Origin of the sequence: Microbulbifer okhotskensis, assembly GCF_023895975.1 — a bacterium.
Lineage (GTDB): Bacteria > Pseudomonadota > Gammaproteobacteria > Pseudomonadales > Cellvibrionaceae > Microbulbifer > Microbulbifer okhotskensis.
Genome location: NZ_JALBWM010000023.1, coordinates 1 through 50404 on the forward strand (window position 1 = coordinate 1; position 50404 = coordinate 50404).

Below are 50404 nucleotides of genomic sequence, written 5' to 3' on the forward strand. Positions count from 1 at the left end.
GTATCCGGCCTTGGTTCCTACCTATTTCGCCCCCTAAAACTGTCCGAAGTATTGACTTATAATCCAGTTTATTTGTACGGAACTCTATCAATATGTACTCGAAACAACTCAACCTGGCAGTATGGGTCTCACTAACCCCTGCTGCGTTGGTGTCTGCCCAGGAAGTAACTCAAACGGTAGAAGAGGTTGAAGTTATTGGCAGGGCTCAACAGTTTTATCTGGACCCTTATACACAAATTGGGACTAAAACAGATACAGACCTATTGAACATTGCAATGTCCGCCCAAGTACTAAGTGAGCAGCTTATTGAAGACCAGGCTGCCCGAGATATCACCGACTTGTATCGCTCCATCGCGGGAGTTAGTGAATTCAGCTATTCCGGAGTCACATTTCGAGGATTCAGAGACAATAAAAATGTATTTTACGATGGGGTCCGGGGTGATCCCTATTCGGGATTCAGTGTCCCTCAAGTATCAAATGTAGCGCGCATCGAGGTACTGAAAGGGCCATCCGCAGCCCTCTATGGCGGTGGTGAGCCCGGAGGGATGATTAACTTCACCTCCAAAAAACCAACCTTCCACCAGAACCGTGAATTAACAGTCACCTCAGGAAGCGAATCGCTAAAAGGAGCCTCTATCGAACTGGCAGGCAGTGTAACCGGAAATACCGCCTATCGTTTAGGTGGCTTTTATGAATCTCAAGATAGTTTTCGCAATAATGCAGACAGCGAGAACACCAAACTTGCCGGCGGGCTACTGTTTAACCTCTCTGCAGACACTCAACTGACAACCACTTTTGAACACATAGAGCAAAATCTAGGCGGCAACCGCTTACGCGGTGTGCCCGTTGATGATGATGGGAGATTCCTGGTGGCTCCCTCCTACAATGCAAACGAAAAGTCTGATTATCAAGACCTAAAAGCCTTAGTTCTACTGACCAAAGTGAAACACAAGCTCACCGAAAGCCTGAACCTTAATGCAACAGTGCGTTATATGGAAAACGAAAGGGAGCAGGCTTATCACGAGCCACGCGGTTGGGTGGACATAAATGAAGATGGTACGGCCAATGCGGAAGATGAAACTATCCGGCGTGAATATCGCGATCAGTACCGAGCAAATGAAGAGCTGAGTCTTACTCTGGATTTTGTGTATGATATAGAAATTTCAGACATGAATCATCAGATTTTATTTGGAGGTGATTATCACGATGTCGATACCAAATATGACTATTGGCGTGCCCGCCACGAAGCAGACGGTGTTGCCAACCTCAATATCTACGAACACAACTACGGCATAACCGATCCGTCAACTTACAACCTTACCGATATGAATAAGGATGGTACGGCCAGCACCCGAATCAGCGCCTATGTTCAGGACACTGTGGCATTGAATAATCAGTGGTTCTGGATGCTAGGAGCACGCATTGATCAGTTTAATGAAACTGAAAAAGGAAGCGGCAATAGCTACATAGATGACGATGCAAGCTATCGTACAGGTATCACTTATAAGCCCGTAGAGACCCTATCCTTCTATGTAAACTACTCCCAGAGCTTTAACCCGGTGAGCGCAGACGACTTTGAGGACGGCGCCGAGGAGCTTGAGCCTAGTACTGGTAGTCAAGTGGAAATTGGCGTAAAGAAGAAATGGCTGGATGGACGTATCCTTACCACCCTAGGCTTCTATCAGATAGAAAAAACAAATATGGCCCAAAATAACCCCGACTATATTAGTGCCGAAGAGACTCCGAATGAAGCAGAGATTATCAACCTCGGGCTGGTTCAAAGTGAGGGAAGTGAGCTTACTTTAGTCGGTGACATAACTGAGAAACTCAGCATAACAGCCAACTATGCCTTCAATGATACGTATATATCTGAAGGTGGTTCACGCAATGTGTCAGACTCAAGTAAGTTCGTAAATGCACCAAAACACCAGGCTGGCTTATGGGCCCGCTACGACCTCAGTATATGGGACTCGGCATTTTCCGTAGGTGCTGACTATGTTAGTGATCAAATTAGCTTCGATGATCAAAAAGTAAAAGCCTACACTGTATTCGATGTCAGCTGGACAACTCGCTGGGATGATATTCAGCTAAGTATCAATGTAAACAACCTTTTGAATAAGACGTATGCAGTGAGTGGTTTTAATGAGCGGCATGGACATTTTCCGGGCCAACCACGAGAGTTGATCGCCCAGCTTGCCTATAACTTCTAACATCCTAGCAACTTATCGTCAGCGGATTTCCACTGACGATATGTAGTGGTCTAATACTTCCGAACATTTCGCTAAGATGGTAAAACTACCAAGTTTCCTCACCAAGGAATGCCCACCCATGGCTTGAATACCAATAAGAAACCATGTCTCAGCCCCAGCACCGGGAGTGAAAGGCAATCGAGCAAAGATAGCTTCCACGTCCAAAATCTCCCCCGTGAAGAGATCTACTTGCATATTGAAAATAAGCAAAAAGTAGCAATGGGAGACGCCGAGGGCTGAAGCTCCAAAAAAAGACGCCCACCCGGACTCTATAGAGGTTATACCATGTTAGACTGCAAGATATATCAATCTTCGACTATCGCGATAGCGCCCAAAACACCTGCGTTAAAACCAGAGCGAGATGAATGTTTGGATGTCAGGCGCTTTACCTGTAAGTGACCTCAGGAATAATGTCTTTATGACAGCCCCCGCCATGAGGGGACCGTCACTAAGTTATTATAAACTTACCGGGATTCCGACTGTTGCTGCTGAACTCGAGTAACATAGTCTTGGTATGCAGGAATCGAAATCGCAGCCAAGATTCCAATAACAGGTATTATTGCAAAGAAGAGTATAAGTACTAAAACTAACGCCGAAGCTCCATTTTTGTTTCCATGCTTGTTTAACCACTTTTCGTCGGATGTAAATAAGAACACAATTCCTTCGATAAAAGCGATTATTCCTGGAATTCCTGTCCAGAAAAATAGAAGGTAGAACAACCCCCACCATTGTCCAAGATAGAATCTATGAATACCAAAAGCCCCTAAGAATATAGCCAACAATCCGGCAGCCACTTTTCCCTTGCCACCTATCTGCTGAGCAGCACCGCAACTTGGGCAAGAAGATACCGCTCTTGAAATCTGGGAACCGCAATCTCTACAAAACACCAGATTTCGTTCAAGCTCAGATGAAGGCTGCTCATAGATATTTCCGCCCAAAGTAATACTCCTTAAACTACTTTTAAAAATATAACAGTTAATTCAAATGCAGCATCTATATATCACGCTTCTCTATAATTCTAAAGCTCGCCGACCCGATCACCTCCGCACACTCACCTATTTCGTCTCCAGAAATCAATTCCCAAGCCTCTCCCCCACAGAATGACCACCCACATCTTGATTATCAGTAGGAAACAACTAAATTGAGCCTCCTTGAAGTGAATGGCAACAAAGTAAAGATAGGCATCCACGCCCCAAAATCCCCCCGTCCATCGCGGAGAGACCTATGTGCCCATTGAAAGAGAACGAAAAGTATGTAATGGAAAGCGCTGAGAAGAGATTCCTCAAAGAAGGACACCCAACGTTAGCCTGAGCCTCTATCTAGGCTAACTCGTATCAGACGGTGATGTATGACCCTATGTAGTGGTTTAACACTTCCAGACACATCGCTAAGAAGGTAAAACTACCAAACGAGGTGGAGTATGACAACAAAAGGTACGCGGCGCCATTTTGAGCTGAAATTCAAAAAAAACTCTATTGCCCTAGCCTCCAAGCAGGGTACCCGATTTCTAAGGCCGCAGAAACTGTGGGAACCACTACCAGCAACCTGGAACGATTTCCCAACCTCTGGAAGTATTACGCTCGCCTTTTCTTCCTCAATGACTAACGTTATCGCGTACCACCACACACCACCAGTAAACAGTACTTCCCAGACTCTCCCTTCACGGAAGACACACCCATGGTTTGGTTCAGTAGGAAATAAGCATGTTGATTTCAAAGCGTCGTACTGCCGAAAACTCAAGGATTGATGCAAATGCCTCAGTTATCGTGCTGACGGTTAAAGGGCCCAAGTAAAGGTAGGCATAAAAGCCCCCAAATCCTTGTCGGCTCACCGTGAAGAAGTTTATGTACACACCCAAAAGGAACAGGAAGTAGGCGATGGGGATCGCTAAAAATCTGGTCGCGGCTATAACCATCACCTTGGATGGCTTGAGCCCCAGCCATATAAGTTGTTAGGGAAATTTTCTCTCGGTATCGCAGTTTATACAGTGATATACCGTGACTACCATAGTGTAATTTACATCGATAAAGAGTCAGCTCTGAATTGACTGGATACTGCAATCATTATCCGTTGACAGCAGATACTCAATTCATCCAGGCGTCATAAGTCGAGATAAAGCAGATCTCACTATAGTTTCTACGCCTTTACTCTAGAATTTCTTGCAGAAATAGATTTCTCTGCTAATTACATATCTCACCCTTGCCCAAAGCACAGGGCAAAGCTGTTGTAGTCCTTTTCATTCGGTCTTTAGAAGTGGCCGGCATCTCAAAAAAAATCCGATACTCAATTTGGAGAAATTAAATGCAGAAGCCTCATATGTGGCTTGGTTGCGCTCTTGCCACAATTCTTATTAATTTTTCGGCTATCTCTCAGACAACCCTTGCGGGAGATAGAGACATCCGACTTACCAACCCGGATACACTAGAATCAATGGGTTTTGAAAGGGACGAGGATAACGTATACATTGCAGAAGGAGTGTATCTAGAGAAACCTCTTGATTCATCCTTTTATCCATCTGGCGGTCCTGATGCTCAAGAAGGACTGTTCCCATCAGGGAGTACAGACTACTCGCCAATTACACCAAAGGCATTTATTGGTCGGCAGGATACTACTGGGTCTCAGTGGTTATATTCTTCAGGAAATGGCATTGAGCTCAGCCGTCTAGGCACTGAGTTATTTGCCGATGCTCAGTTTTTGGATCTGCCCAATGGTGGCACTTTGGAATTTTTCAGATGGTGGTGGTCCGATAATGACCCGAATTCAGCAATGGCAACTTTTCTTTTTGAGGTTTGCCAACCTGCCTTCGCACCCGGCGCCATAACATTCACACTTGTCACTAATAGCACGAGCACTGATGCGGCTAATGGATCAGCGGCGGTTAACATTCCAAGCCGCCCCATTGATACGCAAAGTTGTTACTACCTCGCTCGAGTACGGTTTGATGCAGCAACCACTCTTTTGAGACTGCAGAAAGTTCGACTCCAGTTTATTCACCCTTAAGGTTATGGCCTCTTTCCTGGGGGTTATGCTTCTGATTATTGGCCTACTCACCGAGTAGAATAAACAGGTAATCGTGTTGTGCGGGGGCAAGGCAGTTACTGTGAGTTGAGCGCCAATCGAATCAAGAGAACCGCCCTCTGTGGCGGTTTTTTAGCGGCCCCAACTCCCCAGACAAACAGTGGTGACAGCAGTCGCCCCCTCATTCATACCGGTGGCCCACTTTCTCGTTAGGGCAAAAACCGAATTCAACTAGTCATGCAGTCACAAATGCTGTCTTGTTCGCACTGATCAGCCATGTGACATTGATTCCGCCTTGGTGGCTGGTGCAGTTGAATACTGAAAAAATCTGATGACGTCGCTGGTGCTGCTGCTTTTGGCACCGATCGAAACCGGCTACGGTGCCTGATTACACAAAAAGGTGTCAATGGTAATGTTTAACCGAATGATCAATCTGTTCCTGGTGTTGACCGAGCAGTAAACAGCTGTATGACAGCATCACTCAATTGGGCTGCATAAAGATCAAGCAACTTACCCCCGAATACATCCCACTTGAAATTTTCGACCTTTCAGCTTTTCGTTTTTGAACTTGTCAGGGCTGCGCTGGTACATTTCGCTTAATCGCAACATAAGCAGTTAGATCCAGGACGTTGATATTACATCGCCCAGATGGGCCTTCTGCTGCTTGCCTCCATCACTCTGCAGGGTGACCATCAGCGCCTGAAACGGAAGCTCACTTAAAATATTGGCCGGTGGCGGTCTGTCCAGATGGGACAGTGGATTATGTATCAGATTCATACGCAGGATTTTGTGGCCTTCCTTCTCGGCAAAAAAGGCATAAGCGCTACCATGCTCACCGGCACGGCCGGTCCGTCCGATACGCTCTGCTGAACCAGCTTATCTTCCACCGTAGGTAGCTCCAGAGGGCGCTGCTTGCCGTTGTCTTTTGGTATCAATACTCGTTTGATCGCCTAGATCCGGTAATGCTTACCACGCAACCGCGGATACAAACGATGGATATTATGCAGCAGGCTCTGCCGGTAATCCTCGGTAGTGACTCCGTCGATACCGGGGTGAGCCTGCCTATTGAGTTGACCCCAGCTTTAATACAGCAGATCAAAATCCAGCAATCTATATAAATTCTGAAATCTGTGTCTGGGGTGGCTCTGTGCTTTAAATGAGATGGCGTGCAATGCGGTTGCTTTGCCTGGACTTCGATGGCGTTACACATCTCGCCAATCGGAATTTACTTTATTATCGGAGCGATACCAGCACTTCAGGATTATGGGAATCCCTATGGCCTACAGAACTCTCTGTGTACGCTTCACATAGTTTGCTCGCAGAGAAAAACGATTTTTTCTGCTCCGCCCTACGCGCAACACTCGATACGGGTGGCTGGTTAGGCCCTACCCAATAGGGTCTTTCATCCCGCAAGAAGCACCAAGCTTAGTTTGACGCACTAACGCCTAAATAACAGGCAAAAAGTAGTTGGCTAAAATAAGCGACGAAAGAGTAAAAGCCACTATTTTTTGTCCTTGTTGATTTTCTTGTTAGGCTGATTTAGGCAGTTGATAAATATCTCTTGATAAACCATCTGGAAATGCTTTTCTATCTACTTTCTTACCACCCAGCTTTTCTACCAAAGAGCGTGCAGCAATATTGTCGTCATTCATATAAGTTTCAACAGAATTCCATTTAAACTTATTGTAAGCATGAAATATAGCGGCCTTTGACGCTTCAGTAGCCACACCTTTTCCACGACCTTCTGGCATAACCCACCAAGTAAGCTCTTTTGGCCAATCTTTACCTTTCCAAAATCCGCAAGTCCCAATAAGACTATTGTCAGATTTTTTCTGTATCACCCAAACGCCATACCCTAATAGATGCCACGAACCAATATCTGCTTTTAATCTTGCCCAAACCTGTTCAATACCTATAGGTCCTCCATACATTTCCGACGCATTAGCATTGGTATAAAATGCTTTATAGAGTTCATAACAATCAATACTTGGTGGTATTAATCTGAGTTTCAGAGTATCAAGGGTGGGTATCATATTGTTTCAACCTAACATTTGCAGAATGGTCATCATGCCCACTATCCCCGAATAGTACATCAATTGTAATCCTCTGTATTTACTCATTTTTTAGGAACCCTCCCCTTTTCTGTCAAAATAACAGTCACGATGACCAGAATTCCAGCTCGATCCTGGTCACTGGCTGTATACCTACATAGATTTGGGTGTGCGAATAGATGGCACCCCTTTACCCTCTTGCCAAACCGTCTCTCGCTTTATAGATAGATTTCAGATTTTTATGCGACCGATATGTTTGGCTTACAAAACGAAGCAAACCTATTGCTACTGGGTTAAGTGCTTCATTCGTTTTCATCGGATGCCCCATACGGAGGAATTGGGAAAAGCCGGCTAATTCTCCTGACGGTGGAACAACCGGTATCTATCAATACACAAAAAACGGTTTTGAATACAGTGTTTTTTGTATAAACAGTTTATGGGTATAGATTTTGGTGAACGAAAATTTGATAACAGCCATCCTCTACAGCGGCTACTGGTTGTTTTATTTATGAAGAAGCTACGGATATTTTGCGCGGCTTGACGGGTATGCAAAACTAGCCGCATCACTGATGTATTGGACCGGTAGCGGAATTATGGTGGTATTGCGGCTTTGAATTAAGGATGTCGATTTTACTGAGCAGTCCCTACTCATTCGGGAATCGAAGGGAGATAAGTAAAGAAGAACTTTAGTCCCCAAGTCTCTTATCGAGCCCTTGAGGCTCAAATTTGTTATACGCTCTTGCTCCACCAAGAAGATCTGGGCTCGGCACTCATTCTTGGTGTGTAGTGCCACTACAGGAGTCACTCAATATCAATATTACGTTTCGGAGTAGTTGGCACAGGAAAAATTGCTGACTTTACCCCCGAGCTATCAAGTAGGTCGACAGTGCCTCATTGCCAGTAGGCGCTATTCGCGAGCCAAGGAGTTCGCCCGTGAGCATAAAATTCCCAATACCGACCAGGACTGGAATGCACTGGTAGAGACGCGGGATTCAGATGCCATTTATGTGGCGACATACACTGCCGGCCGTGAGGATATCTGCCTCCTGACCAATTTCGGTGCCGAGATTGAAAGATCCCAATCGATCGAGCGGACACAAAAAACCAAAAGGTTGATCGACCAGTAATGTCGAGCAGCCGGAGTATTGGTCTAAACGAACTGGCCGTAGACTTCCAGCACTTCCTTAATGCTTCAGGTATGCAGGATAACGTGCCGACTCCCATGGTGATGGCGATGCTCCCAAAGATAGATCCCCTGCCAGGTACCCAGCATCAGGCGCCCCTTTTGTACCGGGATGGACAAACTGGTCGCAGTGAGGCTGCACTTGATATGGGCCGGCATATCATCCGGACCCTCCAGGGTGTGGGTATATAGCGGGTCATTTTCTGGCACCAAGCGATTGAGCCAGTTCTCCAGGTCGTGGCGGGCACTGGGGTCGGCATTCTCCTGAATCAGCAGGCTTGCGGAGGTGTGCTGTATGAATAGTGTACACAACCCCTCATCGATAGCCAGCTCACTGACCCAGTCAACTACACTGCCGGTAAACTCATGAAGCCCCTGTCCATGAACCGGTATTTTTATCTCACCTATTGCCATACGGTTTCCTATATAATTCGCGCCCGCTTTTTGTACTGACACCGCATTGTAATATGGCACTGTACCGCGTTAATACTGACGACTACCCTCAGCAGCTTCAAAACAAGGCCGAGCGCCTGCGAGAGGCTTACAGCAAGTTCACTGACCTGGAACCGGAACTCTTTCCCTCCCCTCCCATCCACTACCGATTGCGCGCCGAGTTCAAGGTGTGGCACGAGGGAGGTGTGGCCAATTACGCCATGTATCGTCAAGGGGAGCATAAAAAGCCCTTTATTATCGACGAATTTACTGTCGGTTCAGAGCTGATGAACCAGCTGATGCCAAAAGTCCTGGCTGCGGTCAATAATAGCGAACTTCTACGCAAGCGCCTGTTCTCCGCCGAGTTTCTCACCACCCTCAGTGGTGATGCCCTGATTACGCTGATCTACCACAAGAAGCTGGATGAAAGCTGGGAGCAGGAAGCCAAGACCCTGCAAGAACAGCTGGGCTTTCCCATTCTGGGCCGCTCGCGCAAGCAAAAGGTGGTGTTAGAGCGGGACTTCGTCAATGAAAAACTGGATATCGACGGGAAAACCTACCAGTACAAACAGGTAGAGGGCAGCTTTACCCAGCCCAACGGCGAAATCTGCCGTTCCATGATTCAGTGGGCCAGAAGTGCCTGTGGCGATGGCGATGGCGATGGCGATGGCGATGGCGACCTATTGGAACTCTACTGCGGCAACGGCAACCTCACTATTCCTCTCAGTGAAAAATTCCGCAAAGTCCTGGCCACTGAAATATCCAAGGTGTCGGTCAATTCCGCCCAGGAGAATATCGCCAACAACCAGATAACCAATCTGGATGTTGTGCGCCTATCCAGTGAAGAGTTTACCCAGGCTATCGATAAGGTTCGTCCATTCCGCCGGCTCGCGGATATCGACTTAGATAGTTACAATTTCTCCACGGTCTTAGTCGATCCACCTCGCGCGGGCCTGGATGAAGATACCTGTGCAATGGTCGCCCGCTTTCCAAGGATTCTTTATATCTCCTGCAATCCGGAAACCCAATTGGAAAACTTGGAGTCCCTGACTAAAACCCATCGCATTGAGCGCTTCGCGCTCTTCGATCAGTTCCCTTATACAGAGCACACTGAAACAGGTTTATTGTTGGTGAAGAAGTAATAATTTCAAATATTGCCCTACCCCACCTCCGGTGTCCCGATGATTCGGAACGCCGGATGCCTCTCAATTGACTAGCCACCGCTAAGCAAATCTGCCATCCAATTTTAAGCTGACAGTACTTTAAAAACTTTTCCCCTTTCCTTAAGGGCTCCTGGCAGAAAAAGCAACAACCCTCTCCCAAGGTTATAGGAATGGCAAAATCTTTGCGGTAGATCATGGGCATTTTAAGCTCACGGCTAAGCGCTTTTACTAAGCTTGCAGTAATACTGCTTATCTGGAAAAACTCGGACAAGATCTTGATTGTTCGACAGGGTCTGAGCAGCAAACTCCAAACTTCTCCACTTCTCCACTTCTCCACTTCTCCACTTCTAAATTTTTATGCCTCAAGGACTGAAGTTACTTGCTTATTTTCTTCTGTAAGCAACAGTAAAGCAGCGCTGGGAATAATCTTTCCAGCCCGTATGAAAATTTATTTTTGTGCTTAAATCACTATAAATAGTCACCTCAGCATAAGCGCTGCTGAACTGATATGGGACTCTGGAAAAATCTCCACTTTTTCAGTGGCCTCAAGACCAAGCCCCTGAATTACCTGGCTTAACTTACAATCTTTGACTGTAATCCATGAAAGCGAAAACCCCATATCTCGCTCCCCTATAACAACTAACGAATAAATCAATGGGCAGGAACCAATATGCTCCCCCCTTACCCCAACATTTTCAACTTTATCGATATTTTTGTATACCCCATCTTCTGCTATCATCGCGCCCGCAAAACCTAAGGGGTGGCCTTGCCTGAGATGTCCGGGGATCTGATTGGTCTGTCGTGACAAACCCTTGAACCTGATCCGGTTAATACCGGCGTAGGAATAGGTAGACACGCCAAAACCTCCCCCACGTCGCACTCCGGGTCTCTTTCACTGCCGTTATTCGAGAGAGAACCATGAAAAAACAGTTTCCCACCCACCCTATTGCCTGGTCTGTCAGCCTTGCCAGCAGCCTGTTCGCCGGTATCGCCGCTGCCAATACCGCTGAGGCAGGGCTCGAACAGGTGATGGTTACGGCGCAGTTACGGGAAACCAACCTTATGGACCTCCCCTCCAGCGTGACTGTGCTGGGTGAAAGCGCTATCAACGCGCGTGGGGCGGCCAATCTGGATCAGATGTTGAACATGGCGCCCAATGTGAATTTTTCCTCCGGCGCCTCCAGGGGAAAATTTGTACAGATTCGCGGCATCGGTGAGCGCAGCCAGTTTATCGATCCAGTAAACCCCTCAGTTGGCCTGATCATCGACGGTATCGACTTCACTGGCCTGGGGCTCGCAGCCAGTACCCTGGATATCGATCAAGTGGAAATCCTGCGGGGCCCGCAAGGCACTGTGTACGGTGCTAATGCCCTGGCCGGCCTGATCAACATGACCAGTGCAGCACCCACCAGTGAGTCGACCACCAAGGTGTCCGCCGAGCTGAGCGAGTACAATGGGCAGAGTCTGTCCGCCGCTACCAGTGGTTCTTTGAGCGATGCTCTTGGCTATCGACTGGCTGCCAGCAAGCGCAAGTCTGACGGCTACACAGAAAATGGGTATCTCGACCGCGATGACACCAACAATATTGATGAGTCTGTGCTGCGCGGTAAGCTGGCTTATACCCCCAGCGACAATTTAAAACTGGGTGTTACCCTCTTCTATATCGACGTTGATAATGGCTACGATACTTTCTCTCTTTACAACACCCGCGAAACCCAATCTGACCAGCCCGGTTGGGATCGCCAGGAGACCCTCGCCGGCGCGTTGACTGCTCAGTGGTCTGGAAACGAATACGTCACCCTTGAAGGCACCCTCAGTCTCGCCGATTCAGATACTGAATATGGCTACGATGAGGATTGGAGCTATGTTGGCTTTCATCCTTGGGAATACAGTTCCACTGATAATTACCAGCGCGAAAAAGACAATATCAGTATTGACCTGCGCGCACTCTCTACCGAAGAGTCCAAGTTATTCTGGGATCGCAGCCACTGGGTTGTTGGGCTCTATGGCCGCACAGAGCGCGAAAACTTGAATCGCAACCAGAGCTTCAACAGCGACTTTGATACTGAAAACGCTGCCATCTACGGCCAGCTCTCAACGGAAATCACTTCAACAATCCACTTGGTCACCGGCCTGAGACTGGAAAGACGCAACGCCGATTACTCTGATTCCTACAGCATTGAAGCAGATAATGGAGAAAATCTGTGGGGTGGCAATATCTCCCTGCAATACCATTACACCGACAATACCCTGCTCTACGCTACGGTTTCCCGGGGCTACAAAGCCGGCGGTGTAAACGGCAGAATCATCTCAGAATCAACAAGCAACACTGAGATCAACAGTGACATGTTCGAGTTCGATACCGAACAACTGCTCAACTATGAATTAGGTATTAAAGGCAGCTGGCTGGATAATCGCCTGCAAGCCCAGGTTGCCGCTTTCTACCAAGACCGAGATGACGTTCAGGCCAAGGTTTCTATTTTTGACTCTGACGAAAAATCATTTAGTGACTACCTTGCCAATGCTGCTGGCGGAAATACACTGGGTCTCGAAGTAGAATTGAACTACCAAGCTACCGATACCCTACGCTTTTTCGCCTCAGCCGGCTGGCTGAATGCCGAATTCGAAGGCTACGAGAGCAGCTCCCATGTCGATGCCCGCGATGACAGCGCCAAGGTCCGTTTGGCCGCTGTCGATCTGGATGGCCGCGATATCGCTCATGCCCCCAACTACCAGCTCTTTACCGGTACAGAAATCGATCTGCTTCCAAACCTGATCTTGCGATTGGAGCTTGAGGGTAAAGACGAGTTCTACTTCTCAAACAGCCACGACGAAAAATCCACAGCTTACGAGCTGGTTAATGCTCGCCTGACCTACCAGGGGAATAACTGGGATGTTTCCCTGTGGGGAAGAAACCTGACTGACGAAGATTACTATGTGCGTGGGTTCTACTTCAGCAACCAGGGTGGCAATAACCCGGCCAATGGCTACGCACCCGAGCCCTACTATCAGTATGGTGAACCCCGAATTGCCGGGGTAACGGGCACTTACATCTTCTAATTAATCACTCAGTGATTTTGGGGCAGCGCTTCGCTGCCCCAGAACTCTTTATCAAGAGGGAAATTATGCAGCTCTCTGTCGAAATCAGTATGTATCCGTTAAAGGACGAGTACATCCCGGCTATTCAAGCGTTTATCGCACAGTTAAACAGCCACCCAGAACTCAAGGTAATCACCAATACAATGAGTACTCAGGTGTTTGGCGATTACGATCTGCTGATGGATGTGCTCAAGTTGGAAATGCGCAAATCCTACGAACAGTTTGGCCGCGCCATTTTTGTATGCAAGTTTATTGACGGCGACCTGGCCCCGGGAGAAGCGCATGCTTGACCAGGATATCAGCACCGCAATCAGCGCTTCGATTGCGGCCATGTCCCTCTGGGAAGTAGCTGCAGTAATACTGGCTCTGGCCTATTTGCTTCTGGCCATGAGGGAGAAAATCAGCTGCTGGTATGCCGCCTTTGCCAGTACGGCGATCTATCTGTTTTTGTTCTGGGATGTCAGCCTGTTAATGGAATCGGCGCTGCAGGTCTTTTATCTGCTGATGGCTGTTTATGGTTGGTGGCAATGGCGCAAACACCGCAACCTGCAAAACGATTTGAAAATCCACTGCTGGACTGCGAAAACCCACGGGATAGTGATTAGCGTTACCCTGATACTGACTTTGGTAATTGGCTACCTACTGGACCACAACACCAGTGCCGCCCTGCCCTACCTGGATTCATTCACCACACTGGGAGCGATAGTCACTACCTATATGGTCACTCGGAAGGTGTTGGAAAACTGGATTTATTGGATCATCGTTGACGGCGCTTCGATTTATCTCTACCTGGATAGAGAGCTTTACCTGACTGCCGTGCTGTTTATGCTGTACGTAGTTCTGGTCATTATCGGCTTTTTCCAATGGTTGGCTATTTACCGAAAAGAAGCGCAGGAGCAACTGCAACCCACTACAGCCTCGCCTCAAACAACAGCAACGGCTTAGCGCACCTATGAGCCAGGGACTGAGTCACGTCATTCCAGATGATTGGCACCACTGGAGCAAGGCCCGCCCCACTGTGCTCCAGGCACTGGCCGGGGGCCTAACCAATCGCGCCTTTCTGATTGAGTCTGCCCATCAGCCCATGGTATTGCGGATAAATTCCAGCATCAGCAACCAGCTCAACCTCGATCGGGCCGCCGAGCGGCAGGCCCTACAGGCAGCGACCACTTCCTGCAGCTGTGCGCCGTTAATCTACTGCGACCCAGCCCACCACTATCTGGTCACCCGCTTTATCCAGGGAACCCCCTGGGACAAAAACGTCGCGCAAAGCTTGGAAACCGTTGCCGATTTGTTATACCGAATACACAACTCCCCAGCGATTGAGGCTCCACTGGATATCGTCGGAAAAATTGCCAGCTACAGGAAGTTTATCGACAAGCGCGCAGGCTTTTACTCTCTACTCGATGAGCTGCAAGAAAGATTACTCCCAGTAATTGACACCGCCTATCAATTGGGTGACGGCGACTATTTGTGCCACAACGATTTAACCAGTGGCAACCTGATTTGGGCGCCCTCAGGAAGGCTATATGCCATTGATTGGGAATATGCCGCGATGGGAGATAAGTTCTATGATCTCGCAGTCCTCGTAGAAGAGCACGGTTTGGATCAGGGAGAGCAGAATACCTTGTTGGGCTACTATCTCGGCCGTACTGTGACACCAGAAGACAATCAACGCCTGCACATATGGCGCTTAATCTATAGCCATCTTTATATCCTCTGGTACGCCGTGCAATGGAGCAACCAGGAAACCCGGCCTCAAGAACAGGGAAATCACATCGCCAAAAAGGCCCAACAGTTGCTGGGTAACCTATCCAGGCTCAAGCTCAAGTGAGTGCTGTTTGATCAAACTCGGCCCTAAGTCCCAACAAGTGTCACTTCCCCAACCACAATTTAAACAAAAAATGTCCAGACCAACTCGGGTAGAATTCCCCCTTTTTTAAACCCAAGCCCATCCATTAACTGGAATAACGATAGAGGTACTACAGTGATCAGACAGTTTTTTGCAATAGCGCTCACCTTGATTGCATTCAGCGTACAAGCTGCTGAAAAGCCCGAGGGATTCAAAACCATTGACCGCCTCTTTGCAGCGCTTGCAAACCTGGACCACCAGGCTATGCGAGACGGCGTAACCGATGACTTTATCCTGCTAGAGCACGGCGAAATCTGGGATATCGAAATCCTTGTCGCGGCAATGAAACCTTCGGGGCTCAAGCGAACCAATTACTTCAGCATCATCAACTTTGAAGAGCAAAAAGACCTGCTGACCATCAACTACTGGACCAAGGCTAACTTTGCGTCCGAGGACGGCAACAAGGAAGCGGTATGGCTGGAAAGCGCCATTGTTAAGAAAATCGATGGGATATGGTTACTGGCTCAATTGCATTCCACCCGCCTGCCCTCAGGAAAATCTCCCGCTGGTGTGCAGTTTGAGCAACAGGTCCTGTAAACCATTCAAGGTATGAACGCTGCCGCTTAAGCCGGCGCCCTATTCCTAAACGCCCTGGTAAGCTAAATTAACTGCTGGGGCGACTACCGGATTTCAAAGCTTCAAGCTGTTAATATGTGACCCTAAACCACATATTAGTCCCCAACCCTACAGGGCCAACCTATGAAGCTTAACGTTTACCTCTCCGGCGAAATCCACTCCGATTGGCGAGCCCAAATCATCGAAGGCTGCCAAAAAGAAGGGCTGGATATCTCCTTCTCCTCCGCCGTCACCAACCACGATGCCAGCGATGCCGCCGGAGATGGCCTGGGCGATGAGCAGAATTCTTTTTGGCGGGACCACAAATCTGCCAAAGTTAACGCAATCCGGATCAAGCACCTGATTGAAAACTGTGACTTGGCAGTGATCCGATTTGGTGAGAAGTACAAGCAGTGGAACGCTGCCTTCGATGCTGGCTTTTGTGCAGCCTTAGGCAAGTCCTATATCACACTTCACGATGAATCCTTGGTGCACGCACTCAAGGAAGTGGACGGTGCCGCCCAGGCCTGGGCACAGACCCCCGCACAGGTTGTCGATATCCTGAAGTACTTAACCACTCAGGCCTAAAGAGCCTCTGTATAGCAGGCCGGCAGGCATCTACTGACAAAACTGCACAATCAGTAGATGCCGCTAGTTAAAAGCCGTAATTAAGGACACCGGCATAGTTCGGCCGAGAGGCTGCCTCTGCTGACGGGTTGTGCACTACTTCGCCGCTACGATTGATCGCATAGATTTCCGCACCGCAGTGCTTGCAGAATGCCTTCTCCCGTAAAGCCCCCTCTTTAAAGTGATATTTGCGCAGTGAGTTTTCAGGATCGCTGATATGGATAGCGACTTCAGTATCAGCGTGCCCCCTTTGGCCTGCTGGTACAAACAGGGCATCTATAAGCTTGTTGAAATGAATTGCTCCGCAATGACAAGTTAACGGATTCATAGCCTTATCTCCCTGGTCGATTAGTATGGGGAAGCAGTTTACTATTTACTTTAATTTAACAAAGAGGATATATTGAAAAGATCTTTTAGTTTTAAGGAAACAGTCTGTGCGCAGAGAGTACGACAAATACCACTTGATCAACGTCTTTTGCAGTCTTGTTGATCACGGTTCCTTAAGTAAAGCTGCCAAGCACTTGGGCCTGTCTACGCCCACCGTAAGCAAGACTCTCGCCCAACTTGAACAGGCCCTTGGCCAGGTGTTACTCAATCGCACCACCCGGGCAATCGCTGTCACAGACGCCGGAAGGATTGCTTACCAGAAAGGGCAAAAAATAATCAGCTCTTTCGCCGAGCTGGAAGACCAGATTGCAGAGGCGGCAACGCTCACCCGAGGAAAATTAAAAATCACTTTTGCGGAAACCCTCGGCTTAAAAGTATTCAGTCATATCTGCAATGATTTCCAAAAAGCATTCCCCGATTTCAGCTTGGAGCTTATCTTTAGCCCCTATCACCTGGATTTAATCGAGGACGATATCGACATTGCTTTTCGCGTCTGGGAAACCCTGCCCGATTGCCAGTTTTACGCCCAGTCCCTATTTAGTATCCGCCCTATTTTTATTGCCGCGCCGACCTATCTGGAAGAACACGGCTGCCCCAAATCCATTGCCGAGCTCAGCCAACACAACATCATGCTAACCCGCCTTGACGGCCTGGAAGATGGCTGGTCAATTGATGGGAAGTTCTATCAATTCAATGGAAATTTAATCTCCAATAAAACTTTCCATACCCGAGCTGCCGCATTAAACGGGAATGGCATTGCCAAGCTTCCCTCCTATTTTTGCCAGAGAGATATCAAAAAGGGTCGGCTGGTAGAGGTGCTCCCTGAATTAGAGCGAAAAGATAAAACTGTCGGGGCTTTGTATAAAGTAAAACGAAAGGATTCAAAGAAAATTGACGTATTTTTAAACTTTGCACAAGAGCGCTTGCAGGAGTACGACTTTAGCCTGTTTGATAAGTGAGAATGCGCCAAGAAAAACTCTATAGCTATTAGAGAGCCTCTGTGAAGCACTCAGCTGTTTAGTGCCGTCTTAAGTGGTACCATAGAACAATAAAAAGCAACTTAAAACCGCACAACAGTCATATATTGGAGGTTGAAGTGACAATCAGCAAAGAAGTCGAGCAGGGGCAAGCTGTCTATTCCAAACCCGTACTTTGGCTTTACGATATGTGGGTTCTAGGCATATCGAACCGCTTTATTTGGAAGTGCCCAACCCCCGGAATATTAGAGCACTTCAATCGAAATATATCCTCCAACCATTTGGACGTTGGCGTCGGAACGGGTTATTTTATGGACAAGTGCCACTTCCCTTCCGACAAAGTCCGTCTCGCCCTAATGGATCTCAACCAGAATAGCCTGGATATCTCAGCGCAAAGAGTCGCCAGATATAATCCAATCCAATTCTACGGCAATGTCCTCGACAAAATAGCTATAGAAACTGAAGCTTTTGACTCGATCTCCTTAAACTACCTGCTTCACTGCCTTCCGGGTAGGTTATCAGACAAACTTATAGCCCTGGATAATGTGACATCTCTACTGTCAGATTCCGGCACTATATTTGGGTCGACAATCTTATCTAAAGGCGTTTATAGAAGCGCAGCTGCAAAAAAATTAATGGCCATCTACAACAAAAAAGGGATATTTTCCAACACTGAGGATTGCCAGAAAGATCTGGAAGATTTTTTGGCAAACAGGTTCAGTCATTTCAAAATTGAAATACGAGGATGCGTAGCCTTATTCAGCGCACATCATAAACTGGAAACTTTCCTTTAAAATTACAACGAAGTGCCACGGGCTTTTAAATACATGAGACTAATTTCAAATTTAAAGGCAACTAAGCTACTTATCTTTTTTCTCCTCTATACTCTAATCGCCCTTCCCGGTCACTGCTTGGCTTTGCATTTCAGTGTGTTTGATAATAAATTTGATTGTCCTAAAATCCATAATTCTTTAACCTGTGCAAGGGCCATCGAAGATAGGCTGCTCGAAGAGCTCATTTTTGTCAGCCGAACAAAACCATTCCAGTTGGCATTGACACTAAAAAATGGGGAAACAAAGGTCTATACCGATTTCCTAGTGAAAGATAGACCGACGAAAAACCAGGCATTTTCTGCTCTCGAACAAATAAACGACAGCTTCTTACTCATCCACCGGCAACTTTGGGAGGCTAGCTCGTATATTCTATTGGATTTGGACAGCGGCATTGAATACTTGTTATCTGGCTATCCACTTCTGTCCCCCCAAGGCATCTACCTGCTAGTTGCTGAGCAAGACCTAGATGCCGGTTTTAATAAAAACATTCTAAAGGTTTACTATTTAGCTGGAAAATTTCCAAAAATTATTTTTGAAATTGAACCTGAAAACTGGGGGCCGGACCGAGTACGTTGGACAACAGAAAATACTGTTGAATTCTCCAAAAAACAGTTTAACTCCAACTACAACCAAGCAGAAGGCTCCACATTATTCCTGGGAACTAAAGCCTTGCTTTCTATCAACTCAGATAATCGGGATGTAACCCTTCAGGATCTGGATTAAACTAACCGACTGCTATATAACCCATATCCACTGGAGCCATTTTGACCACTAAATCAGATTATTCAGTATTGTTTGTATGCCTCGGTAATATCTGCCGATCCCCACTGGCAGAGGCCGTTTTTCACTCTAAGGCCCGACAGGCGGGCCTTTCTGTTTCGGTAGATTCTGCAGGCATTATCAACTACCACGCAGGTAAACGACCTGACCCAAGAACTCTGGAGGTGGGTCAAAGCAATGGTTATTCCTTCGAAAATAGCTATGCAAGACAGGTTGAGGCAACTGATTTCACTAGATTCGATCATATTTTCGCAATGGACAAGAATAATCTGGAGGCTCTCAAGGCGTTACAGCCAAAGGGCTCCCATGCCCAACTACAACTGTTTCTACCCCTAATCCAAGACTGTCATAAAACTGAAGTCCCCGATCCATACTATGGCGGCGTACAGGGTTTTCGGCAGATTCTTCAGCTAATCGAGCAGGCATCTGATGCCCTCGTTGAATTAATCAAAAGAACCTCATCAGTGAAATAAAGTCAAAATAACCTGTTCAAGCTAGACGTAAAATAGCCTGCTATTCCCTCTTTCTATTCGGCTCACAAATCAAATCGTCAGTTGTTTCATCAGTCCTGAAGGGCCTGCTGATGGGTAAAGGGCGGCAATCATCTTTATCAAAACTCTATGAGTACATTATCGAGCCTGTAGCGGAAACTCTTTCTCAAGAGCAGATCGATCCCACATTCCTTTGTCCGCCGCCGCCTCATAGGTCGACTGCAAAAAATCTAGAAGCGTATCATCAGGAGACCGCGAAGTTCTAACTGCATCATAAGGCAGCAAAAACTCACCCAAATCTTCAGAATAATATGCTGCGTCAGGCGCAACCTTGGCTTGCGCAAATCCTTGAGGCTTTGGATATGCATATGAATAAAAACAGGCACTATCTACCCCGCCACCACCTGGCCAAAAACCTGCACTGCTCACCTCATGAGAATAGGCCTCTCTTGCGACCCAATCAGGAAAATGAGGAATACCTCCCGAATGAGGAGGTGCTTCGCGACCCGAAAATCGAGTAAGCGCCAAGTCAAAACTCCCCCAAAAGAAATGTACCGGACTGCACTTCCCAATAAATCTGCTGCGGAATTCAGTGAACACGCGATCCATCTGAACCAAAGCCTGCCAGAATCGCCAGGCATATTCAGGGTCATATTGGCGATTGTTCTGGTCCTGCTCAAAAGGCGTCGCATCCGCAACCTCTGAAGGCATGGTGTTAATATCAACCGGAATACCCAACTGCTTGAATCCAGCCATAACCTCCCAATAAAAATCTGACACAGCCCGGGTTTCCAAAGGTAAAACCCACTCACCGCCATCAGTAACCAGAATTTTTAGTAAATGCAGGTGGAAATCAAAAGAAACAGAGAAAGACCGCCCCCCATAAGAGACAAGAGATGTCTCAATTCCGCGCGCGGTAATATAGAATGGCACATGCCAAGAGTGGTTAATCCAGGGAGTTTGCTCCAAGCGAATTTTACCAATAACCTGCGTCCACATATGTAGTGTTGCTATAGTATCCAGCCAATTTACATAAGGCAGTGCCGGCCAATCTCTGCTTTTAGATCGATTTACTGATTTCCCCACTGATCCCACTCCGATGTTCATAAGTTTGCATCAAGCGACATAGTAGACCAGCCCGCACTACTACATCATTTTTCCCAGCCAACTGAAAAAGAAAACCGATATTATATATAGTAATATGACTACAACCGTACCCATCACATTCTTTCTAGATAACCTCCCTGATTTATCTGAAAGCCAGAAATTAAATTTTCTGGTTGCCATGGGAATGGCAAACCTGATAAGCAAAAACACAGTTAAGGCGTTAGTGACAAATGTAGAGTAAGCAAGTGGCCAGTGATTAAGAAAAGGAAAAATCCAATCTGTGGAAGCCATAACAATGGGATAAAGCACCAGCAGAATTAACATAGCGATCTTCCACTGTGATGGCGAGGCGCGAGTTTTACCCCGCACATGAGCAAGCCAATCCTCAAAGCCGTGCCCAATACGCTTTATGCTAACGTCTTCAAAAAATCGCCGCCCCTTATTCATCAAACGTCTATGTTCGTCAGAACCTAGCCAGTTCTCCAAGTGTCGAGTCGAGTTAAAGCGTAACACCACCACCCATTCATCCTGAACTCCTTGGATCGGCCTGGTAACATCAGATCCCATAAAACCTGGAAATTTAGCGACCATCTCATCAATTTCGGACTGCCACTTTTTATATTCACGTAAAAACTTTGACTTGACTCGCTTTGACACCACCAGAGTCACCGGCATTGTCATCTGACAGGTATCAACGATTATCTGCTGTCCTACCTTAACCCCATAATTTTCCTCGGCGGAAACGATAAGATACTTGTAGGTACTATTATCAAGAAAAATCTCGAGTTGTTTAATCGTCTCAAACTGGAAAAGTTGAACCCATTCCTTTTGGACATCAGAGACAGGCTCAAATAAATTGACTTCGATTAATCCATCACAAGATAAAGCCACATCCACCAGTTTTTGATGCCATTTACGATAACTGGTTCCTCTATGTGTGGGGACCTCCTGTGACAGCACGACACTCGCATTGGAATTTTCTTCCATTACTTAGCAACTGCTCCACCACATTCTATTTTTGGTCACGAGAGCGAACCTTAAAATCAATAAATCACGCAGAGTTCTCGACCAGAGAATAAAGCCTAGAAAGTTAATCTGCCTCATAAAATCAGAACCAGTGAGAAATTAAAACTTATTCGTTGGCGGTCGAAAAGTTGTTTTCAGCGACCTGCCGGCCAGAACAGGACCATCCGGGCCGTCGATCATGAAGGTAAGTGCTTGATCAATCTAAGAGGGTTTGTGGACCTAGGTGCAAACCCGAGTAGAGAAAGACCACGGAAGACCTTTTATCCCCCCCCTCAGGGATCGGGCTTGATTTGCATGACTATGCCGAAATTGACACTAAGAATAGCATTCGATCCATAGAATTTTGACCAAATGGCCGAGGTTTCTGCGCGTGCGCCAAGCCACTTCAATAAGTCAAATTGGCTTGGCACTCATTACATTAAGTTCAGGCAGTCCAGCTTTCGCCAGTAACAATTACCTTACCATCACGTCCACCCGCAGCTGCCACGCGCACGGCCTCTTTAATCTCACTGAGCGGATACGTGCCGTGAATTGGCGCCGACAGCTTACCTTCCGCAACCAGCTTGGTGATAGTACCAAAGACTTCATGCTGCCTCTCCGGCGTTGCGGCGCCAAACCATTTTGCCAGCCAGAATCCGCGTACCGTAATATCTTTGAATATAATCATGCCAGGGGCGATGACACATGGCTCACCACTAAGCGCGCCATAATTCACCAAAGTCGCCCCCTCTGATAGAGCCTCCCCCATTCTAGCTGTCGCCATACCACCTACAGCATCAATGCCCAGCTTGATTTCAGCTCCACCGGTAGCCGCGGCAACCCGCTTACCCAAGCCCTCGCCATTAACTTCACCATCAACCAAAACGACATCGGCTCCTGCGGCCAGCATTGGATCAATCAGCGACTCCCGCCGAACTACATTGATGACCTTTAGGCCGCGCAACTTGGCCAGCGTAGTGAGATAGGACCCGACACCTGAATTTGCCGCATTCTGAATAACCCAGTCCCCCTCCTGGAGATCCACGAATTCACTCAATAGTAAATATGCCGTGGGAGGATTAATAGTTATCATGGACAGCTGCACAGGGTCCACATTATTCGGCAGAGGGACCAAACCTTGAGCATTCGCCACCATATGAGTAGCCCAGGTGCCACTACCCACGGGCAAAAGTACGATCTGGCCAATCTCAGGACCCGAAACATTAGGGCCGTGCCTGACCACCTTCGCGACACCTTCATTACCACCAACAGCGGGCAGCGGTGGCAACAGGCCATACTCTCCCGTCAACGTCAAAACATCGGATGGGTTAATAGGAGATGCCAGAAGCTCCAGGAGTACCTGTCCTTCTTGAAGTTCAGGGTCCTCAAAAGCCACCGCCTCAATAACATCCTGCGGCACCGGGCCACGCTGTAGGTATTCCGCCTTTAACATATTGCCGTACCCTTTGTATATATATATTGCCACTAGTGGCCTGCACTCGACGAAAGCTATGAATTACAACTGTCCCTTGTCTTCGGCCAGCCTGCGACCAGTCTACCCTTCCCAATCAATAGTTCAAGCGGGTTAATAGCAACCGCCTCCAGCCCTCTTCTTTGTGCTTTCCTATATTGCTGCTCAATGGAAATAGCAGATAGTTATGCGATAAAGCACAAGGTGAATAGGGAAATTTCTGCGTGCTCCGACCACAATCACAATCACAATCACAATCACAATCACAATCACAAAACAGTAAATAGCAGGGAATAGGAAACCTATGCAATATTATCTAAAATATTAAAATGTATAATTTAAAAATTTATTGGCCTCCCTCAGCCAATAAACTAGCAATCATTTGTATCGTAGATGATTGCTAGCTTTCATATTTAGATTAAAGAGTACAACGTTGATACCAATATTTACAAACCCTTAACACTTACTCGGGGCCACCTTGTGTGGGTTATGTAAATTCGGCGGACTTGCATTACCACCGTGCTGCTTCAGCCAGTCGCATGCAAAGATAATATCATCTGCAAGCCCGTTGATCGCATTCAAGTTGAGATGTGGACGCACTACGATCCGCAAGGAATTAACCGCTTGAGCGTTGGGAGGCATAGAATATGCCGAGAGGACCCATCCGCGTTCGCGCACTTTGTCAGAAATATCATATTCATTAAAATGAGTAAACTGATTATTCAGAGTCATCGCGACCACAGGAATCCTCTGAGTTCTATTCATAATCTCAAAGTAACCACTATCCACCAAACGAGTGCGAAGTATCTTTGCGTTTTCCAGCGTATGGCGCATGATATCCCGGTAACCGTTAAAGCCGAGGCGAATGAAATTATAATACTGATAGGCTACCGTGGACGCATTGCGGCTAAAGTTTAAAGTTGCAGTAGGCATTTCACCACCCAGATAATTCACATAGAACATCAGGTCTTCACAGAAGACTGAACGCTCACGAAAAATAACCCAGCCCAATCCAGGCGGGACCAAGCCAAATTTATGCCCAGATGCATTAATGGATTTCACTCTCGGCAAGCGGAAATCCCACTTGTAATGAGGATAAAGGAATGGATTGACGAATCCCCCTGAAGCACCATCAATATGCAAGGGAATGTCCTGCCCAGTCTTTTCCTGGTGCTTGTCCAGCCAGTTGTGAATAGCACGAAAAGCGTCGTCTTCTCCGGTAAATGTCTGACCGGCAATGGCCACGACTGCAATAGTATTTTCGTCCACCAACTTATCCAGGTGCTCACTGGTAAAGCGATAATGCCCAGGCATTAGGGGGGCTATGCGTGGCTCCACATCGAAGTATCGCATAAACTTTTCCCACACAATCTGTACATTAGCACCGGTAACCAGGTTTGGACTGGATGTGTTCTTGCCAGATTTCTCTCGCTGCTTTCGCCAATTCCACTTGTGAGCCAGGCCCGCCAACATACAAGCCTCCGAGGAGCCGATGGTCGCTGCTCCGTATGGCTCTACATCTTTAGGGCCATTCCACAGCTCGTGTAACCAACGCACCATACGTGATTCCATGGCAAATAACTGGGGATACATATCGTGATCGATATAGTTCTTCAAATAGTGTTTTTTTGCTACTTCAAAAGCCTCAGGCTCGGTAAATGTAGTAACAAATGACGAGAGATTCATCGCTGGCTTGGCATCGGACCAGGTTTCGCTGGCGACGATCGCCTCTGCGGCATGTGCCGAAATTCCATTGGTGGGAAAGTGGTCCTCAGGAATATCCTCATTATACTCATCAAAGAACCTATCAAACGGGGACTGCTGCTTCAAAGCCAACCTCCTTTTCAACCATCAATTTCTGAAAATGACTGCTGCTGGTGCCCACCTTCGCCGTGCCATTCAGGCCGATAAAAATAGAAAATCAACAGCGGAACAGTAATAGCGATCCGACCCAGGAACATCGCACATAAGTTATTGGGTCTTGGATAGATAGTTATTCCTGTGGAAAAATGAAAAAAATTAAGGCAAAATAATGGAAACCATACCAATTCCTGCTGTTACCCAGGCACCCATCAAGCCTCCAGGAATTTTGAAACTTCGGGGTAAATGGGGTTTGGTTATGCGCAGGCGAATAACGGCCGAAAACATCAGTAGGTACATAATAAAATACAAACTAACCGCCAGAACTGAAATCAAGATAAGCACTGTAGATGCATTGCCCATGACGATATAGATGGACGGGAAAAACATCAAAACGATACATTAAGCGTATAAACTATTTTTCTGCACTCCCATACAATATTCCCGCTGGAACCCGGGCAGCAGCATCCCATCCTGCGCCGTGGTTAGCAGTCTACGGCAGGGCCCTACCAGCCATGCCTACGTCCCATTGAACACACCATAGCCAATTAACCAACATAGCACCTGAACCGACCACTCAATTCTCAACAGGCGTTCAAAAGCCCCCTCAAATGCAACAAATAAACCGGTTCCTGCAGAATTTTCCTGGTAGAGTAGTATTGCGGCAGTCGACAGCGCCCCGAATGTAAAAATTAAGATCTAATGCGCCGCAGCGATGCCGATGTAAAAAACATCGTCAACTCTTCTTGCGCCTTCATCGGCAAACTTCGCAAGCTGATAACAACAGTTGCAGCTGTCAGACACCTTAAGGCTGCAACAGAAAATATCTTTCTGTTGGCGATATCGGGCGCACTCGGCATGTTTCTCTGCTTTTGTCGCACAAATAAGATTTTCCAGAATGGGACAATTTTATCAGCAACAAAAGAGTGCGCTAATTAGTGTGAGGCAACACACCCCACCTACGAGACCCTGCCCCGGTAACCAACTATTGCTTGAAAGCGCTATCCCAACCTTAATTCACCAGTGGCTTCTGACACTTTACTTCAACGAATAAACCGCAATCATGAAGTCTGGATAGGCCAGATCACAATATATACGCTTCTATAGAAAACTGATCGAGAAACATATCGCGTGTCGATAGCGATTTTCAACACCGCAAAATTTCCAGCTCAATATCAGCTACAACCATGAATAACAGCCAACTTCCGATGCTTTAGCAACCACTATTTTTGCGACGAAGGCGAAGATACCGCACCCGAATAAAGGTCCTCTGGGATATCCCTACAGCATTGTTTAGCAATTTGCTCGAATGCCGCTTTCCACCCTAACACCGCTCTCCTGCTCACTCATCGATATCGGAAAACGACTGCTGTTGGTGGCCACCCTGTCCACGCCAGGAAGGCTTGCGAAAACGAAAGATCAATAAAGGCAAAACAATTGCAATGACTATGCCACCAACGTTAAGCGCTACATAGGTTATTGGGCTTTTAATAGTTAACTGTTCCGGTGGGAAAAAGGAAACGATCAAGGCAAAAATAACTGAGGCAAGCCCTGTACCCGCGGTAATCCAAACCCCTACCAAGCCGCCGGGTATACGGAAGCTCCTAGGTAAATCGGGCCTGGTGATACGCAGGCGAATCACTGCTGCAAACATCAATAGGTACATAATGATGTACAAGCTGATCGCCATTGCAGAAATCAGTACAAATGCGGTGGCCACATTTTCCATCACGATATAGATTGAGGAAATAAGTGCAACTACGATAAATTGAGCGTATAAAATATTTTTTTGTACGCCTATGCGGTTTTCCCGCTGAAACCAAGGCGGCAACATGCCATCCTGAGCCGTCGCTAACAGGCCTCGACTGGGCCCCGCCAGCCATGCCAGCGCCCCACTGAGCGCCCCATAGCCAATTAACCAAGATAACGCCTGAACCGGCCACTCAATTCCCAATAGGCGTTCAAAAGCCCTCTCAAATGCGACAAACAAACCGGTTTCCACAGAGATTTCCTTATAGGGCAGTATCGCGGCTATCGATAAAGCTCCCAGGGTAAAAATCAAGATGGAAGTAACGGCCGCAATACCAATCACAATAGGGTATCCATGCCGTGCGTTGCGCATCTCTGAGACATGGGTAGCCTGCGCCTCTACCCCGGCGAAGGCAAGCAATATAGCGCCGAGAAATGCGACTGCACCCAGTCCATTGATATGGGGAAACCAACGGGGATGGTCGTATCCATCCACGCGTACAGCCACTTCTGGATTAGTCAGAGTTTCCCAGCCTACCGGGTTGCCGCTGACCACCCACCAAACCGCTAAAACAATCAAAATAAAACAGGGAAATACGATTCCCACGAGAAAACCAAATTGCGCCACCCTCACCAATAACTGAGTACCGGTTAGCGCTATTAATGTGGCCACTAGATAGGCAAGGATACAAAAACCACCGATATAGTAGGTATTCTGTGCGATGCTATTGTCACCTACCGCGTAAGCCACCGCAGCTGCCGCAAAACCCAACTCGGTCGGATACCAGACAATGCACTCGATCCATTGCAGCCAGATGGCAACAAACCCCAACTTGGGTGTAAACGCCTCCCCAACCCAGGTATAGACACCACCGGTTCGATCCGAGAAAGCGCTGCCCAATTCTGCGGCCACCAAGCCTGCGGGAATCAAAAAAAGCACAGCAGCGATGCCGATGTAAAAAAACATCGTCAGCTCTTCCTGGGCCATCATCGGCAAACTGCGCAAACTGGTGACAACGGTCGCTGCCGTCAGGAACCCCAGCGCCGTAACAGAAAACATCTTTCTGTTAGCGATATCTGGCATGCCGGACGGGCTATTCCCTTTCTGTCCCACGTAAAGGACCTCTTGAATCGCAATATGAGCTAGCGCCAGCGCAAAGACATAAAAGACACTCCACGAGTCATCGCGATAGAAAAGAGGAAGGGGCGCCCCAAAATCGCTTTCTCGACAGATCGACCTGGAAGAACACCAAGCCCTTCCAAATCCAGGAAAAAATTTGGTGTTTTTCTAGGGAAGCCACTGAGTTCAATCTGCCGTCGATATACCAGCAGAGCTGTAATCTTGAGCACAGAAAACAAAAATCAAAAAACAGGCGCAAAATGGCTGCGAAATTCCCTACCCTAATATAGGTGTCATTCGGAATGGCGAAAATTTACAATTGCCAAAAGGCGCAATCCGCATCTGGAATACCCAAAGGATTTAAGCGGTGAATCGGCATAAGACTTCAACCCAGTGCGAGGTACTAGCCCGGCACACCGTGCTTGGTATAAATATCGAAACGGCCGGACTTACCCTCCAGCGATAAACTCGGCTTTTTTTCGGTCAAATAGGGGGCTAACTTCGGGCGCTTAACTACAGTACGGTAATAGCAGGCCGTCAGTGCGGGCGCTAATAAAGCAGCTGCATCCTCATCAGCTCCGACCAGGTGATGGAATGCCACCATTTCCTTTTTTACCTTGGTAACCTTACCTCGAGGTGGAAACATAGGGTCCAGGTAGACGACCGGCAGGGATTCCTCAGGCTGCTGCCCAAGCCAATCAGCAGCAGACGAACAATGGCCAAGCAAACTCATACGCTCTGCAATAACAGCCAGTTCACGATCTTCCATCGCCGCCAACCGCAACCGATGCAATCCATCCCGGAGCAATTCAAATACCACTGGATTCCGCTCCAGCATATGAATCTCACACCCCAGTGCCGCCAGTACAAAGGCATCTCTTCCCAAGCCGGCGGTCGCATCAAGAATCTTGGGATAAAAACCAGAACGCAGCCCCACGGCTTTGGCCACCGGCTGTGCCTTACCACCGCCATACCTGCGCCGATGCGCAAGCGCCCCACCCACAAAATCCACTAAGACCGGCCCCGCTGCTTTGCGCCCTGTGGCGCACAACCGCAGCTGATCCCCACGGCTCAGCACCTGGGGAACATCGATCACTTCAGAGGGGGGAACAACACCGAGAAACGGATAACCAAGCTGTGCGGACAGCTCTTCTGCCGCAGAGATATACTCCAGCGCAGCAGCAACAATTGCCATGGGGTGACTCACCAGCTCTCCAGGGAATAATCAAAAGGGAGGCGATGCTAACCCGGTTTCTGCAACCATTCCAGAGCCTGGGCGTACTCATCCCCCGGAAAGGGTCTGACTTCTGCACTGATAAAATGGCAGACTAGACTGGGCATAAAACGCAGTATCGGATTGTCAGAGACCACCGCAATTCTGCGGATATGTCGTTGCTTATCTCGTATAAAACGAAAGTGAGAGATCATTGCAACGAAATTCTCCCAACCGGTAAAATCCGCCGCATTCACCAGTAACCCTTCAATTCGGCCCTGTTTACTGATAATGGGGTCCAATTGGGCAGATAGATGATGGAAGTCCTCAGCAGCCAACTTACCCACCGGCCTGACCTCCAAAACTTGATGTTCCCGATCCCACTTGTGCTCAATCATATTTTTAGCATGTGTCAGGACCGCACTTGAGTGCGGCCCTGACGCTCTTTTTACACGATCTAATTCTTTCATTACTGCTGGTCGGTATTGCTTTCCATCCCTTCATCTTGACCGGTGTCAGTTTCTGCTTCAGGAGAAGAAGTACCCATGTCGTTAGTCGCACCCTCAACAGCGTCCTTCGCTTCCTTGGAAGCCTCATCTACAACATTATCGGCCTGGTCGCCCATATCATTCATTGAGTTACCGGAGGTTTCGGGGGTTGTCGCCGAATCATTGCTACCTGGGCTCATGCCGCCGGAACCTGGCACCGATGGATCAGCTGTACCGCTACCGTTGGCTGCCCCGGGAGGTGCAGGATCGGTCTGGTCGGAACCCTGTGGCGTTTGAGCATCGGGGTTACCCATGCCGTCAGGAGGACTGGAAGAGTCGGTGGGAGTCATAGGGTCACTGCCGCTACTGCCACCCCCAGGGGGTGTCGAAGAGTCCTTCATTTCCTCGCTTTTCTGCTCCATGGAATTGTAAGCTTCCTTGGCCTTATGCTCGCCGCTACGAGACATAAAGTAACCGATAATCAGTAGCAAGATGATCAGGGGAATAAGTAACTTCTTCATATCTGGACCTCTCGACCCCAGGCAAATCAACAGAAGACATTTATCACACAACCGTCCCGGATCACCGGATCTGGCTGCCAAGTACTCTCTTCAATAAAAATTCAAATCTCTGACACTCCAGCCTGTTTACGCTGATGCCTAACAGAAGGAAATGCACCAAGGGCAAAAGAAGGTCGCGCCAATAATGATAAGAATAACCCGGCATTGGGGTTCTTCAAGGAAGAGTAACGTTTTACTACCGTTTGGATTGCTGTAAAGCCCACTACGGTTATAGCTGAACGCTATAACGAAGGGTTACACTATGACTAGCGGCTTGTTGAAAAAGACCCACTGCGACCCCTTTTATCAACCCTGCTTAATAAACTTGTTCAGTTGCGCCAGTATCGCACCAGCATCTGACTCTGCCACTACAGCCTCACAACTCCTCAAGTGGAGCCTGCCGTAACTGTCCAGATTGGCGAAAATTAAATAATTTTCACCTTTTTCCAATTTTATATCGCAGGATTCAAGACCCAAGCGAAAGGTAATCTCACCGCCTATGGGCCCTTTCCACACCTCGCTGGGAACTGCAGAGTAGACATAACCTGATATCGCCGTCACCCCCTCCTCAGACAGCGCACTATCTACATCCCGATGAATATCAATCACTTCCACCTGAGCCACGACCTCTGCCTGAGAGAAACGCAACTCCAGGTGATCATCAGTGATTGCCGCAATTTCCTCCGCGAAGCCGGAACTGCTTGCGAGGCCAAGGAAAGAAAGGACACACACCCGGACGAAGGATATCGCGGTAATATGGCGAGACACGATTTTTCTCCATTATTCGCATTCTTGCTAATGTAGACATAGCACAGTCCGACAAAAACTGCTTTGTTTGTTAGATTACAGTAACAAAAAGAAACCGTTCAGCCCATACTGAGTGGCTCTCGATCAAAAGGTCAAAATTTGTAACCAACCGGGAAATCCCAACAGTACAGGGATAATAGTTATATTTTTGCAGGCATTTTGATACACCGTCAGTCTATCTCCTGCAAATAGATTACCGCAAAAATCTCGAAAGAAATCACAAATATTTCTTAGAGCATAGAATTCGAACTCAGGGTACGTCGAATGCTGAAAACACCGACAATTGCGTGCCTGGCGCAAAAATTTTGTGGCCTATTTTCACAAGGCAAACCCGTGATCTTAAATCCATGGCCAAGCACTTGACTGGTGGCCCAAAGGCCCCGATTCAGTTTAACAAGCTGCCGAAAAATAGACTTCCCAACAGCCCACCGAGGTGTCGCGGTAAAAATCCTCAGCGTAAATAGTGGAAGGCTCAGTCTATTGACCGCTATACGCCAGCCGGTAAATTTTATGTGCGAAATCATCTGAAATTAGCACACTGCCGTCGGCCATTTCCAAAAATGCAACCGGGCGTCCCAATGTCGTTTCGCCCTGCACAAAACCGGTGATAAGGGGTTCGTAATCGGTGACTTCTTCACCTTCAATTGTCGCCAGCATTACACGGTAACCAGATTTCTCACTTCGATTCCAAGAACCGTGCTCGGCAACCAAAAGCTGTTGCTGGTATTCCTCCGGGAACCCTTTGCCGCGATAAAAATGTATCCCCAGAGGCGCCACATGGGCGCCCAAATTTAACGCCGGAGCCGAATAATCACTGACGCTCTTACCCTTGCCAAATTCTGGATCGGCAATGTCATCGCCATGAAAATACGGGTAACCAAAATGCTCTCCCGCGTAACTTACCTTATTTATTTCACAAGGAGGAATGTCATCGCCCATCATATCCCTGCCATTGTCACTGAACCACAACTCTCCCGTTTTCGGGTGAAAATCAAAACCAACGGAATTGCGTACACCGTTAGCAACAACCTTGGTTTGCTGGGAGGATAAATCCAGTGAAAATATCTTTGCGTAATTTTCATCGGCATCACAAATATTACATGGTGCCCCCACAGGCACTATCAGTTTACCCTCATCATCAAATCGTAAAAATTTCCAGCCATGGTGCCTGTCCGTTGGAAACTGATCGTAAACAACCTCAGATTTTGGCATCTCCAGATTATTCTCTATATCAGGAAAGCGGATAATCTTGCTGACATCAGCCACATAGAGATCACCATCTTTGTAAGCAATACCAGTGGGGGCCCTCAGGGCCTCCATCAGTACCCAGCGCTTATCCGCTCTGCCATCGTCATTTGTATCCTGAAACGCATACACTTTTTTAGCACTAAAAGAACCAGCATAAACCGTGCCCGATTCTGAGCGGGCAAGTTGGCGAGCAGTCTCTACATCTTCGGCGTAGTAACTAAGCTCAAAACCCTCCGGCACCTGGAGCTGCTCCAGCATCACTTCTGCTTGTGCCAGAGATGTACAAAATAGGCTTGCTAGCAGTATTTTTTTCATTGTTATCAGTCGGCAGGTAAAAACTTATCTTACCCCTAGACCAAGAGCTTGACTAATTCACACCGGCAATACGAGGCAAAACACAGAGAGAATACGATGGGCGGTTGAAATAGAATTTTGCAGCTTCGAAAAGAACCTTAGACATCCATCGCCATGAAGATATAGCCACACACCACCATCTGACAGCTCCTATTCTTACTCAGTAGAGACAAAATTGGACGGTTATAGGGGACAAAATCACCAGGGATGAATCAAGTTGCAGCGGAGTTGGATTGGGCGTACAGGATTAGAAATATCTAGTTGGAAACCACAGCGCCCAGAGTAATCACTCTGGGCGCTGTGGTTGGCTGCCTGATAAGCAACCGGGCCTGGGCCTTTACAGAGGAAGCAGTTCCAGCTCAACGCGACGATTGGCCTGACGTCCAGCATCGGAGTCGTTACTGGCCAGCGGGTAGCGCTCACCATAACCCACAGACTGAACACGGCCTGCAGAAACCCCACTGCCGCTAAAGAAGCTGGCAACGGAGTTAGCACGCTGCTCGCTCAAGCTCTGGTTGTACACATCGGAGCCTGTACTGTCCGTATGGCCGCCGACACGAATTGCAGTTTGATTGAACTCCTGCAGCACAACAGTGACCGATTCCAAAGTGTCATAAAAATCTGTGCGAATATCAGCCCGGTTGGTACCAAAAGTGATATTGCCCGGCATGACCAAACGGATATTGTCACCCTCGCGCTGAACACGAACACCACTGCCCTCAAGACGCTGGCGCAATGCCATTTCCTGGCGGTCCATGTAATAACCGATGCCACCACCGATCGCAGCGCCCCCCAGAGCACCCGTTAGGGCACCTTTACCACGGTCCTTTTTACTGGCGGTGGCCACACCAATAATCGCTCCGGTAAGCGCACCAATGCCTGCGCCTTTGGTGGCATTACTGGTTTTGCTCTCACCGGTGTAAGGATCCATCGTGGTACAACCAACCATTGAACCCAGTGCCAAAGCTATTACCCAATGTTTCATTATTGGCTCTCCTAACGCATTTTTAAGTAACGGGTATCGAACTGCACAGGTTGTGTGCAATCCCCCTATTATCCAGCACTCTGGCTGACCAGCGGCTGAATCAACCCAATGAATTTTTGTAAAGATTACGGCGAAATCGACGCCAGTTCCACTGACTAGTCCCCATTGCGTACCAATCAGCCGCAAATTAGGCTATCGATACAACAGATATCGCTCAAGAAATATTCAACTCTCCCTTCTTCCACAATTTCTGTGGATAAAACTGTGCACTAATAAACATGGCTGCGCGCCAGACGGCGTAAAACCTCGCTCCCAGCGTTTTGCACATTTTTTAAACTTTGCAGTTTTCCATTAAAAAACAACAAGTTACGAATTGAGCAAAATGCCCTAAAAGCGGTGGATAACCATCAGTGATGGAAGAGCCTTGCTGAATTCGCATGTGGAAAAGTTTGTCAATAGCCCTACAGCATCGAGATAAAATTTTTTTAGATACATTTGCGCTTAAAGCCATAACTTCTGGGCGGTAAAACCTTCTTACCGCCCAAGCATGAGCAAATTCGCCTTCGCGCACTCTTATGCACCACAACTCGTGAAGTTTCTCAAAACTTACCCGAGCTTTAGTAATGCGGTGGTTTTTCATCCAACTGTTTAGCTCCGCCCTGCACCTCAAACGCGATAGTGCGATATTTCTCCCCGAGTTCACGCATATGCGCCAGCAAGGTACGGATGTCAGCATCCTGTCGGGTAATGACATCGTTCAGCCCGCTAATAGTGTCCTCCTGAAAAGCCAAACGGCTCTCCAGTTCATCAATACGCTCGACCAGTATTTGCATTTCTTCAGTCATTACAGCAATCCATAAAGAACATCCACCAGACCAACCGCTCGGCGATCCATAAAGAGACTCTGCCCAAGGCGAGTGGTGATATAACCCAGCCCGAGCCCATGCTCTGGGTCTGCAAACCCCACACTGCCGCCGGCACCGGGGTGACCAAAACCCTGGGGGCCCCCAAAACGTAAATCGGCAGCACTGCTACTGCGAATAAAGCCACAACCGAAACTGACTTCCGCCTGCAGTACTTTATCGCGGCCGTGACTCTGCTCCCTGGAAGCTTCATCCACCCAGTGCCGGGGTAAAATCTCAGACTTCTCAATCGCGAGTTCACCGTAAACGGCAGCTAGATCCCGCGCACTGAAGTGGCCATTGGCTGCGGGAATCAAAGCACCCCGCCACTCGGCACTATTGGTGCCCATCATCAAGCTAACCGGGTTGCTAAATGCCATTGCCACCGGGCCCTTGCGGTCTTCTTTTATTGCGCGGCCAATGGCGTTTTCACGCAATTCCGGCAACGGCTGTTTCAGCGGACTTACATCGGCAATACGCTGTGAGCGATGGCCATTCGCACCAAAGCCTCCATCGAGATTGAGGGGTTTGGCTAACATTTCCCGATAAAGTTCCAGAAGGGGTTTTTCTGCAACTCGCTCAATTAATCCACCCAGGCTCCAACCGTATAAAAAAGGTGCATAACCCTGCTCACTGCCCGGCGCCCACCAGGGCGCAGAGCGGGCAACTTCACGACAGGCCGCTTGCCAGTCGTAAATCAAATTGTCTTTGACTCGCTCCCGAAAAGCGACTAATCCACTTCGGTGGCACAACAATTGGCGTGGCGTGACAGATGCCTTACCGGTGGCAAATTCTGGCCAGTAATCCGCCACCGGCCGGTCGAGATCCAGCTTGCCCGCTGCAACCTGTTGCATAGCCAACACGGCGAGAATTCCTTTGGATGAAGAGAAAACATTGGCCAATGTATCTTCGGTAAATGGCCGTTCTGCACCCCGATCTGCACTTCCCGCCCATAAAGAACAGATTAATTCTCCGTGCTGACGCACGGCAAAGGCTGCCCCGGTGTCGCCGCACTCGCGAAAATTCCCGGCGAAAGCATCGTAGAGCGCCTCAAAGCCTGGGGCACAAAAGCCGTATATTTCCATGTATTTACGTCCAGATAATTCGGGTAACTCAGTTGGAGTCCGCAAGGGTAGTTTCTTCCACTCCGCTGCGCAAATCGGTAATATGGCGCGTTCACAGCGAGGGAAAAATATGACTCAGGAAACTGCTATTCAGGATCAGATCCAGGGCAACCACTGCTTCGGCTGCGGCCCCGACAATGACCAGGGCCTACATATTAAGAGCTACTGGACAGAAAAGGATCAAACCCGCTGTGAATTCTTCCCCAGCGCCCACCACAATGCCGGGCCAGCGCAATATTTGAACGGCGGGATTATGGCAACAGTTATAGACTGCCACACTGTGTGTACCGCCATTGCTGATGGCTATCTGCAGTCCGGACGAGCAGTGGGAAGCGGTGATAGGATCTGGTATGCCACAGGAAACCTGGATATCAAGTATCTGGCTCCGGCCCGTATCGACACGCCTCTTATTCTGGAAGCCACCATCACCGAGCGCTCTCCACGAAAAACCGTGTTGCACTGCAACCTCAGCAGCGACGGGCGCCTTTGTGCCAAAGCGGAAGTGATCGCAGTCCGCGTACCAGGTGATTGGTAAGGGAATCGTTCGAAAAACGACCACCCTGCTGTAGCTCCCAAAGCGGGAGCCGCACCATCCACATACATCGATTCCAAGATACAGAGTCTTTAACTACCCTCTACGCCAGCATCACTCATCCCGTCTCAGCAACCTCTTCAAGGCGATGACCGCAAAACTTACAGTATTCCGCATCGGGATCATGAGCACTTCGACTGCAGTTATCGCAACGCACCTGCACCCGCTCCCGATTCATTTCGCCAGCTAGCTCCGCCGTCAAAATACCCGTGGGCACTGCGATAATCGAATAACCGATCAGCATAGTCATTGCAGCAATAGCCTGCCCCAAAGGTGTTTGCGGTGAAATATCGCCATAGCCTACCGTGGTAATCGTAACAATGGCCCAGTAAACACTGGTAGGAATGCTGGAAAACCCATTACCAGGTCCCTCCACCACAAACATTAGAGAGCCAAAGATAATGCACATTACTAATACACCGGAGTAAAACACCAGAATTTTGTGCCGTGCCAGACCAAGAGCCCGCATCAATACATTTGCGTCACGCAGGTAGCGGACCAGCTTTAGGATTCTGAAGATGCGCAGCACGCGCAACAGACGAATCACCAGTAGGTAGGTGGCACCGGTATAGAGAAGGGCCAGATAACTGGGCAGAATCGCCAGGAGGTCTACAATCCCGTAAAACTGAAAATATATTTGCGGCGATTCACCGTACAGTAGATTCGAGCCATATACTCGATAGTAAAGAGTCCGGTAAACACCCACTCCAAACCGATCAGCACATTTTCATAGCGGTCTCTCACCGAACCGATGGAAGCCACCAGCACCAGCCCCACACTGATCAGGATCGCCCAGATCAAAATTACATCAAAGTTTCGCCCTGCTCCGGTCTCGGTTCCGAAAATCACCTCATTGAGCAGTTTTCGACGCCCTGTCAACGCCATCTATCACCCCAACTACGCTGCCGTTTTATAATGCGGCAAAATTCTAACCTGTCCGGCAGCAATGGTCGCCCCAAATTTGCACACCCTCGCCTCCCTTTAACATCCCGCCCGCCTCGGGCACAATCGCGCAACAAATTCCAAACCACCACAGGAGCAATCCCCAGCTATGGCCAAGGATAATCGTCTCGTCTATTCAACTGACCGCGGTCGTATCAAAGAAGAAGCGACAACAGAGAAGCGCCGAGAGGGGGACGGGGTAGTCCGCATCCAAAGGGAAAGCAAAGGCCGCAAGGGCAAAGGGGTTACCTGTGTGCGTGGACTGCCGAGCAGCGACAGTGAACTGAAGCTGCTGCTCGCTGAGTTGAAGAAACGCTGTGGCTGCGGCGGCACCTTGAAAGATGGTGTTATCGAAATTCAGGGCGACAAGCGCAACGAGATTAAAGCGTTCCTCGACTCCCGCAATTACACCGTGAAACTGGCCGGCGGCTAGCCGGCTTTAAGAAGCCGCAAGGGGTTTAATTGCAACTGCTGCTCTTTTATCAGGCATTGCTGCAAAAGAGTGGACAACTGGATTTGGTAGTGTTCCAAGATTAGCGATCGAATATGTTTACAACGGGATTCCATGGACTGCAGCGCAGTCAATATTTCCTGGCGCCCCTGAGGTAGCTGCTGAAAAGACCCCGGCTTTGCCTTCAGCTCTAGAACCCGAGCCAAGCCCTGCTCTTTTAACAGAGGCGAATCCGCAGCAACCGCGAAAGCCGCTTCCAGTTCCCTGACAGAGAGCGCCATATATTTCTGTATCAATTCCCGTTCGGACAAATCTGGCGACAAGTATTGAGTAAACATGGCCAACATATGGCTATAGCCCGCCAGCCTGTCCAGGTGCGGCCCCAGGGAGTCATAAGCGGCCAGGTGTCGCAGCTGATTTCTGGCGCTCTGGCGCTGGTTGGCCGGCATTGCGACAAGCGCTAGGCACACTCGCTGATAGAAGACCGAATAGATTTGCTGAAGTTGCTTTTGCACTTCCTCCAGGGCGGCACGCTTCAGAGCAATACTCTCTTGGGCAGTGGCCAGCCCCCCGCCCTTTAAACAATAGTCCTGGGGGTTCATACGGACTTTAGCGCGAATCAATGCGGCTCCCTGCTGCATCGCAAAAATCTGGATTTGCACCCCTTCCTTGCGCTCACGCAAATCCCGTAGATCAACCAGCTTGCTACGCAGCCAGTCGATCGTGCGCTGCAAATCCAGTGCTCGCATCTCTTCCATCGCAGGCCTCTTTAAAGGCATCAAAGCCAGTGGCGGGAGACGGTTAAAATATGCCTCAAGTACCCCCGCAGACGCCTCTGCTTCGTGGCTGGAACTGAGCAGCGAACGGTTTTCCACCATCTGGCAACCCGTACCGGCTGCTCGCAGTGTCTCTGAGTAGGCCAGGGTTGCAAAGTCGGCAAACAATGGCTGCAATTTAATTTCCCCTTGAATCTGACTGGCAAACGCTCGGCCAGTCAGGTCGGCTATTCGATCGCTGTCGGGGGCCTGCTGTCTATCCCAGGGGTCGCCCGCCTGCGCCATCGCCACTTCAAGTGCGGTGCACGCATCCTCGTCCAGGTTTTCCAGGGTCCAGTGCACCGCTGCGGGCGTATTTTCACAACACTGACCCAAAGCCCTAGCCTCGCGATTGATCTCCGCTACCAAAAGATCGGCATGGATTAATCGATGCCACGTCTTTGTGAAGTCAGCAAACGTATCTCTGCCAACGATCTGTGCCGCAATGGTGTCTGCTCTTTCCTGCAACAGGGCCGCATTGCCACTGGAAAGGCGCCTGTGTAAAGCTTCAAGACGTTGTATAAGCGGCAGAAGAAAGTGTCCACAAATCACCAGAGCATTGTGCAGCGGTCTCTGCAGGCCCCCCGGGTTATTGTCAGGGCACACAGCGCTGCGCTCATTTTCCAACGCCCATTGCATCAGCTCCAGTTGCTGCATGACGCCATAGCTCAGCCAACTCACAGCCCCTAGCAAACGCCCTTGATAAAAACTCAGGCTCCTAGCAATCAGCGCAAGTACGTCCTTCCCTTCCAATGAGGCAATGCTGGCGAGCCCCAGGCTGACCGGGAGCTGCTGGCGCAATACTTGTGAGAATTGTGGTTGAGACAGCACCCCTATATCAGCGGTTATAAAAACCTGACTGATTTTTGGCAGGCCCAGCCTATCAACCCATACATCCATCAGTTGCCGCACACCTTTACCCTCTGAGGGTAACAATTCTCGCGGCTCTACCTGATCGCGCTGATGCACAGGAAAATGGAAGAAGGGCCAAACCAACAGCAGGCTCACGAACAAAGCCAGCGATACAACTAAGAGACTGAAGACCACCCCCACACCGGTGAGCTCGCCTTGCCAGACTGCCCAAGGGATTTGCCAGAGCGCGTGACCAGCACTAAAAACACAGGCTGCCAATATCGACAGAAACAAACAGGGAACCAAGGAGGCTTTGATAAGCCCCCAAACTGCCTTGCCGTGAATAGCAGCACCGGCCCCCGGTAATACGTTCGCCCCAGACAAACACTGCTCAGCCAAAGAAAGCGGTGACTGCTGTTTGTCCAAGGCCTGATCTGCATTGCCCGCTGCCGAACTGTCAGCGACTTTTTCAGACTCGATCGAATCCTCGCAAGACCTAGCCGGTGGATCTTGTAGAGTGGAGTCATCACGCGCAGAGGAGGCCGTGCTGGCCTGAGCTTTACGCCGCTGAGCAACTTTGATCTTGGCGATCAGCTCTCGGTTGTCGAAACGCCCCGCCGGACATACCTCCACACGCAAGCCAATTTTCTGCAGGCCGGAGCGATACGCAAGCGCCTTCTCCGAAGACAACTGATCTTTGAGTACCCACCCCTTTAACAGCAGCCTACGGGCCTGCGCCTCCGGCATGGAAAATAACTTCGCAGCATCGCGAATCACAGCATCCGATTTTTTGGCGTGAAGTGTCCTTCCTGTGGAAACCACCTGATATAAATCCTGGCCCGCCATCTCCCTTCTCCTGTCAGCAAGTGACGCAAAATGTCACATTCATTACACCTTGCGCGGAGAGTAAAAGATTCAGGAAAAATCAGTTGCGCACCAGTTCTCAGGTAGCTGGTAAAAGTAAAAAATTGGCAGGAAAGAAGGCAAAGCACACAACTTTTATGGCACGCTTTGCCAAAGTAAAGCGTTCTCAGGGAGCAAATATCGCGAGGATTCGCCCGGCTAGGTCTGAAATAGTCAGGCCATTATCTCGGGGTTTAAACCAACTATAGGTATGGCTAAGGGCGCCGACCAAAAGCCGTCGCACCAATGCCGGATCACCACCGGCGCAGTGGGCTGCACTGATCGCGTCCAACCAAATCTGCTCGTACTCCTCTCTCAGACGCAGCACTTCTTGTTGGCTCTCTTCGGACAAACTGCGCCACTCCACGACTAAAATGGAAAAACCCGGTACCGCCAAACCGTGAATCGCCTCCAATTCAGATTGAATGCAGGCTTTCAGCCTTTCTTGCGGAGAGGCACTCCGCTCTGCCGCAGAACGCATACGTGCTCCGGCAAAAATTGTCACTTCACGCATCACTGCACACAAAATCTGCTCTTTGCTGGAGAAGTGATGGAAGATACTCCCCGACAAAATACCGATTTCAGCGGCCAGGTCTCTCACTGTGGTGCGAGCGTATCCCTTCTGCTCAAACAGACGTGCAGCGGCATTGAGTAAACGCCCCCGAGCGGAATCCGGGTCGGTGAGCACCCCTTGTGCTACCAAGGCGCAGATCAGCTCTTGCGGAGACAACTCTTCGATAGCTTCCGCCAACTCCTGTGCACTATTACCCACAGACCACACCTCATATTTCTCAACTTGAATCAAATGTCTTAGCGGGCCCGATCATTTTTAATCAAATAGGCGCCAACTATTGAATACCAAGCGCTTGCTTGGTAGCGTTAAGCTATTCTGCGTTTTCCACCACCCAGGTGCAAGCGCCGACAAGAACAATAAAAAAACTGAACAGGCCTTACAGGTCCGAAAAAAGGAAACTCTCATGCGCTATCAAAGCCAGCTGCGCAACGGCAGCTTTAGCGAACAAACCCATATCATCACCGGCGGAGGCAGCGGTATTGGCCGTTGTATCGCCCATGAACTAGCCTGCCTCGGCGCCCATGTGGTGCTGATCGGACGCAAGTTGGATAAGCTGGAGCGGGTTGCCGGCGAGATCAATAGCGATGGTGGCGATTGCAGTATATTCAGCCTGGATATCCGCGATGAAGAGGGTGTACAGGAAACCATTGGCCAAATTGTTCAGGCCCGCGGCAGAGTTCATGGTCTGGTTAATAATGCCGGCGGCCAGTTTCCCTCCCCCTTAGAGCAGATCAACACCAAGGGTTTCGATGCGGTAGTGCGCAGTAACTTGCTTGGCGGCTTCCTCATGTCACGCGAAGTCTTTATACAATCGATGAAGCAAAACGGTGGCAGTATCGTCAATATCACGGCGGATAACACCGGCGGTATGCCGATGATGGGGCACTCCGGCGCCGCCCGCGCCGGCATGGAAAATATCACCGAGACCGCCGCGTTGGAATGGGCCTCTTCTGGGGTGCGAGTCAACGCCGTAGCCCCCGGCTATATTCTCTCTAGCGGTTTCGACACCTACGACCCGGAATTTTTGCGCGAGCTGCTGCCTGGCTTCCGCGACAGTATTCCTCTCTATCGATTAGGTGAAGAGGCCGAAGTGAGTGGTGCGGTGTGCTTTCTCCTCTCTGATGCAGCCAGCTATATCACCGGGCAAACCCTCCGTATCGACGGCGGCTCCAGCCTCAAACACCACTCTCCTCTGTGGCAACCTCAAGCTGCCAACACCTCCAAACGATTTAATGGATTCCACCGCCGGCGCAGGCCGCAGGTAGTCGAAGAAATGGAAGCGGAGGGCAAACTCTGATGCAGCCCATTGATTCTCAAGTCGACAACCGCTCGACCGAATTTAACGACAACAAAGCCACAATGCTGGAGCAGCTCAACCGGTTCCGCGAAGCCGAACAACGCCCAGTACAGGCGGAAAAAAGCAAAGCTTCCCGCTACCGCGATCGTGGCTGGCTACTGCCGCGAGAGCGCCTCAACCTACTGCTCGACCCTGGTGCGCCGTTTATAGAACTGTGCTCACTCGCCGGCTACAAACTCTTCGACGATCAAGACGGCACTGGCGCAGGCGGTGGTGCTATTTGTGGTATCGGTCAGATCAGCGGGCGTCGCTGTATGGTACGGGTGGATAATTACGCGGTAAAAGGCGGCACCATCTCTCCGGCCGGAATGGATAAAGCCTTGCGTATGCAACGTATCGCCTTGGAGAATCGCCTGCCGGTGGTTGGCCTGGCACAAAGTGGCGGCGCCAACCTAATGTACGCCACCGAGACTTTTGCTCCGGGCGGGCGCGGTTTTGCCAACCAAGCGCGCATGTCTGCTGCGGGTATTCCCCAGATCACGGTAGTTCACGGCGGCGCCACTGCCGGCGGTGCCTACCAGCCGGGGCTCTCCGATTATGTCGTGATGGTGCGCGGGCAAACCGGCATGTATCTGGCCGGGCCGCCGCTGCTCAAAGCGGCCACTGGGGAGATTGCGGATGAAGAAAGTCTCGGCGGTGCAGAGATGCACTGTGCAGAGTCTGGTAGCGGTGACTATCTTGCCGAGAACGATACCGATGGCATTCGTATGGCTCGGGAGATTGTCGCCGCCCTGCCCTCGCCACAACAGAGCATTCCGGTAAGAAATTACCAAGATCCACTACATCCCATCGAAGACCTGCTCGGCCTGATTCCAGCAGACAGTAAAAGACCCTATGACGTGCGCGAAATTCTCGCGCGGATCGCCGATGGTTCCGCCATGCTGGATTTCAAACCCGAATTTGATCGGCAGACCGTGTGCGGCCATATCCGTATCGAAGGATTTCCGCTAGGCATTATCGGCAATAACGGCCCCATCACTCCCAAAGGTGCCAATAAGGCCGCCCAATTTATCCAACTGTGTGAACAGAGCGGCACTCCATTGTTGTTTTTACACAACACCACCGGATTTATGGTGGGCACTGAAGTGGAGCACAACGGCATTATCAAACACGGCGCCAAAATGATTCAGGCAGTAGCCAACGCCAGCGTACCCAAACTCAGCATTGTGGTGGGCGGCTCCTACGGTGCCGGCAACTACGCGATGTGTGGGCGCGGATTCGATCCCCGCTTTATTTTTGCCTGGCCCAACTCCCGCACGGCAGTGATGGGAGCCGCACAGGCCGGCAAGGTAATGCGCATTGTCACGGAACAAAAAATGCAGCGTAGCGGCCGCGTGGATGAAGCGATGTTGAATAAACTAGAGAACGACACGAGTGCCTTTATGCAAAGCAATTCCGATGCCCTCGCTTGCAGTGCTCGTTTGTGGGACGACGGCATTATCGATCCCCGCGATACACGCAAGCTCTTGGGGATGTTGTTAGAAGTTTGCGCTGAGGCTGAACACCGCAAGCTCAACAAAACCACTTTTGGCGTAGCGAGGTTCTGACACCATAACTCTGGGCAAAAGGATGTGCGGTTGCCCATCACCACAATTACCGGGTTCAACATTCAAGGCAGGGAAAACAATAATGATATTTAGTGATCAACACCGGGAACTGCAGCGCACCGTACAAAATTTTGTGCAGCAGGAAATTAACCCCAACGTGGCGGAGTGGGAAAAGGCCGGCCGCTTTCCCATCCACGAAATTTTCCAACAACTGGGCAACCTCGGCCTGCTCGGTATCAGCAAGTCCAGCGACTTCGGCGGCCTCGGACTCGACTTCAGTTATGAAGCAGTATTCCTGGAGGAACTAGGCGGCGCTCACTGTGGCGGAGTACCCCTGTCTATCTCCGTGCAGACCTCAATGAGCACCCCCGCACTGGCGAATTTTGGCAGTCAAGACTTGAAAGAACAGTTCCTGATTCCTGCTATACGAGGAGAGATGATCGGCGCAATTGCGGTGTCTGAACCCGGCGCAGGCTCCGATGTGGCCTCAATCAAAACCACTGCCAAAAGCGACGGCGATGACTATGTGATCAACGGCAGCAAAATGTGGATCACCAATGCCCTCAGCGCCGACTTCTTCTGCACCCTAGTGAATACCAGTGAAGGCAAATCCCACAGCAATAAATCCCTGGTGATTATCCCGGCAAAAACACCGGGTGTTCGCATCGGAGAAAAGCTCGACAAGCTGGGCATGCGTTCATCGGAAACCGCACCCATCTTTTTTGACAATGTGCGGGTGCCCAAACATTTCCGAATTGGTGATGAAGGTGCCGGCTTCCTGCTTCAGATGCTGCAATTCCAGGAAGAGCGTCTCGCCGGCGCTGCACTGAATTTAAAAGGCCTGGAAAATTGTGTCAGCAGCACCATCGACTATGTGCGCGAACGCCATGCTTTTAAAGCGCCGCTGATCAATAACCAGACTATCCATTTCGCCCTCGCGGAAATGCAAACCGAAGTCGAGTGCCTGCGCTCATTAACCTGGCGTGCCGTGGAAGCTTATATAGCGGGAGAAGATGTCACCACCCTTGCCTCCATGGCCAAGCTCAAAGCAGGCCGCCTATCCCGCTCGATTCCTGACCAGTGCCTGCAATTCTGGGGCGGTATGGGTTATATCGAGGAAACCGTTATCAATCGGGCCTACCGCGACAGCCGTCTTACCGCCATTGGCGGCGGCGCCGACGAAGTCATGCTCGGTATTATTTGCAAGCTGATGGGCATATTGCCCAGTAAGCGCAAACCCACAGAGTGAGGTTAGGCCCATGCAGACTGTTATTGATAAAACCATCGGCATCACTCGTCACCTCACACTAAATCGCCCCAAGCAGCGCAATGCGATCAGTTTGCAAATGGTGGACGAACTATTGCAAAAACTCTCGGAGGCGGAGGAAGATCAGCAAGTTCGAGCACTGGTACTGCGTGGTGCTGAGCACAACTTCTGCGCCGGTGGCGATATTGTCGATATGCTTAACGCCCAGCAGGGTGCCAGTGACGGCGAGAACAATGCCTTCTTTCATCTCAACCGCCGCTTCGGCGAATTGATGCAGCGATTTAACCGCACCCCTCTTGTCGTGATCGCCGTGCTGGAAGGCGCAGTCATGGGCGGCGGCTTCGGCCTCGCCTGCAGTGCCGACATCACCATCGCTGATCACAGCTGCCGTTTTGCACTGCCGGAGACCCGCCTGGGTATACCGCCCGCGCAAATTGCTCCATTTGTCGTGGCGCGGGTGGGGCTCTCCCAAGCCCGACGCCTGGCACTCAGTGGAGTAAAAGTGAAAGCGCAGCAGGCTTTGGAAATCGGCCTGATTCACCAACTACTCGACGACACCGAAGCTCTTGAGGGCGCTTTACAGGAACACCTCACAGCGATCAACGCCTGCGCTCCTGGTGCCCTGGCCATCACCAAACAGATATTGATGGATGCGGCCCGAGTCAGTGACGAAAACGCCCTCGGTCAACTGTTAGACGGCGCCGCAAAGCAGTTTTCCCGCGCAATTCAGGGCCACGAGGGGCGTGAAGGTGCCCGTGCATTTCTGGAAAAACGATCACCGGAGTGGCAGCACTGATGTCGACAACAGAGAGCTTGCTAATCGCCAACCGTGGCGAGATTGCCCTGCGCATTATGCGTACCGCCCAGGCAGAGGGCTATCGCACCATCGCGGTATACAGTGATGCCGATCGCGATGCGCTGCACGCGCACCACGCAGATATAGCGGTGGCCATCGGCGGACAAACTTCAGCAGAATCCTATCTGGACATCCAGAAAATTCTCGACGCCGCAAAAAAATCAGCAGCCACCGCGATACACCCCGGCTACGGTTTCCTCGCGGAAAATGCAGAATTCGCCAGGGCTTGTGAAAATAACGGTCTGCAATTTATCGGCCCCAGCGCAGAAGTCATTGAGCTGATGGGCAACAAGCGCAAAGCCAAGGAATTTGTTACCACCGCCGGTGTGCTCTGCATCCCCGGCTTCCAGGGTGCCCAGGATGACGATAGCCTGATCGCTGCAGCACAGCACATCGGCTTTCCCCTGATGATCAAAGCGGCTGCCGGCGGTGGTGGCCGCGGCATGCGCCTGGCTCAGGGAAATGCCGAACTGGCCTCCCAGTTGCGCGCCGCACGCAGCGAATCCATGAGTGCTTTTGGCAGCGACGAATTAATCCTGGAAAAAGCGCTGATCAACGCACGTCACATTGAAATCCAGGTATTTGCAGACCGTCAGGGAAACTGCATTCATCTGGGAGAACGGGATTGCTCGGTACAGAGACGCCATCAAAAAGTGGTTGAAGAGTGCCCCTCCCCTGCAGTAGACGCCGACCTTCGCGATAAAATGGGCCAAGCAGCCGTTACCGCCGCCCGCGCTTGCGGCTATCAAGGTGCAGGCACCGTAGAGTTTCTACTGTGCCCCAGTGGTGAGTTTTATTTTCTGGAAATGAATACCCGCCTGCAAGTAGAGCACCCGGTTACCGAAATGGTAACCGGCTTTGATCTGGTCGCCTGGCAACTGGCGGTAGCCCGTGGTGAAGCCCTGCCCATTTCCCAACAACAGCTGGTTCAGCGGGGGCATGCCCTGGAAGTACGCCTCTACGCCGAAGACCCGGAACAACAATTCCTGCCCCAAGCCGGACGAGTACTCCATTGGCAGGCACCCAGCGGAGAAGGAGTTCGCATCGACCATGCCCTGCAGACAGGAGGTGAAATTACCCCCTTTTATGACCCGATGCTGGGCAAGTTAATTGCCTGGGGGCAAGATCGCGAGGAAGCGCGACGCAAACTCGCTCGGGCCCTTACCCAACTGCAATTTATTGGCCCGAAAAATAATATCCGCTTCTTGCAGAGACTGTTGGCGGAACCCCAATTCATTGCTGGTGAAGCGGATACCAGCTTTCTCGATCAACACAATATACTCATTTCCGCCGAGCCAATCCCTTCAGAAATCGCAACCCAAGCAGTGCTACTTAATCACCTGCACCACGCCAACCCTCGTGACCAACGTAGCGGTCGCAGCGATTGGCGCAGCGGTGATAACAGTGTCCCGCTGAGCTACCGCCTGGAAATTTCCGGGCAAACGCTTAATTGTGAATTGCTGGCGCTGGGGGAAAACACTTATCAGGTCAGCCTTTGCGAAGAGCACTTTCAAATCCAGCGGTTAACCTATGGGAAAGTACAGGAAGAAACCGAGATCCTTAGTGCAGAACTTCTGATGAACGGTATCAGTCAGAAAAGATTATTCCTACACAGCGAGAATAGTCTCCACCTCCTGTGTGATGGCAGGCAATACTCCTTTGCAGACACCACCCACACACCGGCAACCTCCAACCAAAATCAAGGCAGTGGCCGTATTACCGCACCGATGGACGGATGCTTAGTGGAGGTACTGGTCGAACATAATCAAGAAGTGCAGTGTGGAGATACCATCGCCCTGATGGAAGCTATGAAAATGGAGCACGCGTTACGCGCAGACCGCGATGGCACTGTGATTAAACTCGGCGCCCACGCCGGAGATCAGGTACGCGGCGGGCAACTCTTAATTGAAATCGAAGCCGCACCCAGTGAAACCGCCAAAATCCCCAGCGATGCCACATCCTAAAGGAATTCTCTATGTTTGATATCGACGCCTCCCGCTTGGCCAGCCCTTACTACAACGAAGAGCATCAGGAGTGGCGCAACCAGCTGCGACGCTTCGTCAACCGGGAGATCTCACCTTTCATCAATCAGTGGGATGAGGATGGACAACTACCTGCGGAGTTATGGAAAAAAGCCGCAGACGTTGGTCTTCTGCAAATGGGCTTCCCAGAAAACTATGGCGGCATTGAAACTGATGCATTCCATATGATTGTCGCCGCCGAGGAGCTGGCGCGCACCGGCGCCGGTGGCCTCTACGCCAGCCTTATGATTCATGGCATCGCCCTGCCCCCACTGCTGCACTACGGCAGCGAGGCACTTAAAGATAGAGTCATTCCCTCTGTGTTGCGTGGCGATAAGCATATTTCCCTGGCAATCACCGAGCCTGAAGCCGGTTCCGATGTCGCCAATATCCAGTGCCGGGCAGTACGCGACGGCGATAACTATATCGTGACTGGGGAAAAGACTTATATCACCGGAGGTATGCGCGCAAATTGGTTTACTGCTGCAGTGCGTACCGGCAGCGAAGGCTTTGGCGGCATCTCCCTACTGTTAATCCCCGCAGACACAGAAGGGGTAAGCCGGCAACTTCTTGATAAAAAACAGGGCTGGTGGTGCTCCGATACGGCCAGCATCTTTTTTGACCAAGTTCGGGTACCGATAAGCAACCTGATCGGCAGTGAGAATCAGGGTTTTCTGCCCATAGTTCACAACTTCAATCGTGAGCGCCTGGGCATTGCCGCTTCCTGTGTAGAGTACAGCCGGGCCTGTCTTCAGGATGCCATCGAGTGGGCGCAGGAACGCCAGACGTTTGGCAAACGCCTGGCCAATCACCAGGTCATCCGGCATAAATTTGCACAAATGCTGCAGCGTATCAACGCCACCCAGGCCTATATGGAACTCTGCACCTGGGCCGAACAACAAGGTCAACTCAAAGTCGCCGACATCGCTCTACTCAAAGTTCAAGCCACAGAAACCCTGGAATTTTGTGCGCGCGAGGCGATGCAGGTGTTGGGTGGAGCCGGTTATATGCGTGGTGGGCGGATTGAACGGATCTACCGTGAAGTACGGGTGAATGCGATTGGGGGTGGATCTGAGGAAATTATGCGGGATCTGGCTTCCAGGCAGATGGGGATTTAGTGATCCATATTTAACCTTGTCTATTAATGTAGAAAGACACAATATGGCCGGCAAACCTGCCGGCCATATTAAAAGGGTTACTTCTACTGGGTCTTCTGCTTCTCTTTAATAAACTCTCTTACCTGCTCGTTTAATACAGCCATAGGGACATTGCCATTCCTCAAAACAATTTCATGAAAGTCCTTAATATTGAACTCCTCACCTAATTCACTCTGCATAAGTTCTCGCAAGGCAAAAATCTCCAAGGCACCTGAATCATAGGAGGTCAACTGCGCAGGCATAACCGCCATCCGGTCCATCAACGTACTTGGGCCTGCGGCAAATGAAGCACCAGATTCCTGTAAAAATTCTGCTACTTCTTCATTACTCCAACCGAGCATATGCATCGCAGTATCCGCAACCATACCTCGCGCAGGCCATGCGCGCCTTAGGATCTTGGTAGATCCATACTGGTACATCCCCGCCTCTTCAGCGAGGTGCTCCGCATACCTACCCCACCCCTCAGCAAAAGCAGAGTTTGAAAGAGCGTCTTCTATTTTATGAAACTTATCCTGTCCCTGAACCAAGGCAATCTGCATATGATGTCCCGGATACCCCTCATGAATCGTCACCGTCTCTGCAGAAGCATACGACTCCCCTTCGTAGGTTGTCGGATCATATCCAAATCTTGCCTTTCGCTCACTGGTGCCAGGAACATAGTGTGCACTGCGACCCGAGCCCTGCTCATATTCAGGAATCGCCTTTACTTCCATTTCGATAAAAGGCATCTCGTTGAAAAAATCTACCGTTAATTCTCTCGACTTTTCTACCAGGTGTTCATAGAACTGATGCATTTCATCAGAACTATTAAACTTCTGAGTTTGATCTTCACTTGCCCTTGCAACTGCCTCAGAGTATGAATCCACCTGATAGAGATCCCGCCCTAAATGAACCACTTCACTCTTATTTGCATTGACAGTGCTTAAACCCAGCTCAAACACCTCCTCAGGGGTCCTCTGCAATGTTGTATAAGAACGATATTGGGCCATATAGCACTCACGGCCATTGGGAATTGCATGAATGCCCAGCTCCGTTCTTGCCTCAGGTAAATAGGTAGATTCTAGAAAATCTCTGTAATTCTGCATTGAAGGTATCAAATGATCCGAAAGCACCCGTTTAAATGCAACTTCAAACTCCGAATCATCAGCTTTTTTTGCCAGGCCTAGAAAAGGGTGTGCATCGATAGGGGCTTGAACCAAGCCATCAATTTGCTGAATTACACGCTTTACCACACTCTTTGGTGCAGAGTAACCCCACTCAAGTCCCAGGGCTGTCCCATATAAATCGGTGTAAAAACGAACAGAATAGACCTAGAATAGC

At 49.6% G+C, this 50404-nt stretch carries 49 protein-coding genes, 1 pseudogene and 1 riboswitch; of the genes and pseudogenes, 26 read left to right on the forward strand and 24 right to left on the reverse strand.

Going from position 1 to position 50404, the window contains the following annotated elements:
- The first annotated feature begins 92 nt into the window (after positions 1-92).
- The gene (locus MO867_RS07625) at positions 93-2210 is read left to right on the forward strand and encodes a TonB-dependent siderophore receptor (RefSeq protein ID WP_252465735.1); all 2118 of its coding nucleotides are present in this window, start codon (positions 93-95) and stop codon (positions 2208-2210) included.
- Positions 2211-2713: 503 nt separating this feature from the next.
- Here MO867_RS07625 and MO867_RS07630 read toward each other — a convergent pair.
- Positions 2714-3187, reverse strand: a complete 474-nt coding sequence (locus tag MO867_RS07630) for an NINE protein (RefSeq protein ID WP_252465736.1) — start codon at positions 3185-3187, stop codon at positions 2714-2716.
- Between the two features lie 863 nt (positions 3188-4050).
- Between MO867_RS07630 and MO867_RS23940 the strand changes: the two genes are divergently transcribed.
- Positions 4051-4140 carry a hypothetical protein gene (locus MO867_RS23940; protein WP_373565874.1) on the forward strand — a complete coding sequence of 30 codons (90 nt, stop codon included), beginning with the start codon at positions 4051-4053 and terminating at the stop codon, positions 4138-4140.
- Between the two features lie 410 nt (positions 4141-4550).
- Positions 4551-5249, forward strand: a complete 699-nt coding sequence (locus tag MO867_RS07645) for a hypothetical protein (RefSeq protein WP_252465737.1) — start codon at positions 4551-4553, stop codon at positions 5247-5249.
- A 633-nt stretch (positions 5250-5882) separates the two neighbouring features.
- Here the strand turns inward: MO867_RS07645 and MO867_RS07650 are convergent.
- Complete coding sequence (locus tag MO867_RS07650; RefSeq protein ID WP_252465738.1) at positions 5883-6044, reverse strand: hypothetical protein; 162 nt, start codon at positions 6042-6044, stop codon at positions 5883-5885.
- Between the two features lie 215 nt (positions 6045-6259).
- Between MO867_RS07650 and MO867_RS23540 the strand changes: the two genes are divergently transcribed.
- Entirely contained in the window at positions 6260-6385 is a 126-nt protein-coding gene (locus MO867_RS23540) for a hypothetical protein (protein ID WP_256473875.1), read from the forward strand.
- A 411-nt stretch (positions 6386-6796) separates the two neighbouring features.
- On the opposite strand, the gene MO867_RS07655 is transcribed toward MO867_RS23540, so the two are convergent.
- A complete protein-coding gene (locus tag MO867_RS07655) occupies positions 6797-7300 on the reverse strand; it encodes a GNAT family N-acetyltransferase (protein ID WP_252465739.1) in 504 nt (167 codons plus the stop codon).
- Positions 7301-7487: 187 nt separating this feature from the next.
- On the opposite strand from MO867_RS07655, the gene MO867_RS23945 reads away from it, so the two are divergent.
- Together MO867_RS23945 and MO867_RS07660 are read left to right on the forward strand one after the other, a co-directional pair.
- A complete protein-coding gene (locus MO867_RS23945) occupies positions 7488-7673 on the forward strand; it encodes a phage integrase N-terminal SAM-like domain-containing protein (protein ID WP_373565873.1) in 186 nt (61 codons plus the stop codon).
- Positions 7674-8151: 478 nt separating this feature from the next.
- A complete protein-coding gene (locus MO867_RS07660; RefSeq protein ID WP_252465740.1) occupies positions 8152-8445 on the forward strand; it encodes a hypothetical protein in 294 nt (97 codons plus the stop codon).
- A 65-nt stretch (positions 8446-8510) separates the two neighbouring features.
- Here the strand turns inward: MO867_RS07660 and MO867_RS07665 are convergent, their stop codons facing one another.
- Positions 8511-8915 (reverse strand): secondary thiamine-phosphate synthase enzyme YjbQ, encoded by a 405-nt coding sequence (locus MO867_RS07665; RefSeq protein WP_252465741.1) that lies wholly within the window; start codon positions 8913-8915, stop codon positions 8511-8513.
- 53 nt (positions 8916-8968) lie between these two features.
- On the opposite strand from MO867_RS07665, the gene trmA reads away from it, so the two are divergent.
- Positions 8969-10075 carry a tRNA (uridine(54)-C5)-methyltransferase TrmA gene (gene trmA, locus MO867_RS07670; RefSeq protein WP_252465742.1) on the forward strand — a complete coding sequence of 369 codons (1107 nt, stop codon included), beginning with the start codon at positions 8969-8971 and terminating at the stop codon, positions 10073-10075.
- A gap of 499 nt (positions 10076-10574) precedes the next feature.
- Here trmA and MO867_RS07675 read toward each other — a convergent pair whose 3' ends face one another.
- Positions 10575-10835 (reverse strand): hypothetical protein, encoded by a 261-nt coding sequence (locus tag MO867_RS07675; protein ID WP_252465743.1) that lies wholly within the window; start codon positions 10833-10835, stop codon positions 10575-10577.
- 7 nt (positions 10836-10842) lie between these two features.
- A riboswitch (TPP riboswitch) is annotated at positions 10843-10958 on the forward strand.
- Positions 10959-11014: 56 nt separating this feature from the next.
- Between MO867_RS07675 and MO867_RS07680 the strand changes: the two genes are divergently transcribed.
- From MO867_RS07680 to MO867_RS07705, 6 genes are all read left to right on the forward strand, one after another.
- Positions 11015-13156, forward strand: a complete 2142-nt coding sequence (locus tag MO867_RS07680; protein WP_252465744.1) for a TonB-dependent receptor — start codon at positions 11015-11017, stop codon at positions 13154-13156.
- A gap of 65 nt (positions 13157-13221) precedes the next feature.
- Positions 13222-13485, forward strand: coding sequence for a hypothetical protein (locus tag MO867_RS07685; protein ID WP_252465745.1), 264 nt, complete (start codon positions 13222-13224; stop codon positions 13483-13485).
- Positions 13478-14140: a nicotinamide riboside transporter PnuC gene (gene pnuC, locus MO867_RS07690; RefSeq protein ID WP_252465746.1), complete on the forward strand. Its 663-nt coding sequence runs from the start codon at positions 13478-13480 to the stop codon at positions 14138-14140. Before MO867_RS07685 ends, pnuC begins: the two co-directional genes overlap by 8 nt.
- Before the next feature lie 7 nt (positions 14141-14147).
- Positions 14148-15029, forward strand: coding sequence for a choline kinase family protein (locus MO867_RS07695; RefSeq protein WP_252465747.1), 882 nt, complete (start codon positions 14148-14150; stop codon positions 15027-15029).
- 153 nt (positions 15030-15182) lie between these two features.
- Positions 15183-15644: a nuclear transport factor 2 family protein gene (locus MO867_RS07700; protein WP_252465749.1), complete on the forward strand. Its 462-nt coding sequence runs from the start codon at positions 15183-15185 to the stop codon at positions 15642-15644.
- Positions 15645-15806: 162 nt separating this feature from the next.
- Positions 15807-16250 carry a YtoQ family protein gene (locus tag MO867_RS07705; protein WP_252465750.1) on the forward strand — a complete coding sequence of 148 codons (444 nt, stop codon included), beginning with the start codon at positions 15807-15809 and terminating at the stop codon, positions 16248-16250.
- A gap of 67 nt (positions 16251-16317) precedes the next feature.
- Here the strand turns inward: MO867_RS07705 and MO867_RS07710 are convergent, their stop codons facing one another.
- Positions 16318-16617, reverse strand: coding sequence for a GFA family protein (locus MO867_RS07710; RefSeq protein ID WP_252465752.1), 300 nt, complete (start codon positions 16615-16617; stop codon positions 16318-16320).
- A gap of 106 nt (positions 16618-16723) precedes the next feature.
- On the opposite strand from MO867_RS07710, the gene MO867_RS07715 reads away from it, so the two are divergent.
- From MO867_RS07715 to MO867_RS07730, 4 genes are all read left to right on the forward strand, one after another.
- A complete protein-coding gene (locus tag MO867_RS07715) occupies positions 16724-17635 on the forward strand; it encodes a LysR family transcriptional regulator (RefSeq protein ID WP_252465753.1) in 912 nt (303 codons plus the stop codon).
- 137 nt (positions 17636-17772) lie between these two features.
- A complete protein-coding gene (locus MO867_RS07720; RefSeq protein ID WP_252465754.1) occupies positions 17773-18447 on the forward strand; it encodes a class I SAM-dependent methyltransferase in 675 nt (224 codons plus the stop codon).
- A 135-nt stretch (positions 18448-18582) separates the two neighbouring features.
- Entirely contained in the window at positions 18583-19209 is a 627-nt protein-coding gene (locus MO867_RS07725) for a hypothetical protein (RefSeq protein WP_252465755.1), read from the forward strand.
- A gap of 41 nt (positions 19210-19250) precedes the next feature.
- Positions 19251-19739: a low molecular weight protein-tyrosine-phosphatase gene (locus MO867_RS07730; RefSeq protein WP_252465756.1), complete on the forward strand. Its 489-nt coding sequence runs from the start codon at positions 19251-19253 to the stop codon at positions 19737-19739.
- A 156-nt stretch (positions 19740-19895) separates the two neighbouring features.
- Here MO867_RS07730 and MO867_RS07735 read toward each other — a convergent pair whose 3' ends face one another.
- The 4 genes from MO867_RS07735 to gad all read right to left on the reverse strand — a co-directional run bounded on the left by MO867_RS07735 (position 19896) and on the right by gad (position 25170).
- Positions 19896-20864: a DUF5996 family protein gene (locus MO867_RS07735; RefSeq protein ID WP_256473876.1), complete on the reverse strand. Its 969-nt coding sequence runs from the start codon at positions 20862-20864 to the stop codon at positions 19896-19898.
- A gap of 39 nt (positions 20865-20903) precedes the next feature.
- Entirely contained in the window at positions 20904-21851 is a 948-nt protein-coding gene (locus tag MO867_RS07740) for an antibiotic biosynthesis monooxygenase (protein ID WP_252465757.1), read from the reverse strand.
- 463 nt (positions 21852-22314) lie between these two features.
- The gene (locus MO867_RS07745) at positions 22315-23355 is read right to left on the reverse strand and encodes a zinc-dependent alcohol dehydrogenase family protein (protein WP_252465758.1); all 1041 of its coding nucleotides are present in this window, start codon (positions 23353-23355) and stop codon (positions 22315-22317) included.
- 441 nt (positions 23356-23796) lie between these two features.
- The gene (gene gad / locus MO867_RS07750) at positions 23797-25170 is read right to left on the reverse strand and encodes a glutamate decarboxylase (RefSeq protein ID WP_252465759.1); all 1374 of its coding nucleotides are present in this window, start codon (positions 25168-25170) and stop codon (positions 23797-23799) included.
- A gap of 732 nt (positions 25171-25902) precedes the next feature.
- Between gad and MO867_RS07755 the strand changes: the two genes are divergently transcribed.
- Positions 25903-26139, forward strand: coding sequence for a hypothetical protein (locus MO867_RS07755; protein ID WP_252465760.1), 237 nt, complete (start codon positions 25903-25905; stop codon positions 26137-26139).
- A gap of 403 nt (positions 26140-26542) precedes the next feature.
- On the opposite strand, the gene MO867_RS07760 is transcribed toward MO867_RS07755, so the two are convergent.
- The 10 genes from MO867_RS07760 to MO867_RS07805 all read right to left on the reverse strand — a co-directional run bounded on the left by MO867_RS07760 (position 26543) and on the right by MO867_RS07805 (position 35711).
- Positions 26543-28063 carry an amino acid permease gene (locus tag MO867_RS07760; protein ID WP_252465761.1) on the reverse strand — a complete coding sequence of 507 codons (1521 nt, stop codon included), beginning with the start codon at positions 28061-28063 and terminating at the stop codon, positions 26543-26545.
- Between the two features lie 409 nt (positions 28064-28472).
- A complete protein-coding gene (locus MO867_RS07765; RefSeq protein WP_252465762.1) occupies positions 28473-29276 on the reverse strand; it encodes a class I SAM-dependent methyltransferase in 804 nt (267 codons plus the stop codon).
- Positions 29277-29311: 35 nt separating this feature from the next.
- On the reverse strand, positions 29312-29680 hold the full coding sequence (locus tag MO867_RS07770) for a SpoIIAA family protein (RefSeq protein WP_252465764.1): 369 nt from the start codon (positions 29678-29680) through the stop codon (positions 29312-29314).
- 71 nt (positions 29681-29751) lie between these two features.
- The gene (locus MO867_RS07775) at positions 29752-30291 is read right to left on the reverse strand and encodes a hypothetical protein (RefSeq protein ID WP_252465766.1); all 540 of its coding nucleotides are present in this window, start codon (positions 30289-30291) and stop codon (positions 29752-29754) included.
- 345 nt (positions 30292-30636) lie between these two features.
- On the reverse strand, positions 30637-31098 hold the full coding sequence (locus tag MO867_RS07780) for a hypothetical protein (protein ID WP_252465768.1): 462 nt from the start codon (positions 31096-31098) through the stop codon (positions 30637-30639).
- Between the two features lie 516 nt (positions 31099-31614).
- On the reverse strand, positions 31615-32700 hold the full coding sequence (locus MO867_RS07785) for a PQQ-dependent sugar dehydrogenase (RefSeq protein ID WP_252465770.1): 1086 nt from the start codon (positions 32698-32700) through the stop codon (positions 31615-31617).
- Positions 32701-33076: 376 nt separating this feature from the next.
- A complete protein-coding gene (locus tag MO867_RS07790) occupies positions 33077-33724 on the reverse strand; it encodes a YiaD family glycine zipper/OmpA-like lipoprotein (protein WP_252465771.1) in 648 nt (215 codons plus the stop codon).
- 331 nt (positions 33725-34055) lie between these two features.
- Positions 34056-34295, reverse strand: a complete 240-nt coding sequence (locus MO867_RS07795; RefSeq protein ID WP_252465772.1) for a hypothetical protein — start codon at positions 34293-34295, stop codon at positions 34056-34058.
- 46 nt (positions 34296-34341) lie between these two features.
- Positions 34342-34569, reverse strand: a complete 228-nt coding sequence (locus MO867_RS07800) for a SlyX family protein (protein WP_252465773.1) — start codon at positions 34567-34569, stop codon at positions 34342-34344.
- Positions 34569-35711 (reverse strand): serine hydrolase domain-containing protein, encoded by a 1143-nt coding sequence (locus MO867_RS07805; protein ID WP_252465774.1) that lies wholly within the window; start codon positions 35709-35711, stop codon positions 34569-34571. Before MO867_RS07805 ends, MO867_RS07800 begins: the two co-directional genes overlap by 1 nt.
- A gap of 109 nt (positions 35712-35820) precedes the next feature.
- On the opposite strand from MO867_RS07805, the gene MO867_RS07810 reads away from it, so the two are divergent.
- A complete protein-coding gene (locus MO867_RS07810; protein ID WP_252465775.1) occupies positions 35821-36285 on the forward strand; it encodes a PaaI family thioesterase in 465 nt (154 codons plus the stop codon).
- 115 nt (positions 36286-36400) lie between these two features.
- Here the strand turns inward: MO867_RS07810 and MO867_RS07815 are convergent.
- Positions 36401-37227 (reverse strand): annotated as a pseudogene (locus MO867_RS07815) (ion transporter).
- 166 nt (positions 37228-37393) lie between these two features.
- Here MO867_RS07815 and yciH point away from each other — a divergent pair.
- Complete coding sequence (yciH, locus tag MO867_RS07820; protein ID WP_252465776.1) at positions 37394-37717, forward strand: stress response translation initiation inhibitor YciH; 324 nt, start codon at positions 37394-37396, stop codon at positions 37715-37717.
- On the opposite strand, the gene MO867_RS07825 is transcribed toward yciH, so the two are convergent.
- Complete coding sequence (locus MO867_RS07825; RefSeq protein WP_252465777.1) at positions 37714-40248, reverse strand: hypothetical protein; 2535 nt, start codon at positions 40246-40248, stop codon at positions 37714-37716. The two genes, yciH and MO867_RS07825, sit on opposite strands and share 4 nt — an antisense overlap.
- Positions 40249-40432: 184 nt before the next feature.
- Positions 40433-41077 (reverse strand): TetR/AcrR family transcriptional regulator, encoded by a 645-nt coding sequence (locus tag MO867_RS07830; RefSeq protein WP_252465778.1) that lies wholly within the window; start codon positions 41075-41077, stop codon positions 40433-40435.
- Positions 41078-41282: 205 nt separating this feature from the next.
- On the opposite strand from MO867_RS07830, the gene MO867_RS07835 reads away from it, so the two are divergent.
- From MO867_RS07835 to MO867_RS07860, 6 genes are all read left to right on the forward strand, one after another.
- Positions 41283-42176 (forward strand): SDR family oxidoreductase, encoded by an 894-nt coding sequence (locus MO867_RS07835; protein ID WP_252465779.1) that lies wholly within the window; start codon positions 41283-41285, stop codon positions 42174-42176.
- On the forward strand, positions 42176-43783 hold the full coding sequence (locus MO867_RS07840) for an acyl-CoA carboxylase subunit beta (RefSeq protein WP_252465780.1): 1608 nt from the start codon (positions 42176-42178) through the stop codon (positions 43781-43783). Before MO867_RS07835 ends, MO867_RS07840 begins: the two co-directional genes overlap by 1 nt.
- An 82-nt stretch (positions 43784-43865) precedes the next feature.
- Positions 43866-45032, forward strand: a complete 1167-nt coding sequence (locus MO867_RS07845) for an acyl-CoA dehydrogenase family protein (RefSeq protein ID WP_252465781.1) — start codon at positions 43866-43868, stop codon at positions 45030-45032.
- Positions 45033-45042: 10 nt separating this feature from the next.
- Complete coding sequence (locus tag MO867_RS07850; RefSeq protein ID WP_252465782.1) at positions 45043-45846, forward strand: enoyl-CoA hydratase/isomerase family protein; 804 nt, start codon at positions 45043-45045, stop codon at positions 45844-45846.
- Positions 45846-47870: an acetyl-CoA carboxylase biotin carboxylase subunit gene (locus tag MO867_RS07855; protein ID WP_252465783.1), complete on the forward strand. Its 2025-nt coding sequence runs from the start codon at positions 45846-45848 to the stop codon at positions 47868-47870. Before MO867_RS07850 ends, MO867_RS07855 begins: the two co-directional genes overlap by 1 nt.
- A gap of 11 nt (positions 47871-47881) precedes the next feature.
- The gene (locus MO867_RS07860) at positions 47882-49045 is read left to right on the forward strand and encodes an acyl-CoA dehydrogenase family protein (protein WP_252465784.1); all 1164 of its coding nucleotides are present in this window, start codon (positions 47882-47884) and stop codon (positions 49043-49045) included.
- Between the two features lie 83 nt (positions 49046-49128).
- Here the strand turns inward: MO867_RS07860 and MO867_RS07865 are convergent, their stop codons facing one another.
- Entirely contained in the window at positions 49129-50352 is a 1224-nt protein-coding gene (locus tag MO867_RS07865; protein ID WP_256473884.1) for a DUF885 domain-containing protein, read from the reverse strand.
- Positions 50353-50404: the final 52 nt, after the last annotated feature.

What these genes read in the sequence shown, in the direction of transcription:
- MO867_RS07645 (WP_252465737.1), top strand. Translation starts at nt 4,551, where the DNA reads ATGCAGAAGCCTCATATGTGGCTTGGTTGCGCTCTTGCCACAATTCTT.
- MO867_RS07770 (WP_252465764.1), bottom strand. Translation starts at nt 29,680, where the DNA reads ATGATTGAGCACAAGTGGGATCGGGAACATCAAGTTTTGGAGGTCAGG.
- MO867_RS07755 (WP_252465760.1), top strand. Translation starts at nt 25,903, where the DNA reads ATGCGCCGCAGCGATGCCGATGTAAAAAACATCGTCAACTCTTCTTGC.
- MO867_RS07860 (WP_252465784.1), top strand. Translation starts at nt 47,882, where the DNA reads ATGTTTGATATCGACGCCTCCCGCTTGGCCAGCCCTTACTACAACGAA.
- MO867_RS07855 (WP_252465783.1), top strand. Translation starts at nt 45,846, where the DNA reads ATGTCGACAACAGAGAGCTTGCTAATCGCCAACCGTGGCGAGATTGCC.
- MO867_RS07845 (WP_252465781.1), top strand. Translation starts at nt 43,866, where the DNA reads ATGATATTTAGTGATCAACACCGGGAACTGCAGCGCACCGTACAAAAT.
- MO867_RS07810 (WP_252465775.1), top strand. Translation starts at nt 35,821, where the DNA reads ATGACTCAGGAAACTGCTATTCAGGATCAGATCCAGGGCAACCACTGC.
- MO867_RS07840 (WP_252465780.1), top strand. Translation starts at nt 42,176, where the DNA reads ATGCAGCCCATTGATTCTCAAGTCGACAACCGCTCGACCGAATTTAAC.
- MO867_RS07685 (WP_252465745.1), top strand. Translation starts at nt 13,222, where the DNA reads ATGCAGCTCTCTGTCGAAATCAGTATGTATCCGTTAAAGGACGAGTAC.
- MO867_RS07740 (WP_252465757.1), bottom strand. Translation starts at nt 21,851, where the DNA reads ATGGAAGAAAATTCCAATGCGAGTGTCGTGCTGTCACAGGAGGTCCCC.
- MO867_RS07850 (WP_252465782.1), top strand. Translation starts at nt 45,043, where the DNA reads ATGCAGACTGTTATTGATAAAACCATCGGCATCACTCGTCACCTCACA.
- MO867_RS07710 (WP_252465752.1), bottom strand. Translation starts at nt 16,617, where the DNA reads ATGAATCCGTTAACTTGTCATTGCGGAGCAATTCATTTCAACAAGCTT.
- MO867_RS07675 (WP_252465743.1), bottom strand. Translation starts at nt 10,835, where the DNA reads ATGATAGCAGAAGATGGGGTATACAAAAATATCGATAAAGTTGAAAAT.
- MO867_RS07665 (WP_252465741.1), bottom strand. Translation starts at nt 8,915, where the DNA reads ATGGCAATAGGTGAGATAAAAATACCGGTTCATGGACAGGGGCTTCAT.
- pnuC (WP_252465746.1), top strand. Translation starts at nt 13,478, where the DNA reads ATGCTTGACCAGGATATCAGCACCGCAATCAGCGCTTCGATTGCGGCC.
- MO867_RS07680 (WP_252465744.1), top strand. Translation starts at nt 11,015, where the DNA reads ATGAAAAAACAGTTTCCCACCCACCCTATTGCCTGGTCTGTCAGCCTT.
- MO867_RS07650 (WP_252465738.1), bottom strand. Translation starts at nt 6,044, where the DNA reads ATGAATCTGATACATAATCCACTGTCCCATCTGGACAGACCGCCACCG.
- yciH (WP_252465776.1), top strand. Translation starts at nt 37,394, where the DNA reads ATGGCCAAGGATAATCGTCTCGTCTATTCAACTGACCGCGGTCGTATC.
- trmA (WP_252465742.1), top strand. Translation starts at nt 8,969, where the DNA reads ATGGCACTGTACCGCGTTAATACTGACGACTACCCTCAGCAGCTTCAA.
- MO867_RS07655 (WP_252465739.1), bottom strand. Translation starts at nt 7,300, where the DNA reads ATGATACCCACCCTTGATACTCTGAAACTCAGATTAATACCACCAAGT.
- MO867_RS07705 (WP_252465750.1), top strand. Translation starts at nt 15,807, where the DNA reads ATGAAGCTTAACGTTTACCTCTCCGGCGAAATCCACTCCGATTGGCGA.
- MO867_RS07735 (WP_256473876.1), bottom strand. Translation starts at nt 20,864, where the DNA reads ATGAACATCGGAGTGGGATCAGTGGGGAAATCAGTAAATCGATCTAAA.
- MO867_RS07785 (WP_252465770.1), bottom strand. Translation starts at nt 32,700, where the DNA reads ATGAAAAAAATACTGCTAGCAAGCCTATTTTGTACATCTCTGGCACAA.
- MO867_RS07800 (WP_252465773.1), bottom strand. Translation starts at nt 34,569, where the DNA reads ATGACTGAAGAAATGCAAATACTGGTCGAGCGTATTGATGAACTGGAG.
- MO867_RS07805 (WP_252465774.1), bottom strand. Translation starts at nt 35,711, where the DNA reads ATGGAAATATACGGCTTTTGTGCCCCAGGCTTTGAGGCGCTCTACGAT.
- MO867_RS07790 (WP_252465771.1), bottom strand. Translation starts at nt 33,724, where the DNA reads ATGAAACATTGGGTAATAGCTTTGGCACTGGGTTCAATGGTTGGTTGT.
- MO867_RS23540 (WP_256473875.1), top strand. Translation starts at nt 6,260, where the DNA reads ATGGATATTATGCAGCAGGCTCTGCCGGTAATCCTCGGTAGTGACTCC.
- MO867_RS07695 (WP_252465747.1), top strand. Translation starts at nt 14,148, where the DNA reads ATGAGCCAGGGACTGAGTCACGTCATTCCAGATGATTGGCACCACTGG.
- MO867_RS07775 (WP_252465766.1), bottom strand. Translation starts at nt 30,291, where the DNA reads ATGAAGAAGTTACTTATTCCCCTGATCATCTTGCTACTGATTATCGGT.
- MO867_RS07625 (WP_252465735.1), top strand. Translation starts at nt 93, where the DNA reads ATGTACTCGAAACAACTCAACCTGGCAGTATGGGTCTCACTAACCCCT.
- MO867_RS07835 (WP_252465779.1), top strand. Translation starts at nt 41,283, where the DNA reads ATGCGCTATCAAAGCCAGCTGCGCAACGGCAGCTTTAGCGAACAAACC.
- MO867_RS07825 (WP_252465777.1), bottom strand. Translation starts at nt 40,248, where the DNA reads ATGGCGGGCCAGGATTTATATCAGGTGGTTTCCACAGGAAGGACACTT.